This is a genomic window from Clostridium taeniosporum, from assembly GCF_001735765.2.
GTDB classification, from domain to species: Bacteria; Bacillota; Clostridia; order Clostridiales; family Clostridiaceae; genus Clostridium; species Clostridium taeniosporum.
Map to the genome: position 1 here is coordinate 764215 of NZ_CP017253.2, position 57671 is coordinate 821885.

Annotated in this window: 53 protein-coding genes (2 of these 53 only partly in view); 47 read left to right on the forward strand and 6 right to left on the reverse strand. The window is 26.9% G+C overall.

The genetic code is table 11. The features are described 5' to 3' along the window. Together BGI42_RS03680 and BGI42_RS03685 are read right to left on the reverse strand one after the other, a co-directional pair. A protein-coding gene (locus tag BGI42_RS03680) for a metal ABC transporter ATP-binding protein (RefSeq protein WP_069679023.1) crosses the window boundary here: on the reverse strand, positions 1-340 show its 5' portion. 335 nt of this gene lie to the left of the window's left edge; only the first 340 of its 675 coding nucleotides appear in the window; its start codon is at positions 338-340; the stop codon falls past the left edge of the window. Between the two features lie 94 nt (positions 341-434). Then, positions 435-854 carry a hypothetical protein gene (locus tag BGI42_RS03685; RefSeq protein ID WP_069679024.1) on the reverse strand — a complete coding sequence of 140 codons (420 nt, stop codon included), beginning with the start codon at positions 852-854 and terminating at the stop codon, positions 435-437. 238 nt (positions 855-1092) lie between these two features. Here BGI42_RS03685 and BGI42_RS03690 point away from each other — a divergent pair, with 238 nt between their 5' ends. The 10 genes from BGI42_RS03690 (at position 1093) to recJ (ending at position 16561) form a co-directional block, all read left to right on the forward strand. Then, a complete protein-coding gene (locus BGI42_RS03690) occupies positions 1093-1491 on the forward strand; it encodes a DUF6762 family protein (RefSeq protein ID WP_069679025.1) in 399 nt (132 codons plus the stop codon). 104 nt (positions 1492-1595) lie between these two features. After that, positions 1596-3389 carry an oligoendopeptidase F gene (pepF, locus tag BGI42_RS03695; RefSeq protein WP_069679026.1) on the forward strand — a complete coding sequence of 598 codons (1794 nt, stop codon included), beginning with the start codon at positions 1596-1598 and terminating at the stop codon, positions 3387-3389. Positions 3390-3764: 375 nt separating this feature from the next. After that, positions 3765-4736, forward strand: a complete 972-nt coding sequence (locus BGI42_RS03700) for a rhomboid family intramembrane serine protease (RefSeq protein WP_069679027.1) — start codon at positions 3765-3767, stop codon at positions 4734-4736. Positions 4737-4739: 3 nt separating this feature from the next. Next, positions 4740-5351 (forward strand): DUF2238 domain-containing protein, encoded by a 612-nt coding sequence (locus BGI42_RS03705; RefSeq protein WP_069679028.1) that lies wholly within the window; start codon positions 4740-4742, stop codon positions 5349-5351. Between the two features lie 184 nt (positions 5352-5535). Beyond that, a complete protein-coding gene (gene gdhA, locus BGI42_RS03710) occupies positions 5536-6888 on the forward strand; it encodes an NADP-specific glutamate dehydrogenase (protein ID WP_069679029.1) in 1353 nt (450 codons plus the stop codon). 623 nt (positions 6889-7511) lie between these two features. Next, positions 7512-8939 carry a glycosyltransferase family 2 protein gene (locus tag BGI42_RS03715; protein WP_069679030.1) on the forward strand — a complete coding sequence of 476 codons (1428 nt, stop codon included), beginning with the start codon at positions 7512-7514 and terminating at the stop codon, positions 8937-8939. Between the two features lie 279 nt (positions 8940-9218). After that, the gene (locus tag BGI42_RS03720) at positions 9219-11168 is read left to right on the forward strand and encodes a DNA gyrase/topoisomerase IV subunit B (protein ID WP_069679031.1); all 1950 of its coding nucleotides are present in this window, start codon (positions 9219-9221) and stop codon (positions 11166-11168) included. 20 nt (positions 11169-11188) lie between these two features. Beyond that, positions 11189-14098, forward strand: a complete 2910-nt coding sequence (locus BGI42_RS03725) for a DNA topoisomerase IV subunit A (protein ID WP_105165895.1) — start codon at positions 11189-11191, stop codon at positions 14096-14098. A 17-nt stretch (positions 14099-14115) separates the two neighbouring features. Then, entirely contained in the window at positions 14116-14652 is a 537-nt protein-coding gene (locus tag BGI42_RS03730) for a DJ-1 family glyoxalase III (protein ID WP_069679032.1), read from the forward strand. 142 nt (positions 14653-14794) lie between these two features. Continuing rightward, positions 14795-16561: a single-stranded-DNA-specific exonuclease RecJ gene (gene recJ, locus BGI42_RS03735; RefSeq protein WP_069679033.1), complete on the forward strand. Its 1767-nt coding sequence runs from the start codon at positions 14795-14797 to the stop codon at positions 16559-16561. A 112-nt stretch (positions 16562-16673) separates the two neighbouring features. Here the strand turns inward: recJ and BGI42_RS03740 are convergent, their stop codons facing one another. The 4 genes from BGI42_RS03740 to BGI42_RS03755 form a co-directional block, all read right to left on the reverse strand. Continuing rightward, a complete protein-coding gene (locus BGI42_RS03740) occupies positions 16674-16862 on the reverse strand; it encodes a hypothetical protein (protein ID WP_069679034.1) in 189 nt (62 codons plus the stop codon). 14 nt (positions 16863-16876) lie between these two features. Then, entirely contained in the window at positions 16877-18172 is a 1296-nt protein-coding gene (locus BGI42_RS03745) for an acetyl-CoA hydrolase/transferase family protein (RefSeq protein ID WP_069679035.1), read from the reverse strand. A gap of 451 nt (positions 18173-18623) precedes the next feature. After that, positions 18624-19883 (reverse strand): IS701 family transposase, encoded by a 1260-nt coding sequence (locus tag BGI42_RS03750; RefSeq protein ID WP_069679036.1) that lies wholly within the window; start codon positions 19881-19883, stop codon positions 18624-18626. 482 nt (positions 19884-20365) lie between these two features. Further along, entirely contained in the window at positions 20366-20563 is a 198-nt protein-coding gene (locus BGI42_RS03755) for an alpha/beta-type small acid-soluble spore protein (RefSeq protein ID WP_069681021.1), read from the reverse strand. Between the two features lie 453 nt (positions 20564-21016). Between BGI42_RS03755 and BGI42_RS03760 the strand changes: the two genes are divergently transcribed. The 37 genes from BGI42_RS03760 to BGI42_RS03940 form a co-directional block, all read left to right on the forward strand. Then, complete coding sequence (locus tag BGI42_RS03760) at positions 21017-22093, forward strand: undecaprenyldiphospho-muramoylpentapeptide beta-N-acetylglucosaminyltransferase (protein WP_069679037.1); 1077 nt, start codon at positions 21017-21019, stop codon at positions 22091-22093. Positions 22094-22281: 188 nt separating this feature from the next. Next, positions 22282-22707 (forward strand): flavodoxin domain-containing protein, encoded by a 426-nt coding sequence (locus tag BGI42_RS03765; protein WP_069679038.1) that lies wholly within the window; start codon positions 22282-22284, stop codon positions 22705-22707. A 122-nt stretch (positions 22708-22829) separates the two neighbouring features. Then, complete coding sequence (gene nifJ, locus BGI42_RS03770; RefSeq protein WP_069679039.1) at positions 22830-26330, forward strand: pyruvate:ferredoxin (flavodoxin) oxidoreductase; 3501 nt, start codon at positions 22830-22832, stop codon at positions 26328-26330. Positions 26331-26887: 557 nt separating this feature from the next. Next, positions 26888-28033 carry a phage replisome organizer N-terminal domain-containing protein gene (locus BGI42_RS03775; RefSeq protein WP_069679040.1) on the forward strand — a complete coding sequence of 382 codons (1146 nt, stop codon included), beginning with the start codon at positions 26888-26890 and terminating at the stop codon, positions 28031-28033. Positions 28034-28340: 307 nt separating this feature from the next. Then, on the forward strand, positions 28341-28661 hold the full coding sequence (locus BGI42_RS03780; RefSeq protein ID WP_069679041.1) for a DUF1292 domain-containing protein: 321 nt from the start codon (positions 28341-28343) through the stop codon (positions 28659-28661). 252 nt (positions 28662-28913) lie between these two features. After that, the gene (locus BGI42_RS03785; protein ID WP_069679042.1) at positions 28914-30107 is read left to right on the forward strand and encodes a pyridoxal phosphate-dependent aminotransferase; all 1194 of its coding nucleotides are present in this window, start codon (positions 28914-28916) and stop codon (positions 30105-30107) included. A 293-nt stretch (positions 30108-30400) separates the two neighbouring features. Continuing rightward, entirely contained in the window at positions 30401-31039 is a 639-nt protein-coding gene (locus BGI42_RS03790) for an HAD-IB family hydrolase (RefSeq protein ID WP_069679043.1), read from the forward strand. A gap of 24 nt (positions 31040-31063) precedes the next feature. Continuing rightward, a complete protein-coding gene (locus tag BGI42_RS03795) occupies positions 31064-31867 on the forward strand; it encodes an aminotransferase class IV (RefSeq protein WP_069679044.1) in 804 nt (267 codons plus the stop codon). Positions 31868-31945: 78 nt separating this feature from the next. After that, positions 31946-33916, forward strand: a complete 1971-nt coding sequence (locus tag BGI42_RS03800) for a DUF342 domain-containing protein (RefSeq protein WP_069679045.1) — start codon at positions 31946-31948, stop codon at positions 33914-33916. A 14-nt stretch (positions 33917-33930) separates the two neighbouring features. Continuing rightward, positions 33931-34380 carry a chemotaxis protein CheW gene (locus BGI42_RS03805; RefSeq protein ID WP_069679046.1) on the forward strand — a complete coding sequence of 150 codons (450 nt, stop codon included), beginning with the start codon at positions 33931-33933 and terminating at the stop codon, positions 34378-34380. A gap of 8 nt (positions 34381-34388) precedes the next feature. Continuing rightward, positions 34389-34877 (forward strand): chemotaxis protein CheD, encoded by a 489-nt coding sequence (locus BGI42_RS03810; protein ID WP_069679047.1) that lies wholly within the window; start codon positions 34389-34391, stop codon positions 34875-34877. Positions 34878-34890: 13 nt separating this feature from the next. After that, the gene (locus BGI42_RS03815; protein WP_069681022.1) at positions 34891-35997 is read left to right on the forward strand and encodes a protein-glutamate methylesterase/protein-glutamine glutaminase; all 1107 of its coding nucleotides are present in this window, start codon (positions 34891-34893) and stop codon (positions 35995-35997) included. A 9-nt stretch (positions 35998-36006) separates the two neighbouring features. Then, positions 36007-36774 carry a CheR family methyltransferase gene (locus BGI42_RS03820; protein ID WP_069679048.1) on the forward strand — a complete coding sequence of 256 codons (768 nt, stop codon included), beginning with the start codon at positions 36007-36009 and terminating at the stop codon, positions 36772-36774. An 11-nt stretch (positions 36775-36785) separates the two neighbouring features. Beyond that, the gene (locus tag BGI42_RS03825) at positions 36786-38822 is read left to right on the forward strand and encodes a chemotaxis protein CheA (protein ID WP_069679049.1); all 2037 of its coding nucleotides are present in this window, start codon (positions 36786-36788) and stop codon (positions 38820-38822) included. A gap of 23 nt (positions 38823-38845) precedes the next feature. Beyond that, positions 38846-39445, forward strand: coding sequence for a chemotaxis protein CheC (locus BGI42_RS03830; protein ID WP_069679050.1), 600 nt, complete (start codon positions 38846-38848; stop codon positions 39443-39445). A gap of 18 nt (positions 39446-39463) precedes the next feature. Then, positions 39464-39823 (forward strand): response regulator, encoded by a 360-nt coding sequence (locus tag BGI42_RS03835; protein WP_069679051.1) that lies wholly within the window; start codon positions 39464-39466, stop codon positions 39821-39823. A 25-nt stretch (positions 39824-39848) separates the two neighbouring features. Then, positions 39849-40244 (forward strand): chemotaxis protein CheW, encoded by a 396-nt coding sequence (locus tag BGI42_RS03840; protein WP_069679052.1) that lies wholly within the window; start codon positions 39849-39851, stop codon positions 40242-40244. 21 nt (positions 40245-40265) lie between these two features. Then, a complete protein-coding gene (fliM, locus tag BGI42_RS03845; RefSeq protein ID WP_069679053.1) occupies positions 40266-41261 on the forward strand; it encodes a flagellar motor switch protein FliM in 996 nt (331 codons plus the stop codon). Next, positions 41254-42405 carry a flagellar motor switch phosphatase FliY gene (fliY, locus tag BGI42_RS03850; protein WP_069679054.1) on the forward strand — a complete coding sequence of 384 codons (1152 nt, stop codon included), beginning with the start codon at positions 41254-41256 and terminating at the stop codon, positions 42403-42405. Before fliM ends, fliY begins: the two co-directional genes overlap by 8 nt. 338 nt (positions 42406-42743) lie before the next feature. Next, positions 42744-43025 carry a flagellar biosynthesis anti-sigma factor FlgM gene (flgM, locus tag BGI42_RS03855; RefSeq protein WP_069679055.1) on the forward strand — a complete coding sequence of 94 codons (282 nt, stop codon included), beginning with the start codon at positions 42744-42746 and terminating at the stop codon, positions 43023-43025. Continuing rightward, on the forward strand, positions 43025-43435 hold the full coding sequence (locus BGI42_RS03860; RefSeq protein ID WP_069679056.1) for a flagellar protein FlgN: 411 nt from the start codon (positions 43025-43027) through the stop codon (positions 43433-43435). Before flgM ends, BGI42_RS03860 begins: the two co-directional genes overlap by 1 nt. Positions 43436-43789: 354 nt before the next feature. Further along, the gene (gene flgK, locus BGI42_RS03865; protein ID WP_069679057.1) at positions 43790-45628 is read left to right on the forward strand and encodes a flagellar hook-associated protein FlgK; all 1839 of its coding nucleotides are present in this window, start codon (positions 43790-43792) and stop codon (positions 45626-45628) included. Between the two features lie 291 nt (positions 45629-45919). Beyond that, entirely contained in the window at positions 45920-47134 is a 1215-nt protein-coding gene (flgL, locus tag BGI42_RS03870) for a flagellar hook-associated protein FlgL (protein ID WP_069679058.1), read from the forward strand. Positions 47135-47151: 17 nt separating this feature from the next. Continuing rightward, positions 47152-47577: a flagellar assembly protein FliW gene (gene fliW / locus BGI42_RS03875; RefSeq protein WP_069679059.1), complete on the forward strand. Its 426-nt coding sequence runs from the start codon at positions 47152-47154 to the stop codon at positions 47575-47577. A gap of 4 nt (positions 47578-47581) precedes the next feature. After that, positions 47582-47797 (forward strand): carbon storage regulator CsrA, encoded by a 216-nt coding sequence (gene csrA / locus BGI42_RS03880; protein ID WP_069679060.1) that lies wholly within the window; start codon positions 47582-47584, stop codon positions 47795-47797. 61 nt (positions 47798-47858) lie between these two features. Continuing rightward, entirely contained in the window at positions 47859-48212 is a 354-nt protein-coding gene (locus BGI42_RS03885) for a flagellar protein FlaG (RefSeq protein WP_069679061.1), read from the forward strand. Positions 48213-48233: 21 nt separating this feature from the next. Continuing rightward, positions 48234-48530, forward strand: coding sequence for a hypothetical protein (locus tag BGI42_RS03890; protein WP_069679062.1), 297 nt, complete (start codon positions 48234-48236; stop codon positions 48528-48530). Positions 48531-48541: 11 nt separating this feature from the next. After that, a complete protein-coding gene (fliS, locus tag BGI42_RS03895) occupies positions 48542-48919 on the forward strand; it encodes a flagellar export chaperone FliS (RefSeq protein ID WP_069679063.1) in 378 nt (125 codons plus the stop codon). A 140-nt stretch (positions 48920-49059) separates the two neighbouring features. Then, positions 49060-50538: a flagellar filament capping protein FliD gene (fliD, locus tag BGI42_RS03900; protein ID WP_069679064.1), complete on the forward strand. Its 1479-nt coding sequence runs from the start codon at positions 49060-49062 to the stop codon at positions 50536-50538. 9 nt (positions 50539-50547) lie between these two features. Then, on the forward strand, positions 50548-50868 hold the full coding sequence (locus BGI42_RS03905; protein ID WP_069679065.1) for a hypothetical protein: 321 nt from the start codon (positions 50548-50550) through the stop codon (positions 50866-50868). 100 nt (positions 50869-50968) lie between these two features. Continuing rightward, positions 50969-51148 carry a YjfB family protein gene (locus BGI42_RS03910; RefSeq protein WP_069679066.1) on the forward strand — a complete coding sequence of 60 codons (180 nt, stop codon included), beginning with the start codon at positions 50969-50971 and terminating at the stop codon, positions 51146-51148. A 237-nt stretch (positions 51149-51385) separates the two neighbouring features. Then, entirely contained in the window at positions 51386-52198 is an 813-nt protein-coding gene (locus BGI42_RS03915; RefSeq protein ID WP_069679067.1) for a flagellin N-terminal helical domain-containing protein, read from the forward strand. Between the two features lie 117 nt (positions 52199-52315). Continuing rightward, positions 52316-54136 carry a motility associated factor glycosyltransferase family protein gene (locus tag BGI42_RS03920; protein ID WP_069679068.1) on the forward strand — a complete coding sequence of 607 codons (1821 nt, stop codon included), beginning with the start codon at positions 52316-52318 and terminating at the stop codon, positions 54134-54136. A gap of 34 nt (positions 54137-54170) precedes the next feature. Next, entirely contained in the window at positions 54171-55400 is a 1230-nt protein-coding gene (gene fliB / locus BGI42_RS03925) for a flagellin lysine-N-methylase (protein ID WP_069679069.1), read from the forward strand. A gap of 129 nt (positions 55401-55529) precedes the next feature. Further along, a complete protein-coding gene (gene pseB, locus BGI42_RS03930) occupies positions 55530-56543 on the forward strand; it encodes a UDP-N-acetylglucosamine 4,6-dehydratase (inverting) (protein WP_069679070.1) in 1014 nt (337 codons plus the stop codon). Between the two features lie 60 nt (positions 56544-56603). Next, positions 56604-57338 (forward strand): cytidylyltransferase domain-containing protein, encoded by a 735-nt coding sequence (locus BGI42_RS03935; protein ID WP_069679071.1) that lies wholly within the window; start codon positions 56604-56606, stop codon positions 57336-57338. 29 nt (positions 57339-57367) lie between these two features. After that, positions 57368-57671: the 5' portion of a GNAT family N-acetyltransferase gene (locus BGI42_RS03940; RefSeq protein WP_069679072.1), read on the forward strand. 149 nt of this gene lie beyond the right edge of the window; the window shows 304 of its 453 coding nt (coding positions 1-304); its start codon is at positions 57368-57370; its stop codon lies beyond the right edge, outside the window.

The window sequence follows — 57671 nt, forward strand, 5'->3', positions numbered from 1 at the left end:
CCATATTAACTTTTTTTAATACTTCATCTATTTCATTAAAATCTTTTATTCCCATAGTTTTAGAATGAATTGATAACAATTCTTTTACTGTAATAGGAAATTGGGAGTTGAAATTATCCATTCTTTGAGGTACATAAGAAATTTTATTAAAATCTAAATTAATAGATCCTGATGTAGGCTTTAGTAAACCAAGTACTAATTTTATAAATGTACTCTTACAACTACCATTTTCTCCTAACACCGATAAATAAATGCCAGTTGGTATATCGATTGAAATTTTATCTAATAAAAGTTCAGATTTATTTGTATATGAAAATGATAAATCTTTAATTTTTATCAAAAAATAATCAGCTCCTTAAATATTAATATATTTGGGTATATTTATACCCAAATATATTATATACTTAGTTGCAAATTATTTGCAACTATTACCACTAGTATACTTCTTCTAAAATCCAAGAGTTATTTTTATTCTTTTTAAAATTTCCTTTTAAGGTTGTTTCTTTATGGGGTTCTTCCTTTGATAGTCCTGAAACTTCTACAATAGCATTTTTACCATCAGAGTAAATTAAAGACATTTCTTGTACTCGAAGAAGTTTATCATTTTTATTAAAACCAGTAGTAAAATAGTGCTCAACTGAATAAGCTAAATCAACACATCGTTTTTGTATATATATTTCTTTTGTAATAATAAAAGATGAAAGTAATATGGTTGATAGAATTAAAAATGCATATAAATAGCTTATAAGGACATTTCTTTTGTGTTTTTTCTTTAACTTTTTTCTTTTATATTGATTTAAATCAATAGTGTTATTTTTTCTAATACTTCTACTATAAAATTCTTGTCTCTCCATACACACCTCCTGTAGTTGAATAATATGTTTTGAAGATAAAAGAAAATTTTTAGGTTAACATAATATAAAGTGTTGTAAGAAAATATTACCATATTTTTACAATTATTTAAATATGTTTTTAAATATAAATTGGATAAACATAACAAATGCAAATATCTCTATTGCTTATTATGACTAAATATATTTATAATGTACTTATTATATTATGAATAAATATTAAAAAGGATGGTGCTTAATCATGGATTTTTCAAGTTTAGTTTTAATAGAGAAAGATAGTGAAACAGGATTTATAAAAAAAGAATTAGGAAGTTTTGAAGTAAGTGGAGGTGGATTGTTCGTAAAAAAATTCTATGTATTAAATGGAATAGTACATATGTATTTTGATACTAATAAAAATGTTGAGGAATGGGAATATTCAGCTATATATGATTTATTTAATATAGAAAGATTTACTGAAAAAGGTTATGAAGTAGAAGAAGACTTAGATGAATACAATCCAACATATATTTTAAAATTTAAATATGAAGATGATTATGGTTATATAAAAGAAAAAGTTCAAGAATGTATAGAATTAATAGAAGAAGAAATGAATAATGTATGGGAAAATATAAAAGATAAGAAAGAGGAATATATTTAAGTCATATGAAAATAAGTAAATTAGCATACTGACTAGTTATTTATTTGAATGTTCATAAGTTTTTAAAAGTTTACTATGGTAAGTTAATTAGGAGGATGAATTATATGGAAGAATTAAAAAAGAGAGAAGAAATTCAATCTAAATTTAAATGGGAAGTAGAAAAGATATACAAAAACATTGAAGAATGGGAAAAAGATTTTCATAGTTTAAAAAATGAGGCACATAGCTTAAAAGACTTTTCTGGTAAGTTAAAGTCTGGAGAAAATATATTGAATTATTTAAAATTGAGTGAAGAAATTTCAAGAAAAGCAGAAAAGCTGTATATATATGCTCATTTAAAATCTGATGAAGATACATCTAATACAACATATCAAAGCCTTATGAATAAGATTGATATATATATGGCTGAATTTGCAAGTTACACAGCTTATTTTGTTCCAGAAATATTAAGCTTAGAAGATGGCTTTATTGAAAAAGAAATAAAAAGATTGGATGAATTAAAACCTTATAAATTTTTATTTGAAGATATATTAAAAGAAAAACCTCATGTGTTAACAAAAGAAATGGAAGAATTATTAGCTCAAGTTTCTGATTGTTTAGATGCACCATCAGCTATCCACAATATTCTAACAAATGCAGATATGACATTTGGAAAAATAAAAAATGAAGATGAAAAAGAAGTGGAATTAACAGAAGGAAATTATTCATCTTTTATAAGAAGTAAAGATAGAACTCTTAGAAAAAGAGCATTTAAACAATTATTTGGAGAATATGAAAAACTTCAAAATACATTAGCTACATCATTAACTTGTTCAATTAAAAACTTTAATTTTAGTAGCAAAATTAGAAAATATAACTCTGCCTTAGAAGCATCACTTAATCCTAATAATATACCTTTAGAAGTATATAAAAATGCTATAAAGGTTATAAATGAGAATTTAGATTCACTTCATAGATATGTAAAGGTAAAAAAGAAGCTTCTAGGATTAGATGAAATTCATATGTATGATTTATATGTTCCAGTTATTGAGACTCCTAAAGAAAAAATAGAGTTTGATGAAGGCGTAAAAATAGTATTAGATGCATTAAAACCACTAGGAGATGAATATTTAAATATATTTAAAAGTGGGATAGAAGATGGATGGATAGATATATATGAAAATAAGGGAAAAAAAGGTGGAGCATATTCATGGGGTGGATACGATACTATGCCTTATGTTTTATTAAATTACCATAATGAACTTGGAGATGTTTCTACATTAGCTCATGAAATGGGGCATTCAATTCATTCGTATTATTCAAGAAAAGAACAACCATATTATTATGCAGGATATACTTTGTTCTGTGCTGAGGTTGCATCTACTACTAATGAATCAATACTTATTCATTATTTAATAGATAAAGAAAAAGATAAAAATAAAAAACTTTATTTAATAAATCAAGAATTAGAGCAAATAAGAACTACTGTATTTAGACAATTGATGTTTGCTGAATTTGAATTATATACACATGAAAGTTTGGAGAAAGGAATACCTTTAACTGCTGAAGATTATAATAAAAAATGGCATGAATTAAATGAAAAATATTTTGGACCTGATATGATTGTAGATAAAGAAATAGATTTTGAATGGTCAAGAATTCCACATTTTTATTCAGATTTTTATGTTTATCAATATGCAACAGGTTATGCAGCAGCCTCTGCATTCTCTAAAGCAATTTTAGATAAAAAAGAAAATGCTGTTGAAAAATACAAGGGATTCTTAAAATCAGGAGGTAGTGATTATCCAATAAGCATTCTAAAAACTGCAGGTGTTGATATGACTACTGATGAACCATTAAAAGCAACAATTAAAAGATTTAATGAATTATTAGATATGTTAGATATGATTGATGTTTAAAGTAAAGATATGTTTAAGTAGTGTCTTCATATATTAAAAGCATATCTGATAAAAATGCTGTCTTAATTTTTAAGGCAGCATTTATATTACGTATATATACGTATATAATTGAAAAAATCATGTAATATATGTTTTGAAATAGGTTATTTTAAATATAAGTTGAGATGGGAGAGTGGAAAGTTTAGAGTTAAGGAGAAAATTCCTTAGTGAATTTTAAAATATATATTTTTAGAAAATCTTTAGGATTTTCAACTAAAACTCTCAATTCTTAATTATCCACTCTCAACTAAAAAGTATGGTGCAGTCACTTTTTCTTATTTATATATAAACAATTTTATAAAATATAGTCTAAAACTATAAAGGAATGAATTAGAAATGAAAAATTTAGAAGAAAAATTATTTAATTTCTTAATAAAGAATGAAAATTTTTATATAAAAGAATATTATAGTAAGTTTTATAATAAATCAAATTATATTGCTATAAAAGATCTTGGAAAAGCCAATTATTGTGTTTTAATTACAAATGAAGAACATGAAGATGTAAATATTATAGAGACCGTAGGATATTTAAAAACATTAGGTAAAGATTTTGGGTTAAATGTAATAATACTTTCAGATGGAGAATATTTAGGGAATAGAGAGCAAAGTATAAATAAATTAGTTATAAATAGAAACAATAATAATATAATTTCTTGTGATAATTCATGTGAACCACTAAAAAATATAATATTTAGAATAAACAAAAGTTCTAACATTAAATCAAATAAATATTTAATAAAAGAAAATAGTACTTTAATTTTAATTGCTATAAATGTGATTGTATTTCTATTAACAGCTTTTGTCTCTGAAAGTATATTTGACATTAATATCAATGTATTAATAGAATTTGGAGCCAAGTATAATTATTTAATATATAAAGGAGAAATATGGAGACTCATAGCTTGTGCGTTTTTACATGGAGGATTAATACATTTAATAGCTAATATGTATGCATTATATATATTAGGGCCACAAGTAGAAAAAATTTTTGGCGTTAAGAGATATTTAATAATATATTTTACTTCAGCAATAACTTCAAGTTTATTAGGGGTATTATTAAGTGAGAAAACAATATCAGTAGGAGCATCAGGAGCAATTTTTGGACTTTTTGGAGCTATGTTAGTATTTAGCATAAAGGAAAGACATAGAGTTAATAAGAAATATATATTAAATTTAGTAGGAGTTATAGTTTTAAATTTAGTTATAGGATTTAATATTAATAATATAGATAATTTAGGACACATTGGAGGATTAATTGGAGGAATAGCTATTTCAGGGGTTTTAATACCAGGGAAAAGAAGGTGTTGAATTTTGAAAAGAAGGTTAACATATGATGAAATAATAACAATTATAGTGAATGTAGTATTAGTAATACATTTATTGTTTAATATATTGTTTCAATCAGGCGATAATTTATTTAGAATTATATTAACTATTGTTACTGTTTTTATTGCAAAAGTTGTTTTTTCTGTTACTTTTATTAGGCATTGTAAGTTGCTTTATTTATTAAGTTTGATTTTTATAATTATGGCTATATATGTAGGGAGTGTATTTAATATATATAGTTATGTATACTATTATGATAAGATACTTCACTTTGTATCTGGAATAATAATTAGTATATTAGGGTTTTCTATATATGCAAGATATACTTATAAGATTAGTGATAAATTAAAACCATTATTTGCCTTAATTTTTATATTAAGTTTTTCAGTTGCAATGGCCGGAGTGTGGGAAATTTGGGAATTTTCTACTGATCGATTATTTGGATTAAATGCTCAAAATAACAGTTTGCTTGATACTATGTGGGATATAATAATAGGAACAATAGGTTCTTTAATTGTATTACCTATGGAATATAGTTGTATTAAAGGCAGAGATATACGATTTTTTAAGAAATTAATTAGTGAAATTATAAAATAATCCTAAATTTTAAATTGATAAATTAATAATAAAAAATAAATTAAAATGATATTATATGAATTTTCATATATTTTCTGTACTATTATGGCAATATAATCCATAAAGGTGTATTATATAAATAAAATCATTTAAGTTATAAATTTGATTTTAAAATTTGATTTTAAAATTTAAGGAGATGAATTTAATGGAAGCAAAAGCAAGAGCGTATGTTAATGATATATTAAAAAGGGTTAAAGAGGTTAATAATGGGGAAATAGAATTTATAGATGCTGTTACAGAAGTATTAAATTCTTTAGTACCAGTATTTGAAAAACATCCAGAATTTATAGATGCTGCTTTACTTGAAAGGATAGTTGAGCCAGATAGACAAATTATTTTTAGAGTACCTTGGATGAATGATAATGGGGAAGTGAAAGTTAATAGGGGATTTAGGGTACAATTTAATAATGCAATAGGACCATATAAAGGTGGATTGAGATTTCATCCATCAGTAAACTTAAGTATAATAAAATTTTTAGGATTTGAACAAATATTTAAGAATTCTTTAACTGGTTTACCTATTGGTGGAGGAAAAGGTGGTTCAGATTTTGACCCAAAAGGAAAAACAAACAATGAAATAATGAGATTTTGTCAAAGTTTTATGGCTGAGTTAAATATGCATATTGGACCGAATATAGATGTTCCAGCAGGAGATATTGGAGTAGGCGCCAGAGAAATAGGCTATCTTTATGGATATTATAAAAAATTAAGAAATGCTAGTGAGCAAGGAGTTTTGACGGGAAAAGGATTGACTTTTGGTGGAAGTTTAGCTAGAACAGAGGCTACAGGATATGGATTAGTTTATTTTACTGATGAAATGTTAAAAGATAATAACATTTCATTTAAAGGAAAAAAAGTGGTGATTTCAGGATCAGGAAATGTAGCTATTTATGCAGCTCAAAAAGCCATAGAATTAGGAGCAAAAGTTATAGCATTAAGTGATTCTAATGGATATATATATGATGAAACTGGAATAAATTTAGGAGCTATAAAAGAAATTAAAGAAGTTAATAGAGGAAGAATAAAGGATTATTTAAATTATGTACCAAGTGCTAAGTATGAAGAAGGATGCAGAGAAATATGGAAAATTAAATGTGATGTAGCATTACCTTGTGCAACTCAAGGAGAAATAAATTCAGAAAGTGCAAAAATATTAGTAAATAATGGAGTTAAAGCTGTGGCAGAAGGTGCTAATATGCCATCGACTTTAGAAGCCATAGATATATTTCAAAACAATAATGTATTATTTGCACCTGCAAAAGCATCAAATGCTGGTGGCGTAGCTTGTTCTGCACTTGAAATGTCTCAAAATAGTTTAAGATTATCATGGACATTTAAAGAAGTTGATGAAAAACTTAAAAATATAATGAAAGAGATATATAATAATGCTAAAAATTCAGCTAAACAATTTGGAAACCCAGGAAATATTGTAATGGGAGCTAATATAGCAGGATTTATGAAAGTTGCAGAGGCTATGATGTATCAAGGGATTATTTAAATTTTTTATAAAAAAATTTAGAGTTTATAAAGTATATATTAGATAAGTTCCAATTAATAAACTTGAACAAAATCTAATCGGTGACTACATCATATTAACACAGACGTAAAAGCTTTATTATAATATATATTTATGGATTTTTAGTTGAAATTTATAGTAGAAAGTGCAAGGTTAATAAAAAATTTTCTTTAATCTTTCTACTTTCAACTAAAATCTTTTAATTTTCAATAAATAAGTATTTTAAATATTATTAAGCTTATAGTTTTGAAATTTGTAATTTTAATAATATTTAAGATACAATAAATTGTTAATTACAAAAATTAAATTAATAAATATTTATATATATGTAAATCATAAAAAGTATAGGAATGAGTCTTAATTTCTACGCATCTATTGGTTCACAAAAGTTAAATAAGTAATATTAAACAAATTATAAAGAAATTAAGAAAACTTATAGTGAATGATTACAAAAAACGCAAATAAAGCAATATTAATTTTATCTTAAGAAAAACATACTTGATTTTTTATCTATATTGAAATATATTAAATAAAGGTGTAATTAAAATGTGTAGATAAAATAATAAGTGAAGAATTAACTTCATTTAACATTAGGAGTGAATGTAATGGGAAAAAATATTTTTACCATGACAACAACAATATTTCAAATATTTGTATTTGTATTAACTTTGTATTATATGGTGTTAGGTTTTTTTGGTCTTGTTAGAAAAAAAGAAAAGAAAAATTATACTCCAAATAAGAGATTTGCGTTATTAATTGCAGCACATAATGAAGAAGTGGTTATTGGTAAATTAATAGAAAGTATGTTAAATCTCAATTATCCCAAAGAAATGTATGATGTTTTTGTTATAGCAGATAATTGTACTGATAATACTGCAAAAATATCAAAGAAATATGGTGTTAATGTTTGTGAGAGATTTAATAAAGATAAAAGAGGTAAGGGATATGCCTTAGAGTGGATGTTTGATAAATTATTTAAGATGGATAAAAAATATGATGGAGTGGCTATATTTGATGCTGATAACTTAGTCCATAAAGATTTTTTAAAAGAAATCAATTCTAAAATGAATGATGGATATAAGGTTGTGCAAGGATATATTGATAGCAAAAATCCTTCAGATTCATGGATAGCAGCTTCATATTCAATAGCATTCTGGACTCAAAATAGAATGTTCCAATTAGCTAGAGAAAATATGGGTTTTTCAAATCAAATAGGTGGGACAGGATTTGCAATAGAAACTGAAACTTTAAAGGAGTTAGGTTGGGGAGCAACTTGTTTAACAGAAGATTTAGAATTTACTTGTAAACTTGTATTAAATGGAGAAAAAGTTGGTTGGGCTCATGATGCCATAATTTATGACGAAAAACCATTGAAATTAGCTCAATCATGGACTCAAAGAAAAAGATGGATGCAAGGTTTTACGGACGTAGCATCAAGATATTTTTGGAAGTTAACTAAAAAATCAATTAAAGAAAGAAAATGGTATATATTTGATTGTGCATTATATGTGCTTCAACCATTCATTACTTTAATGTTAGCTGTATCAGCAATTTTGACATTAATACAATTAGATACAACAGGACATGATATTTTTGTTATAAGTCAGGCTTCTAATAGTGCGATGTGGGCTGTAGGAATTAAAGTATTCGCTTTAATACAATTTATAATAACTCCATTAGTGTTGGCAGTTGAAAGAAAAGTATCCAAAGGATTTTTTGCTATGACTGCAGTATATTCAACTAATGTGTTCTTTATCCCTTATATTTTAGAACTAATAAAAATTCATGGATTAGATGCAACAAAAAATTATGGAATAGCATTAGGCGTTAGCATAGGATTTAACGTTATATTCTTATTGGTAGTATTCTTATTATTAGGAAAAAGTAATTTAATATTATTTTTTAGATTCTTATTATATGGATTATATACTTTAACTTGGATACCAATTACTATTCAAGGAATACTAAATAAGAATAATAAAGAGTGGAGTCATACTAAACACATTAGAAATATTGAAATATGTGATGTTTAAATTTATTATATAGAAGAAGGTTTTAAGAGTGCTTAAGAGGTGTGATAAAGTGTAAAAACTTTATTACATAACTAAATAAAGCACTCTTATTTCATGTATACTTTATAAAAATTTAAATAAAGCATATTTTATGATAGAATAGTACATAAGTTCGTATAATTGTATTAAAATCAATTAACTATAAATAATAACTATATTAAATAGAGACAATATAATATAAAATAGTATGAGTTAAAATATAATAAAGAAATAATCTTAATTATAGTTTAGGAGGGCCTTATGGAGTTGAAAAATAATAATTATGATGTTACTGACCTAACATCTTTAGAAAAATTGGAGCCAGTAAGAGTTAGACCAGGTATGTATATAGGTTCTACAGGAACTAAGGGATTACATCATTGTATATGGGAAATATTGGATAATGCTATAGATGAAATTACAAATGGATATGGAGATAAAGTAACAATTATCTTAAATGAGGATAAAAGTGTTACAGTTTATGATAATGGTAGAGGTATACCAACAGGAATACATCCATTGAAGAAGAAATCAGGCGTAGAAATGGTGTTTACAGAATTGCATACTGGAGGGAAATTTGATAATAAAAATTATAAAACTTCAGGTGGACTTCATGGAGTTGGAGCAGCGGTTGTAAATGCTTTATCAAAATGGGTTGAAGTAGAGGTATATCAAAATAAAAATATTTATAGACAAAGATTTGAATATGCTTTTGATAAAGAATTGAAGAAAACTATGCCTGGTACACCAGTAAGTAAATTGCAGGTAATTGGTAAAACTGATAAAACTGGAACAAAGGTTACTTTTAAACCTGATTCAGAAGTATTTTCTTCTACAGATTTTAAATTTGATGTTATAGATAGTAGACTTCAAGAATTAGCATTCCAAAATAAAGGTATAAGGTTAGAACTTATAGATAGAAGAAAAGATGAAGAAATACAAAAAGAATATTATTCAGAAAATGGTCTTTTAGATTTTATAAATTATTTAAATGAAAGTAAGACAGTTATTCATGATATTCCAATTATATTTGAAGGAGAAAGAACCGTTAATAATCTTCAAGTGCAAGGTGAAATATGCATACAATTTACAGACTCATCAACAGAATATATAGCAAGTTATGTAAATAATATACCTACAACTGAAGCAGGAACTCATGAAACTGGATTTAAAACAGGAATGACAAGAGCTTTTAAAGAAGGAGCTAAGAGACTTAATTTAATAAAAGAAAAAGATAAAGAGTTTGAAGGTAATGATTTAAGAGAGGGTATGACAGCTATACTGAGAATTAAGATTACCAATCCTATTTTTGAAGGACAAACTAAGACTAAATTAGGAAATAATGAAGCATATACTATGATGAACGATTTGGTATATACAAAGTTATTAGAATGGATAGAAGATAACAAAGAATTAGCAACAACCCTTATTAATAATGCATTAGAGTCAGCAAAAAGAAGAGAGAAAATAAAGAAAATAAATGATGCAGAAAAGAAAAAAGTTGGAGTTGGAACAGCACCGTTAGCAGGTAAAATAGCAGTATGTACATTAAAAGATAAAAGTGTTAATGAATTTATAGTTGTTGAGGGAGATTCAGCAGGTGGATCAGCAAAGCAAGCTAGAGATAGAAGATTTCAAACTATAATGCCATCAAAAGGTAAAATAATGAATACTGAAAAACAAAAACTTGAAAATGTTCTAGCATCAGAAGAATTAAGAATATTTAATGCAGCAATTGGAACAGGAACATTAGAAAATTATAAACAAGATGATATGAAATATGATAAAGTTATAATAATGAGTGATGCCGATGTAGACGGATATCATATAAGAACATTATGGATGACTTATATTTATAGATATATGAGACCTTTGATTGCAAATGGACACTTATATTTAGCACAACCACCACTATACAAAGTCTATAAAGTTGTTAAAGGTAAAGAAACTATTAAATATGCTTATAGTGATGAAGAATTAGAAAAGGCTAAAAAAGAAATTGGTAAAGGAGCATTAATTCAAAGATATAAAGGACTTGGAGAAATGAATCCAGAACAATTATGGGAAACTACATTAAATCCAGAAACAAGAACTCTTATTCAAGTTACAATAGAAGATGCTGCTAAAGCAGAAAAGATGATTTCATTACTTATGGGTGATGTAGTAGAGCCTAGAAAGAATTATATGTACAAATACGGAGAATTCAATTAAGTTAGAAATGGAGAAATATTATGGCAAAAAAAGTTCAAAGTATACCTAGAGATAATAATATAATTAAAATACCATTAGAAGAAGCTATGCCAGAAAATTATTTGCCTTATGCTATAGAAGTAGCCAAGGAAAGAGCTCTTCCGGATGTAAGAGATGGACTAAAACCAGTGCATAGAAGAATACTTTATGGTGCATATCTTTTAAAAGCTTTTCCAGACAAACCTTATTATAAATCAGCTAGAATAGTAGGGGATATATTAGGTAAATTTCATCCACATGGAGATTCTTCAGTATATGATGCAATGACAATTTTAGCACAGGATTTTTCAACTAGAGCACCACTTATAGATGGACATGGAAACTGGGGATCTATAGATGGAGATAGTGCTGCCGCAATGCGTTATACGGAAGCAAGACTTGCACCTATTTCCATGGAAATATTGAGAGATATAGATAAAGATACTGTAGATATGGTTCCAAACTATTCTGATAGTGAATTTGAACCAAAAGTATTACCGAGTAGATATCCTAATTTGTTGGTAAATGGATCCTTTGGGATAGCTGTAGGTCTTGCAACAAATATTCCTCCACATAATTTAAAAGAAGTAATAGATGGAGTATTAGTTTATATAGATAATAATGAAATATCTACTAAGGAATTAATGGAATATATAAAAGGACCAGATTTACCTACAGGTGGAGTACTAATAGGAAAAAAATCACTTAAGTCAGCTTATGAAAGTGGAACAGGAAAAGTGGCATATAGAGCCAAAACCATTATTGAAAAATTAGATAATGGAAGAATAGGTATAGTTATTACTGAATTTCCTTATAGAAGAAATAAGGCAAAGATACTTCAAACTATTTCTGAAATGACAGGAGATAAAAAACACTCAAAAGCATTAGAACTTATAACTGATATTAGAGATGAGTCTGATAGAAATGGTATAAGGGCTGTAATAGAACTTAAAAAATCAGCAGATGAAGATAGTGCAAATAAAATACTTAAATATTTATTTAAAAAAACAGAACTTCAATGTAATATAAGTTTTAATATGGTTGCTTTAGCAGATGGTAAGCCTGAAACTATGAGTTTAAAAGAAATAATAAGGCATTACGTAAATCATCAAAAAGACATAGTAACTAGAAGAAGTAGAAAAGAACTTGAAATAGCTAAAAAAAGATTTCATATAGTTGAAGGATTTATAAAAGCTATTGATGTATTAGATGAAGTTATAGCAACTATAAGAAGTTCAAAATCTAAAAAAGATGCATCTAATAATTTAATAGAAAAATTTAACTTTACACAAGAACAAGCTCAAGCTATATTAGAACTTATGTTATATAGACTTACAGGTCTAGAAATAAAAGTTTTTGAAAAAGAATATAAAGAACTTGAAAAAACAATAAAGAGATTGGAAAAGATATTATCTAATGAAAAAGAATTATTAAAGGTTATTAAAAATGAGTTAAAAGAAATAAGCGATAAATATGGTGACGAAAGAAGAACTCATATTATAGAAGATGATTCTAAGAGTAAAATTAATGTTGAAGAACTTATAGTAGTGGAAGAAGTTATGATTACTTTATCTAAAGATGGTTTTATAAAGAGAATACCTGTAAAAAATTATATTAGATCTAATTCTAATGCTGATGATATAGAATATAGAGAAGGAGATAAGTTAGAGTATTTAATAAATTCAAATACAAGAGATAGTCTTCTTATTTTTACAGAAAAAGGTTTTATGTATCAAGTAAAAGGTATAAATATTCCAGAATTAAAGTGGAAAGAAAAAGGTGAAAGAATTGATACTATAATTAAATCATTAAACTTAGAAGAAGAAAAAATAGTTGAAGTTATATCAGTGGATAATTTTAATCCTAATAAGATTTTTAGATTTATAACTAAGAATGGTGGAATAAAAGAAAGTTCTTTAGAAAAATTTGAAACATCTTATGGTAAACTTCAAGCATTAAAATTAAGAGAAAATGATGGATTATTAGATGTGAAATTAAGAAATATAGAAGAAAATAATAACTATATAAATATAAAAACTAAATTTAATTTAGAATTTACTATAGAAGTACCAGAACTTGAGAATGCATCAAGAAATATTTTACCTACTCAATTATTTAATTTATCTACAGATGATGAAATTATACAAATAAATGACAGTAAAGAAGAAGAATATTTTGAATTTAATATAGGAATTAATGATAAAAATACACTTAAATCTTATAAAACACATAAAGTAGATAAAACTAGAGGAAGAATAACTTCAACTAATACATTATTATTATTTAGTAATAAAGGAGCATTATATAAGATACCTGGATTCTTACTGAAAAATGTAATGAATGAAGATATTAAATTAGAAGTATTTACTGGTAAGTTAGAAAAAAAAGAAAAAATTATAAAAATAAGTGTAGTTTCATCTTATGATGATAATTTAGCTATTTATTCATTTAGTAAAAAAGGATTAGTCAAAAAAACTTTATTAAGTGAATTCAGAGCAGAGACTCAAAATCAAGTTTTTTATAAATTAAAAACTGATGATGATGAAGTTGTAGAAGTAGATATAAATAATATAACTTTAGGTAATTTAATAATAATAACTAAAAAGGGAATGGCTATAAGATTCCCGGTTGAAAATGTTAATCTTATGGGAAAGGTAGCATCAGGAGTTACTGGTATTAGTTTAAGAGAAGAAGATGAAGTTATATTTGGGACATATATATCTAAATATATGGAAACTGATGATAATAAGGTTATAATATCACCTAGATCACAACAGATATCACTTACTTCAAAAGCAAATGAAAAATTAACATTTACAGTTGAAGATATAAAACTTCAAAATCGTGCTGGAAGAGGAACTAATATTATTTTAATGATTAATGATGAATTAAAAGATGTTATGATTGTATAATAAGAGGAGGAGATTTTATGAAAAAGGTATGTGTATTATTAGCAGAAGGATTTGAAGAAGTAGAAGCTTTAACGATATGTGACATAATAAGAAGAGCAAATATGGTTTGCGATTTAGTATCTATGAATGGAGAATTTGTAAATTCTTCTCATGGAGTCACAATGAAAGCAGATAAAATATTTAATTCAGATATGGAATATGATTTAGTAGCACTTCCTGGTGGAATGCCTGGATCAAAGAATTTAAGAGATGATTCTAGAGTTATAGATTTTGTTAATAGATATAACCAACAGGGAAAGTTAATAGGTGCAATATGCGCGGCTCCAATAGTTCTTGGAAAAGCAGGACTAACAGAGGGCAAAGATATAACTTCATATCCAGGCTTTGAAGATGAACTTATTAATTGTAATTATAAGGAAGAAAGTGTAGTAGTTGATGGAAATATAATAACAAGTAGAGGTCCAGGTACAGCTATGGAATTTGCTTATAAATTAATTGAAAAATTGGGTTATGATAATATAGAAGAACTAGCTAAATCTATGTTATATAAATAATTATTAAATGTTTGAATTATAGGATAATATTTTAATAAAAGATTTTTAATATAAAGAATCCACGATTTTATCCACTTTTTGAATTGAAGTTTAAGTAAAATTGTGGATTGTTTGTTATTATATGTGAATAGGTGAGGAGTATATGAAAGAAAGATGGTTTATTAAGAATATTAAGGCTGATTATAAGAATATAGCCAAGAAATATGGTATTAGCGAATTAATAAGTAAGCTTATGATAAATAGAAATATTATAAATGATGATATAATAAGAAACTATATAAATCCTAATTATGAAAATTTATATGATCCATATGAAATGAAAGATATGAAAAAAGCCATTAATATATTAAAAGAGAAAATAGAATATAAAAAAAGAATTAGAATAATAGGGGATTATGATGTTGATGGAGTAATTAGCGTTTATATATTATATATAGCTTTAAAAAGATGTGGAGCTAATGTTGATTATGAAATACCAGATAGGATAAAAGATGGATATGGTATAAATGAAAAAATTATACTTGAAGCTAAAAATGATGGTATAGACACTTTATTAACATGTGATAATGGAATTTCTGCAATAGAACAAATAAAATATGCAAAGGAATTAGGAATGACAGTTATTGTAACTGATCATCATGACATTCCATTTGTTGAAGAAGAGAATCAAACTAGAAAATTTATATCATCAGAAGCAGATGCGATAATTAATCCAAAACAAATTGAATGTGAGTATAAGTTTGATAAAATATGTGGAGCAGGAGTTGCGTTTAAGTTAATAGAAGTTTTATATGAAGAAATGGCAGTGTCTAAAGAGAGCCTCTATAAACTCATAGAGTTTGTGGCAATAGCAACTGTATGTGATGTTGTTGATTTAATTGATGAGAATAGGATATTTGTTAAAAATGGATTAAAGATGATAAATAGCACTAAAAATTTAGGACTACAAGCTTTAATAAAAGAAACAAAAATAGATGGAAAAGAAATTTCAACTTATCATTTAGGGTTTGTTATAGGTCCATGTATAAATGCATCTGGAAGGTTAGATTCAGCTAAAAAGGGATTAAGATTATTGTTGTCAGAAGATGAAGATGAAGCTTTAACTTTAGCTAAAGAGTTAGTTGAATTAAATGATGAGAGAAAAAGTATGACAAATGAAGGAGTAGAAAAAGCTATAGAAATAATAGAAAATAGCAATATGACAAATGATAAGGTATTTGTTATTTATATTCCAGAAATACATGAAAGTTTAGCTGGTATAATAGCTGGAAGGGTGAGAGAAAAATATAATGTTCCAACTATAATTCTTACAAGAGCGGAAAATGGCGTTAAGGGGTCAGGCAGATCCATAGAAGAATATAATATGTTTGAAGAATTATTAAAATGTAAAGAATTATTGAATAAATTTGGTGGCCATCCTATGGCAGCTGGATTGTCACTAGATGAGAAAAATATAGATTTATTTAGAGAGCAGCTTAACAAGAATACTACATTGACTATTGAAGATTTAATTCCTAAAATAACTATAGATTCAGCTTTAAGCTTAGAAAATATTAATTATGATATTATAAATGATTTAGAAATTCTAGAACCGTTTGGAAAAGGGAATTCTAAGCCACTTTTTGGAGCTAAAAATATTAATGCAATAAAAGCAATGATACTTGGTCAAAACAGGAATGTACTAAAGATAAAATTAAAAACTTCAAATGGAAGATTTATGGATGCTATTTATTTTGGAGATGCTCAAGAATTTGAACAGTATATGATTAAAAAATATTCTTATGGAGAATTACAGAAGTTATATAATGGAGAGTTTAATTGCATAAATTTAGATTTAATATTTTATCCAAATATAAATGAATATAATGGGAATATAAGTATTCAACTGGTTATTCAAAATTATAGATAAAATATATTAAAATAAATGTTTTATTTAATTTTATAATATATGATTTATTAATAAAAAATGATAAGTAGAACCATAGAAAGTTTTACTTATCATTTTCCTTGTTTATAATAAATTAATCACCTATTACTTGGCAAGCATTTTCTATAAGTGATTCTGTATAAGTGTCATATAAAAAATCTATATAGCTACAGGTATCAGAATATTCACTTGTTTGGAAAATTTGATATTGAATATTATTAACTTTATTATCAATACAATCCAATTTGCTTAGGATTTCCTTTAATTTGCTTTTATTATCCATAATGAGCACTTCCTTTACCAAATTCTATTCTTAACAGCTTCCTTCTTAAGTTCTTGTCTAAAATCGGGGTGGGCTATGGAGATTAAGCTATCCACTCTTTCTTTAATACTCTTTCCACGAAGGTTAGCAACACCATATTCTGTAACAACGTATTGTACATCATTTCTAGAATATGTAATAGCAGCACCGATATAATGACTAGGTACTATACTAGAAATAGTTCCATTTTTAGCGGTAGAGTATAAAGCAATTATAGATTTACCTCCTGGACTCATTTGTGCACCTATTCCAGTATCAGTTTGTCCACCGGTTCCGCTGTATTGTCTAAATCCTAAACTTTCAGAAGCACATTGACCAGTTAAATCAACTGAAAGAGATGTATTTATAGATGTCATCTTATAGTTTTTAGCTAAAGTGTAAGGATTATTTACATAAGAACATCTTTTCATTTCGATAGAAGGATTATCATCTAAGAAATCATATAATCTTCTAGAACCAAATGCAAAAGCACCTATTATCTTATTTTTGTGGAGAGTTTTTTTGCTGTTATTTACAACTCCAGCTTCAAATAAATCAACTACACCTTCTGTAATCATCTCAGTGTGTATTCCTAAATCTTTTTTTGTCATTAGTGATTTAGCAACAGCATTTGGTATTCCACCTATTCCGAGTTGAATAGTAGAACCGTCTTCTACTAAATCTGCAATATACTGACCAATTACAAAATCTTTTTCTGTAGGTTCTTTAGGTGTTAATTCAGGTACTGGTTGATCACTTTCATATACATAATCTACTTGGCTTATATGAACTGAAGTATCACCAAATATTCTAGGTAAATCTTTTTTTACTTCAAATATTACCACATCAGCTTTTTCTAAAGAGTCTCTTTCATATACAGTTGAAAGTGATAATGAGAAGAAACCGTGCTTGTCCATTGGAGTAACAGCACCAATAAATATGTTAGGAGTTTTGTAATCAAGTCTATTAATACCAGCATATCTAAGATGAGTTGGTATATATGAAACTAAACCTGTTGGATGAGCTTTTCTAGCTGGTCCAGCAAAGAAAGTAGATTCATTTATAAAGTGTCCTGCCATACTTGGATCAGTATGAAATTTATAATCTAAAGCACTAAGCATACTAACTACAGTTACATTTTCTACTTTGTCTTTTATTTCATGAAGCCTTGACATGAATAAAGTTGCTTCACAAGGTCCTAAAGAAGTAACTATTTCATCGTTTGATTTTACAAGTGATAAAGCTTTTTCTACAGTAATTGTTTTGTTTTTTAATTGTTCTGAATAATTCATAAAGTATCCCCCTAGTTAATGAATGTTATTTTATTAACAAATAAATCTATAAAAACGTTTACTACAACAATGTAAAACTTATCAACACCTCTTATATTATTCTTAAAATATTTTGTTGAATGCTAATTTAAAAATAATTAATTTAAAAATAAGCGTGTGATATTCACTAATAAGACTTAGTTTTACGATTACATTGTAATTAATAGTATAGAAAATATAAAAAACTAAAATCAATAAATATGAATTAAAGTTTTAATTTAACTCTATAGGTATAATATACTACATTGTTAAATAAAAAACAATAGTATTTTCAGAAAATTTTCAGAATTCATTTAATATTTAGATATGTTTATAAATTTGAAAGTGTGATTAATAATTAAAAATAATTTAAATTAATACTATTCAAGTAATATAGATTATTTACTAGACTTGTGCAGTAAATAGGAAAAATTTAAGCTACTAGTCCTAATTTGGAAATAGTAGACTCTAGACTAATCCCGTTATCTGCACATTCATGTGCAAAAGTAACTATTTTTACCAAATAGTTGTTTCGGAAGTGTAATATTACATCTCCAATATTTTTTAATTTATATAATTTACCATATTTAATTCTGAAAAGCTCGATGAAAGTATATGTTAAAAATATCATACTCCAATACCTATGTATTGATTCTAGAGATTGAATTTGAAATTCATCAAAACCAAGAGCAGTTTTATGATATCTATAACTAACCTCTATATCCCATCGCTTTTCGTAATATGAAATTATAGTTTTATTATCAAGCGATACATCCGTACTTATAATAAATGATGGATTATCAGATAAATCTTCTTTAGTCCAACTTATAAGTATAACAGCATTTTCTATATCATTAAGTTTTCCTTCATATCTATAAACATAGTACTTGTTGCTACTAGCGGTAACTAAGCTAGTTTCATTAGTTCTAATGTATGAAGAAAACTCTTTGACATTTGTTTTAATGCCAGCTGGATATATTACTCTATTAGATTTTATTCTGCCAATAGTATGACAACCATTAATTAAACCGTGAAGCAAAATTTTTGCTGAAGTATACCATGAATCAACCAGCAAATAATTGATTTTAGTTGCTGGAGTGAATTCACTTATTAGTTCCATTGCAAGCTCATTTTTATCTAAAAACTTTTTAGATAGCTTTTTACTAGATTCCTTTCGGTGATATTGCTTGAAATTTAAAGGTATAGAATGATCTTTAATCTTATAGTGAGATGTAACCAAACAGTGTGACCACTTTGGTTTATTGCCATCTGCATGAGAATTGTGAAAATCTAAACCTTCAATTTTTTTAGTTGAAGTATTTTTCTTACTCAAAGTATCATCAATAATTAGGAATCCAACATCATTATCTTCACAAGTATTTGAAATTTCAGAGATTGCATGAAATATACGTTCTTCCGTAACATATTCATGATTCCATGAATATGAACTTAGAAATCTTGAACCAGTACTTCTATGTCGATTAGATGTAAGCTTGTTATAAGCTGAAGAAATTGTTTTGTTTCCTTCGGTTACGATTATTCCAGATGTTAAATTTATCATATGATTCTTTATCACAGAAGAATATGGCAGATTTAACTCTAAAATATAGTTGCTAATAAATTGGTTTTGGTTTAATATTGTTGTCAGCATATAAATCTCCTTAGATTTTGGTTGAGAACAATAATCTAACATGTTTGAGGTTTATATGCTACTTTTTTATTCAAAATTATACTGGTAAAATATGAATTATAATCCAATGGTAAATTTTCTTAAATTAATGCACAAGTCAAGTTATTTATATAAAATTAGATAAATGAAGATGACATTAGGAACAATTAAAAAAAATAACAAATCCATCTGTCAGTATATTTTCTCTCATTCTGTGTCAACAAAATACCATAATAAGTCCACTATGATAATATTTTGTCTTCTTGTTTTATGAAAAATATCAATCACAGTTTTGGATTTATTATTTTATTTCATGTGCCTTAATAAAAAGTAATATAAAAATTAACAAAAAAGTATAGAGCTTATAAAAATTTATTTAATAGAATTTTCATTAGATATGTTAATATTCTATTAAAATTTTATATAAGCTCTACACCGATACTTTCAAATTGCAACTAATATAGTTAGTAATATATGCTCAATGTTTTGGTAAGAGTTTTTAAAAGTTATAAGTTATTTTCATATTGTTGAACCATTCTTTTAACCATTTCTCCACCAACGCTTCCACATTGCTTTGAGCTTAAATCACCATTATATTCTTTAAATGGTATACCCATTTCGTTAGCAACTTCGTTTTTGAATTGTGCTAATTTTCCTTTAGCTTCTGGAACTATAGGATTATTATATCCTGCATTGTTATTCATACCTGTATTGTTATTCATATTTGTCACCTCCTTTATGCTTATAGCTTGTGTAAAAAAAATAATTTTATGATATATAAATTAAGGTAAATAAGGATTAACATAGTATACAAACAGTTGGTATGTAGATAAAAAATAGAAAGAAGTAGGTATGGATAAAATATTAAAAAATTATAAATAACATAGATATTTTTAGTGACTAATAAGAATTAATAGTTATAATGTATAAGTAGAATTATTATATTAAGAAAGTATTAAATAAAATATAATAAGGGTTTAATTGAAATTTCAGAATGGAAAGTTAAAATCATCGAAAAAATTTTATGTTGGGATTTCGAGATATTTTTAGAAAAGTTGATTCTTTTTAATTTGAATTTTTTATTTTAAATATATACTTTCAACTAAAAATATGGTATATCCACTTTGGATTTAATAATGATGAAAGGATGAGTTAAGGTGTATAAATATAAAGTGATAATGACGGGTGGAGGCACAGCAGGTCATGTAACACCTAATTTAGCTTTAGTTCCAGCACTTAAAGAAAATGGATTTGAAGTAAAATATATTGGTAGTAAAGATGGAATAGAAAAAGAGATAATTCAAAATAATAATATTCCATACTTTAAAATATCTTCTGGAAAATTAAGAAGATATTTTGATTTTAAAAATTTTTCTGATCCTTTTAAGGTTTTAAAAGGAATAGGAGATGCGAATAAAATATTAAAAAAAGAAAAGCCAGATGTAGTATTTTCAAAAGGCGGTTTTGTAGCTGTTCCAGTTGTTATTGCTGCTTATTTAAGAAGAATACCAGTTGTAGCTCATGAATCTGATATTACACCTGGTCTTGCTAATAAATTGAGTGCTCCTTTTTGTAATAAATTATGTGTAACTTTCAGGGAAAGTCTTAAATATATAAAAGATAATAAAGGTGTGCTTACAGGTAGTCCAATAAGAACTGAAATTTTACATGGAAATAAAGAGAATGGGTTAAAAATTTGTAATTTTAAAAATCATAAAGAAGTTATTTTGATAATGGGAGGAAGTCTAGGATCAAAAATAATAAATGATCAAATAAGGGGAAGTTTAGATTTAATACTGAAAGATTTTAACATTATTCATATATGTGGAAAAGGAAATTTAGACAATAATCTTACTAATAAACATGGATATAAACAGTTTGAATATGTGTCAGAAGAATTACCAGATTTAATGAATTCAGCTGATTATATAATATCTAGAGCAGGAGCAAACTCTATATTTGAATTTTTAGCTTTAAGAAAACCCATGCTTTTAATACCGCTATCTAAAAAAGCTAGTAGGGGAGATCAAATTTTAAACTCTAATTCATTTAAGAAGGAAGGATATGCTTTAGTCCTAAATGAAGAAGAACTTGTAGATAATACTTTATATAATAAAATTTTAGAATTAAAATCTAAGAAAAAAGACATACTTAATTCTATGGATAATACGAATGGAAAAAATAGTATTGACTTAATTATTGATGTTATATTAAGTAGCATAAAAAATAAGTAGGTTAACAATAAGAAATATTTTAATGAATAGATCTTTATAATTAATCAACTTTAATAAACTTTATATAATCAAAACTTGCAAAAAAAAATATGTGATATATAATAAAGTGTGTAAGTTAATTTATAATACTATTATAATGTAAACATAGTATTAGTATTTATTGTGTGTTGAGAGGAATGGTTCTATTTATGAAAAAGGTGTCAATCATTTACTGGAGTTGTGGTGGTAGTGTGGAAATGCTGGCCAATATGATTGCCGATGGCGCTGAAGAAGCTGGAGCAAAAGTAACTATAAAACATGTTGCTGATGCCACTGTTGTTGATGTTATAGAAGCAGATTCTGTAGCATTTGGAAGTCCTGCAATGGATGAAGACAATATAGAAAAGTTAGAGATGCAGCCATTTCTTGAAAGTTTAAAAGATTTACCTATAAACAATAAAAAATGTATTTTGTTTGGAAGTCATGGATGGACAGATGATAAATTCATGAAATTATGGGCTAATAAAATGAAATCATATGGATTTGATTGCATTGAAGAATTAACAGTAAAAGAGTTTGCAACAAAAGAAAATTTAGAAAATGCACAATTATTAGGTAGAAAACTTGCTAAATAATATTGGTTATGAAGTAAGTCTTGGCGACTTACTTTTATAATATAATACATTGTTAAATTTTTAATTTATACATTAAGTTAAAAATTTAATGTCTTTAAATAATAGAAAGAAGGGGTCACGCGATGAGAAAAATGAAAACTATGGATGGTAATACTGCAGCCGCTCACGTATCTTATGCGTTTACAGAAGTAACTGCAATATATCCAATTACACCATCATCACCAATGGCAGAACATGTTGATGAATGGGTTGCACAAGGAAGAAAGAATATATTTGGACAAACTGTTAAAGTAATGGAAATGCAATCAGAAGCAGGTGCTGCTGGAGCTGTTCACGGTTCTTTACAAGCTGGAGCATTAACAACTACTTATACAGCTTCTCAAGGTTTATTATTAATGGTACCAAATATGTACAAGATATCAGGTGAAATGTTACCAGGAGTATTCCACGTTTCAGCTAGAGCATTAGCTACATCTTCATTAAACATATTTGGAGATCATCAAGACGTTATGGCAGCAAGACAAACTGGATTTGCTATGCTTGCTGAAGGATCAGTTCAAGAAGTTATGGACTTATCAGCAGTAGCACATTTAACTGCTATAAAATCTAGAATACCTTTCTTAAACTTCTTTGATGGTTTTAGAACTTCTCACGAAATTCAAAAAATCGAAGTATTAGAATATGATGAGTTAGCTAAATTAGTTGACATGGATGCTGTTAAAGCTTTCAGAGCAAGAGCTTTAAATCCAGATCATCCTGTAACTAGAGGTACAGCTCAAAATGCTGATATCTACTTCCAAGAAAGAGAATCAGTAAATAAATTCTACAATGAATTACCAGACGTAGTTGAAAGCTACATGGCTGAAATTACTAAATTAACTGGTAGAGAATATCACTGCTTCGACTATTATGGTGCAGAAGATGCAGATAGAATAGTTATAGCTATGGGTTCAGTAACAGACGTAGCTGAAGAAACTATAGATTACTTAAATGCACATGGAGAAAAAGTAGGACTTATCAAAGTAAGACTTTACAGACCATTCTCAGTTGAAAAATTAATAGCTGCTATACCAAGCACTGTTAAGAAAATCGCTGTTTTAGATAAGACTAAAGAACCAGGTGCTGATGGAGAACCATTATACTTAGACGTTAGAAATGCATTCTACGGAAAAGAAAATGCTCCACTTATAGTTGGCGGAAGATTCGGTTTAGGATCAAAAGATCCAAATCCAGGTCATATTGCTGCAGTTTACGCAAACCTTGCTAAAGATGAACCTAAGAATGGATTCACTATCGGAATCGTTGATGACGTAACAAATACTTCATTAGAAGTAACTAAAGATATAGATGCTACTCCACAAGGAACTACAGCTTGTAAGTTCTGGGGATTAGGATCAGACGGTACTGTTGGAGCAAACAAGAGTGCTATCAAGATTATCGGAGATCATACAGACATGTATGCTCAAGGATACTTCTTCTATGATTCAAAGAAATCAGGTGGAATTACAGTATCTCATTTAAGATTTGGTAAGAAGGCAATTAAGTCTCCATACTTAATCAATAAAGCAGATTTTGTATCTTGTTCTAATCAATCATACGTTCACAAATATAACGTATTAGAAGGATTAAAACCAGGAGCAACTTTCTTATTAAATACTATCTGGACTCCAGAAGAATTAGAAGAAAAATTACCTGCTTCATACAAGAGATTTATGGCAAACAACAATATTAAGTTCTATACTTTAAATGCTGTTGCTATAGCTCAAGAAATAGGTCTTGGTGGAAGAATCAATATGATAATGCAATCAGCTTTCTTCAAATTAGCTAGCATTATCCCAGTTGAAGATGCTATTAAATACTTAAAAGATTCTGTTGTAACTTCTTATGGTAAGAAGGGTGAAAAAGTTGTTAACATGAACAACGCAGCTATCGATAAGGGTGTTGAATCTATAGTTGAAATCAAGATTCCAGAATCTTGGAAAGATGCTAAAGACGAAGAAGTAGCACCAATTAAGAATGCTTCAGAATTCGTTAAAAATATAGTTATTCCAATGAATAGACAAGAAGGAGATTCTCTTCCTGTATCTGCTTTTGCTGGAATGGAAGATGGTACATTTGAAGCTGGTACTGCTGCATTTGAAAAAAGAGGAATTGCAGTTAATGTTCCTGAATGGGATGCTGAAAAATGTATTCAATGTAACCAATGTGCATTAGTATGTCCACATGCTGCTATCAGACCAATATTATTAAATGAAGCAGAAAAGAATGCTGCACCAGCTAATGCAAAAGTAGTTGATGCTAAAGCTATTAAGAGTGAAGAAAAATTATTCTATGCTATGGGTGTTACACCATTAGATTGTTCTGGTTGTGGAAACTGTGCTCAAATTTGTCCTGCTCCAGGAAAAGCATTAGTTATGAAACCACAAGAAAGTCAACACGATCAAATCGAAGTTTGGGATTACTTAGTAAACGAAACATCAACTAAGAAGAACCCAATGAATAAGAATACAGTAAAGGGTAGCCAATTTGAGCAACCATTACTTGAATTCTCAGGAGCTTGTGCTGGTTGTGGAGAAACTCCATACGCTAAGCTTATAACTCAATTATTTGGAGATAGAATGATGATCGCTAATGCAACTGGATGTTCATCAATCTGGGGTGGATCTGCACCTTCAACTCCATATAGTAAGAATAAAGAAGGCCATGGTCCAGCTTGGGCTAACTCATTATTCGAAGATAATGCTGAATATGGTTTAGGTATGTTCTTAGGAGTTAAGGCTATAAGAGAAAGAATTGCAGAAAGAGCAGAAGCTGCTATTGCTGCAAATGATCCAGCTAAGGCTGAATTACAAGAATGGTTAGACAACATGAACGAAGGTGCTGGAACTAGAGAAAGAGCTACTAAATTAGTTGCTGCTTTAGAAAAATCTGGTACAGAAGCTGCTAAAGAAATTTTAGCTGAAAAAGACTACTTCGTTAAGAGATCTCAATGGATCTTCGGAGGAGACGGTTGGGCTTACGATATCGGATACGGTGGAGTTGACCATGTTCTTGCTTCAGGAGAAGACGTAAATGTATTTGTATTTGATACAGAAGTTTACTCAAATACAGGTGGACAATCATCTAAATCTACACCAACAGCTGCTATAGCTAAGTTTGCTGCTTCAGGTAAGAAAACTAAGAAGAAAGATTTAGGTATGATGGCTATGACTTATGGTTACGTATATGTAGCACAAGTTAACATGGGAGCTGATAGAAATCAAGTTCTTAAAGCTATTGCAGAAGCAGAAGCTTACAATGGTCCATCATTAATCATAGGTTATGCACCATGTATAAACCATGGAATCAAGATTGGTATGGGTAACAGCCAATTAGAAGCTAAGAGAGCAACTGAATGTGGATACTGGGCAATGTACAGATATAATCCACAATTAAAGGGAACTAAGAACCCATTCACTTTAGATTCTAAAGCTCCAACTGCTGACTTTAAGGAATTCTTAATGGGAGAAGTTAGATACGCTTCACTTGCTAAAGCATTCCCAGAAGCTGCAGAAGCATTATTTGAAAAGACTTACAATGATGCTATGGAAAGATTAGAAGGATACAAGAAGTTAGCTGAATAATAATATGTTCACTATATTCTTTAAATAAGAGGATGACCAGAAATGGTCATCCTTTTTTTGCGTATAGGAAAGTATAGAATTTTCAAAGTCTGAAAGGCTGATAAAATTTAAGTTAAAGCAAATATTAGTTGAGAATTGAGGGTGGAAAGTGGAGAGTTAAGGAAAAAATTCCTGGAAGAATTTTAAAGTATATATTTTTAGAAAATCTTTAGAATTTTCAACCAAAACTTTCAATTCTCAATTATCCACTCTCAACTAAAAAACGTGGCGCAGCCACTTTGTTCTTGTATAGGATTTAAAATTGGGAAAATATTTAAACAAGAAGAACTGTAAAAGATTCATCATTGGTAGTGGTAATTGTTATTATAACAGATAAGATTTAAACATCTTATCTGTTTTTTAATAAAAAATTATATATTTTTATGTAATATTTCTTTCTAATGCATATATATATTTAGAAGCTTAAGATACATAACTTAGCCATAATAAAAAATGTGTATGAATTTAAGGATAAAAATTAATGTATATGATAAAAAATTAGAAGGGATGTTTTTAATATGGAACGCAAAATAGTAAAACTAAGAGTGGATATGTATAACGATACTAAGTTTAAGATAATAGATACAATGGAAGAAAGGGATGTTATTCATTATATTTGGACTAGACTTTTAACTTTAGCAGGTAAAGTTAATTTAGAAGGAGATTTGTATCTTTCAAAAAGTATTCCTTATACAGTTGAAACTCTAGCTTTAGAATTTAATAGAAGTGCTAAAAAGGTTAAATTAGCTTTAAAGGTATTTATGGATTTAGAAATGGTTGAATTAACTGAAAACAATGTTTATAGAGTTAGAAATTTTGTTAAGCATCAAAATATTAGGTCTAAGAAAAAAGTTGATATTGCAGAAAAAGTAAAATGTGCTGAAGAAAAATTAAGTGATATTAATTCTGCTAAGGTTAATAAAAATCTTATAGAGAAAACAGATAATAATGATTTAAAACATAAAGTAAATGATGTGGAATCTATAGTTAATAAAGAAGAGGAAAATAGTACATTTGATTTTGAAAAAGAAAATAAAAATAACATGGTTCTAAATATTAGTAAAGATATAGAAAATAAAAATTCTTTAAAAGTTGAAGAAAGTGAAGAAGCTGTAAATGATATAGTAATTTCAGATAGCCCAAAAATCATAGAGCAGTATAAAACAAAAATACAAGAATCTAATAATAATTATGAAGAGAATCGGTTAAAATCTAATGGTGAGGTTAAATATAACAACATTAAAAAATCACATAATAAATTTAATGTAAATAAATCTAAAAAATATCTTGGATTACCAGAAAGTAAAAATAATAATATTAAAGTTATAGAGCCTAATAATGATAAAAAATCTAGTATAGATTTAGTTACTATTAATGTGGAGAATAATTCTACAATTAATAGTAAAAATATTTCTGATAAATTAATTTTGGATGAAAACTTATTAAATAATAAATTGAGTACACAAGATAAAGTGAATTGTGACAATGAATTTGTATTTAGTAAAGCTGACAATAAGAAAAAGAAAAATAAATCAAAGAAGCAAAAAAGGAAAGAGGAAGATAGTGATATTATTTCAACATGGGATGGCGATGATGTAGAAGATATCTGTGGATTAAGTGATGAGATGCCAGAAGGAAGATTAATTACTACTTTTAAAGTTTAAATAAATTTTTATGTGAAAAAGTTAAGGATGATTTCAAAGTTAGTAAACTACTCTTTATTGAATCGATAATTTTTTACAAATTCCATTTTAAAAACAATTTATATATAATAATAAAATATGTATGGCAAAGAGAATTAATAATTTAAAAGTATATTTTAATTAGCAATAAATATAAAATCATTACCATAATGGGGATTTTATAAGGAATTTTCAAATAATTTTTATTTAGGGTTTTAATTTTATTCATTTAAGGGTAGAATTAGTATGGAAGAAAGCAACAGTTGTTAGCAAGGAGGATAATTAAATTATGGATAAAGATTTAGAAAAATGCGGATGTGGAGAACACGACGGATGTGGATGTGAAGGACACGATCATGATCACGGATGTGGATGTGGAGAACAAGAATCTTTTGTTGTAGATTTAGAAGATGATAATGGAAATGTAGTTTCATGTCCAATAGTTGATGCATTTGAAGTTGAAGGAAAAGAATATGTATTAGCTGAAAATGGAGAAGATGGTTCAATGTATCTTTTCAGAGTTGATGGAGAAGAATTAGTAGTTCCTGACGAAGAAGAATTTAATAAAGTATCAACTTATTATCAAGAAGCAGCAGAATCAGAAAAATAAAAATACATTTATAGACTTTAGTAATTTTACTGAAGTCTATTTTAATGTAAAAAATAAATTATATATAAGTTATAATTATTAAATTTAAATATTTTAATATAAATATTTAAATTTAAAGTATAATCTTTATAAATAAGATATTAAGTGCTTTTAATTTACAACTGAAAGTATTAATGTTATATTTTATTGTATATAATAAGAGTATGACTTTAATGTTTAATATAAAATTATCTAATAAATGGGGGAGAGAAAATGGAACTTTCTAAAAAATCAGAAAATATTAGTCCATCGATTACTTTGGAAATTACAGCAAAAGCAAAGGCTTTAAAAAATAAGGGTGTAGATGTGGTTAGTTTTGGAGCAGGAGAACCAGATTTTAATACACCACAAAATATTATTAATGCTGCAATAAAAGCTATGGAAGAAGGAAAAACAAAATACACTCCAGTAGGTGGAATATTAGAATTAAAAGAAGTTATTTGTAAAAAATTTAAAAAAGATAATAATTTAGAATATAAACCAAATCAAATAACTATATCTACAGGTGCAAAACAATGTTTAGCTAATGTGTTTATGGCGATTTTAAATCCGGGAGATGAAGTACTTATTCCAGTTCCATATTGGGTAAGTTATCCAGAACTTGTTAAATTGGCGGATGGAATACCAGTTTTTGTAGAAAATTTAAAAGAAAATAACTATAAATATACAATAGAAGATTTAGAAAAACGTGTTACAGATAAGACTAAAGCAATATTGTTAAATAGCCCTAATAATCCAACAGGAACTATTTATAATGAAGAAGAGCTTAATGAAATAGCACAATTTGCTAAGAAACATGATTTATTTATTGTATCCGATGAAATATATGAAAAATTAATTTATGATAATGAAAAGCATATAAGTATAGCAAGCTTAAATGATGATGCATATAGAAGAACTATAGTTATAAATGGAGTATCTAAAACATATGCTATGACAGGATGGAGACTAGGATATGTAGCTACTGATGAAAAAATAACTAAACTTATGACAAGTATTCAAAGTCATATGACATCAAATGTAAATTCTATTACTCAATATGCTGCAATAGAAGCTCTTAGTGGTCCAGAAGAAGACTTAGAAAAAATGGTAAAAGAGTTTGAAAGTAGAAGAAATTTTATGCTAGATAAGTTAAGTAAGATAGATGAATTATCAGTATTAAGACCAAATGGTGCGTTCTACATAATGGTTAATATAGAAAAGTATTTAAACACTACTTTTAAAGGAAATAATATAAGTAATTCTTTAGATTTTTCAAAAATGCTTTTAGAAGAAGAAAAAGTAGCAGTTATACCAGGAAGTGGTTTTGGATTAGATAATTACATAAGATTATCATATGCTACATCTATTGATATAATAGAAAAAGGTATAGACAGATTATCTGTATTTTTAAGTAAAATAAAGTAGATATATTTTAATATAATGATTAAAAAAACCTCTTGTTAAAAACATGAGGTTTTTTTGAAAAATTATTATATATAAATTTCAAAAAATCTAATTTGTAATTGTCACCATACTAATACAGATGTAAAAACTTTATTATAGTATATTTATTATAATATTAAGAAATTAATAATTTAAAGGTTAGATATAAACAAAGTTAATAAAGAAAAAAGTTTGATTAGATGGTGATGATTAAAGATAGATAAATTTAGAAATTTGATTTATTATAGTTATGAATTAAGGAGAACTAGTTTAAAATGAAGAAAATTGCAATTTTTGATATAGATTTTACTATTACAAAAAAAGAAACACTTATGGAATTTTTTAAATATTATATAAAAAAAGATAAAAAATCTATTAAATTTTTACCGAGAGCAATATATTGTGGGATTATGTATTTGTTAAGATTTTATGATGAAAAAATGGTAAAGGAAAAATTTTTAAAATTTATAGATGGAATAGGTGAAGAGGATTTAGAAAAAATTGTTGATAGTTTCTATAAAGAAAGATTGAATAATCTTTTGTATAGTGACGCTATTGATATGATGAAAAAACTTAAGGCAGAAGGATGTGATATATATTTAATATCTGCTTCGCCAGAATTTTATATAAATAAATTTTATAACATTAAAGAGGTAGACAGAGTCATAGGAACTAGATTTAAATTTAGTGATGGAAGATTTGTAAGACAAATGGATGGGTTTAATTGTAAAGGTGAAGAAAAAGTAAGAAGATTAAAAGAAGTACTTGAAAAAGAAAATATAGATGTAGATTTTAAACAATCATATATGTTTTCAGATTCTTTATCAGACAAACCACTTTTAGATTTAGTTGGTAAACCTTATTTAATTAACTATAAAAAAAATCATGATATAGATATACTAAGATGGAAATAAATTTTATTATAAGGAGTGTGCAAAATGGAAGCAGTTGATAGTTATTTTATTGATAATTCTAAAATTAAAGATGTAAAAGAGTTAAAGGATGACAATGTTTCTGGAAAAACAATATATGAAGTTCTAAGAATAATTCAAGGAAAACCATTATTTTTAGAAAATCATTTATCAAGAATGGAAAACTCATTTAAACTTATAAATTTAGAGTATTGTTTAGATGTTTATAAAATAAAAAGGGATATACAAAATTTAGTCAAAGCAAATGATAAGTTAGAAGGAAATATTAAGATTACTTATAATGTTAAAGAAATGATACTCAGAATATTCTTTATAAAGCATTCATATCCAAGTGATGATATGTATAAAAATGGGGTTAAAACTATTTTATATTTTGGAGAGAGAGAAAATCCTAATGCTAAGATAGTTAATTTAGATTTCAGAGAAAAAGTGAATAAGAAAATAAAAGAAAATCATACATATGAAGCTATATTGGTTGATAGAAATGGGTATATAACAGAAGGAAGTAAATCTAATATATTTATGCTAAAAGACAATATTTTATTAACATCTCCTATTAAAGCTGTATTACCAGGCATTACTAGGGGAGAGATAATAGATTTAGCTATTGAAAATGGAATAAAAGTTCAAGAAATAAATTATAAATATTCAGATATAGATAAGCTAGATGGTATGTTTATATCAGGAACATCTCCTAAAATATTGCCAATAAATCAGGTTGATTCAATAAAGATACCTAATAATGAAATTATTAGTAAGTTAATTAAATATTATAATGATAAAATTAATAATTACATTAAAAGTAATTAAATTACAACATATTATATATAAAATTATTTTCCTATATGATATACTAAAAAAAACAATTATTTTATAGGAGTGAATCTTATGGGTTTAGTATTTTCAGCTACAACATTAGAAAAGTGTCTTGAAAAAGCAACAGATGAACTAAAGGTATCAAAAGATTGCTTAGAATATACAGTTATTGCTCAAAAGAATACTTTTTTTAAGAAAAAAGTAACAATAGAGATTTTGAAAGTTAATAAAGCAAATGATTTAATAAAAAATCAAGAAAACAATTCAAGAGAAGATAAAGAAATGAGCAATAAAGAAAATGAAACTCATAAAGGTATAAAAGTGGAAAATGGTAAAATAATAATCGAAAATTTAGATTATTCATCTAATGAAACGGTTACGATACATCCATGTGATGGAATCAAGCTTTTTATAAATGGAGAAGAATGTGTATCAAAGACAAAGGTTACAGCTTTGGATGATATAAAAGTTGAATATATAAAAAAAGAAGGAAGTAGAAAAATAAATATAACTACTTCAGAAGACAAAATGCAAGCATATATTACAATAAACTATTCTCCTAAATATTCCTTTGAGTTAGTAGACCAATCATGTTGTAGAGATATTATTTTAAAAGCAAAGAAGAAAAAAGGTGAATATCCACCTAAATATACTTATGATGAACTTATAACAATTTTAAAAGATAAAGGAATTGTTCATGGAGTATTAAAAGACAAAATTAAAGAATTAAGTGAAAATTATTGTGTTGATAATGAGTTAGTAGCACAAGGAGACAAAGTAATAAATGATGTTCCTGATACAATAAAAGTTTTTTTTGAAAGTGATAAGAAAAAAACTTTAAAAGATGAAAATGCAAAAATAGACTATAGAAATATGTATTCAATATCAAATGTTAGTTCTGGAGAAATATTAGCAGAAAAAATAGATGGAGTACAAGGTAAAAATGGTAAAAATATTTTTGGGAATGAAGTGAAAAGGAGAACATCACCTAAAATAAATATTAGAGTTGGGACAGGATGTAAATTAGAAGATAATAAAGTTATTTCAACTATAGAAGGAAAGCCTTCTTGCAAATCTGGTGTTTATAGTGTTAATAAGGTATATGAATTAAAAGATGTAGATATAAAAACTGGTAATATAGATTTTATAGGGGATATTGAAATAAATGGTAGTATAAAAAGTGGAACTAATGTAAAAGCAGGTAATTCAGTAACGGTAAGGAAAAACGTGGAAGAAGCAACTATCATAGCAGGTGGACAAGTTAATATATCTGCTAATGTACTAAATTCAAAAGTAAGTGCAGGTGCAAACGATATTGATAAAAAAAAGCATTTAGAAATATTAAAAAAGTACGATAGTATAATAGAGTCTTTAATTAGTTACACAAAGCAAATAAAAGACAAGAATACTTTAGACAATAATAAATCCGATGGAGAAATTATTAAATTATTAATAGAAAGTAAATTTAAAAATATTCCTAGATTATCAATGCTTATAGTAAGTTTTGAAAAAAATAGCGACTCTACGGATAGAGAAATGATTAATTTCATTAGAAAAAAGATTATGGGACTAGGTCCTATAAAAATAAAAAGATATTCTGAGCTTTATGGACTAAAAGATATGATATTAAGTGAAATAGAAGCATTAGAAGAAGAAATAGTCATTCCAGTAGATGTATACCTAGATTATGCTCAAGACTCTACAATAAAGGCATCAGGAAGTGTATTTATAACTGGAAAAGGACAATATGTATCTAAAATAACAGCTTTAAATAATATTGAGTTTACTCAATCAGGATCAGTATGTAGAGGTGGAACACTACATGCTAAAGATCAAATTAAAGTAAAGACTGTTGGTAGTATAGCTGGTGTACTTACAAGGTTAGAGGTATCTGAAAAAGGATGCATAACAGGGGATATAGCATATCAAAATACAGTTTTTTGTTTTGGTGAAAAACAATTTACATTAGAAGTTGCATCAAAAAATGTAAAGGCTTATGTAGGGAAAGATGGTATGATAGTTGTAGAAAAAATTCTATTGTAGGAGGTCAAGAGATAATGGCGATGAATGAGATGAAGATATTAATATTTGGTTTAAATGGTGAATATTATGCTTCTGATATAAAAAATATAGAAAGAATCTTAGGGTATGAAGAACCTACAATTCTTCCTGATTCCCCGAATTTTGTAAAAGGGGTTATTAATTATCAAGAGAGTATATTACCTATAATAAGTTTATCGACAAAATTTAATCTAGGAAATGATGAAGATTCAGAAGAAAAGAAAATAATAGTTATAAAAAAAGATGATAAAAAATTTGGAATAATCGTAGAAAATGTATATGAAGTAAAAGATATTGATAGTAGTTTAATAGAAGTTTCTCCTGAAATAACAACTACATTATCAAGAAATTATATTAGTGGTCTTATAAGATTGGATAAGAATATAATAATACTTTTAGATGTAGATAAAATTATATCTATGGAGGAAGAACAAAGTATATTTTAGGGGGTAAAATGGAGAATACAGAAGTTAAGGTTGGAATAGCTGATTTAAATTTGGTATCCTCACCTGGAAAAATAATGACAATAGGATTGGGTTCATGCATAGGTATAGCATTATATGATAAAAGAAATAAACTAGCGGGTTTATCTCATATAATGCTCCCAGATAGCACACAATTTAAAAATGCAACAAATCCAATGAAGTTTGCTGATTTAGCAATTCCCTTATTAATAAAAAAGATGGAAGCTAAAGGTTGTCAAAAGAGAAATTTAATAGCTAAAATAGCTGGTGGAGCATCTATGTTTAGTTTTTCAGATAAGAGTATGGTTGGGGATATAGGAAAAAGAAATATACAAGCTGTAAAAAAATCTTTAAGCGAGGAAAAAATTCGAATAATAGCTGAAGATGTAGGCGGAAACAAAGGAAGAACCATGATTTTAAATGCTTTAGATGGCAAAGTTACACTTAAAATAGTGGGAGTAGGAATTGTGGAATTATAAAGAGGTGAATACATTGAGTAAAATAAAAGTTATAGTTGTTGATGACTCTGCTTTCATGAGAAAAATGATATCAGAAATGTTAGAAGAAGGTAATGAAATAGAAGTTATAGCTAAGTTTAGAAATGGAAAAGAACTTATTGAAAAAGTTGATAATTTCAATCCTGATATAATAACATTAGATTTAGAAATGCCCCAAATGGATGGTTTGGAAACATTAAAAGAATTACATAAAAAAAATAAGAACTATTCAATAATAATGTTAAGTAGTTTAACAACAAAAGGTTCGGAAAAAACTATGGAATGTTTAGAAAATGGAGCTATTGATTTCATAACTAAGCCTTCAGGAAGTATATCTTTAGATATAAGAAAAGTGCAGGAAAATCTTATTGAAAAGATTAAAATTATATCTAAAAGAGGAACACGAAGTAGAATAAATAATAAATCAAGTGAGATTTCTAAAGTTACATTAAAGAATACTAATTTGCATAACCATGCAAAAATGAAAGAATTGAATAGGTCTGAACATAAAAATATAGCAATAATAAAAAATAAAAAAATTGACGCTATTGTTATTGGAGCTTCTACTGGTGGACCTAAGGCACTTCAACAATTATTAACTAAATTCCAATCAAATATTGGAGTACCTATTTTTGTTGTTCAGCATATGCCATCAGGTTTTACAAAAGCCTTTGCAGAAAGATTAAATAGAATTTGCAATCTTAGGGTTTTAGAAGCAGAAGAGGGACTTAAAATAGAAAACAACGTAATATATATTGCTAAGGGTGGATACCATATGACTGTTGGTACTGATGGGAAAATTCATCTTAATGAGGAAGATCCCATATGGGGAGTTAGACCAGCTGTAGATAAACTTTTTGATTCTGCTATAAAAGCATATAGAGGTAATTTAATATCTGTGGTTTTAACAGGTATGGGTAGAGATGGCGCTAAGGGTACAAGCAATGTGAAAGATTATGGTGGTATTACTATATCGGAAGATGAGTCTACATGTACTATTTATGGTATGCCTAAGGCAACATTTGAAACTGGCAAGGTAGATTTAGTTTTACCACTTTATAATATATGTGATGAAATAACTAAAATTTTAAAAAAACATTAGGAGGAAAATATGGATTTTAATGATTTTCATAAATGGGTTCATAGAGAATTAGGCATAAATTTATCAGCATATAAGCCCGATCAACTTAATAGAAGAATTAACAGTTTGATGAGTAGAGTTGGAATTAAGTCTTTAGATGAATATACTAAAGCTATAAAAAATGATCCTAACCAAAAACAAAAATTTCTAGATTTTATAACAATAAATGTTACTGAGTTTTTTAGAAATCCAGAATTGTTTAATGAACTAGAAAAAAGAATGTTAACAGATTTATTACCTAATAATCCTAATTTAAAAATTTGGAGTGCAGCATGTTCAATTGGTTGCGAGCCATACACAATCTCTATTATGTTAGATAAAATAGCTCCAAGAGGAAGACATAATGTAATAGCTACAGATATAGATAATACAATTTTATCTAAAGCTAAAATTGGTGAATATACTAGTAACGAAATAAAAAATATTAAAAATCAAGATTTAAGTAAATATTTTGATAAAAAGGGCGATAAATACTATGTAAGTAATAAAATTAAATCAATGGTTACTTTTAAAAAGCATGATTTGATTTTAGATAGATATGATACTAACTTTGATTTAATAGTCTGTAGAAATGTTGTTATTTATTTTAATAACGATACTAAAGAGAATATTTATAAAAAATTTAGTAATTCATTAAAAAAAGGTGGACTTTTATTTGTTGGTGCTACTGAAAGCATCTATAACTATAAAGAATATGGTTTTGAAAAGGCATCTACCTTTATTTATAGAAAAATATAAGGAGGGATAATATGGATACATCTCAATATATGACTATGTTTTTAGAAGAGTCTTTAGATAATCTTCAAACTTTAAATGAATCATTATTGGATTTAGAGCAAAATCCAGATGACACTGACAAAGTTAATGAAATATTTAGAGTAGCACATACAATTAAGGGAATGGCTGCAACTATGGGATTTAACGATGTTGCAGAACTAACTCATAAGATGGAAGATGTATTAGCTAAATTTAGAGATGGAGAGCTAAAAGTAACTCAAGAAGTTGTTACAGTTCTATTTGATTGTTTAGATACATTAGAAAGAATGATAGACAATATTGAAAGCTCTTCAGAAGAAAATGTTGATATAGATAATATTATAAAAGCATTAGAGAATATAGCAATTAAAAAAGAAATTGATAATACAAAAGAATCTAGTGTAGTTGAAGTTAAAAATGTGAAGAGTCAAAACGAATCTTCATTTGAATTGAATGAATATGATTTATCAGTAATTAAACAAGCAAAAGAAAAAGAATTTAATGTAATGGAAGTTAAAATCAAAATAAGTGAAAATACATTACTTAAATCAGCAAGAGCCTTTTTAATTGTTAAAGATATTGAGGATCATGGTGAAATTTTAAAATCAAAACCTTCAACTGAAGAAATAGAGAATGAAGAATTTGATTTGGATTTAAATTTTATTGTAGTAACACATAATACAGTTGAAGAGATGACTAATTTAGTAAATGGAATATCAGAAGTTGAAAATGTTAAAGTTTTTATGGTGGAAATCGACAATGATATTGTTGCTAAAGAAATAGAAGATAAACCCAATAAAGAAGAAGTGGTTACTAAAAAAGAGGTAAAAGAAAATAAACCAGCACCAAAAACAGAAGCTAGAGCAAAAAAGACAAATTCTGTTAAAAAAGATTCTAAAAAAGCTCATCAATCTGTAAGAGTTGATTTAGCAAGAATTGATAATTTAATGAACATGGTTTCAGAACTTGTTATTTATAGAACAAGACTTGAACAAATAGTAATGGATCATAAATCAGCAGAGTTAAATGAAACATTAGAACAAGTAGGAAGAACAACTTCTGATCTTCAAGACTTAGTTATGAAAATTAGAATGCTTCCATTAGATACTGTATTTAATAGATTCCCAAGAATGATAAGAGATGTTTCAATAGAATTAGATAAAGAAATAAATTTTATTATAGAGGGTGCAGAAACTGAATTAGATAGAACTGTTATAGATGAAATTGGAGAGCCGTTAATACATTTGTTAAGAAACGCTGCCGATCATGGTATTGAATCTAAAGAAGAAAGAATTGCATCAGGAAAGAATCCAGTTGGTACAGTTAAATTAGTTGCTTATCAAGAGGGAACTAAAGCGCTTATAAAAGTAATAGATGATGGTGCAGGAATAAATGTTGAAAAAGTAAAAGCTAAAGCAGAACAAAAAGGAATAAATACTGAGGGATTATCAGATAATGATATTAAGAATTTAATCTTCGCTCAAGGCTTTAGTACAAATGAAGTTGTTACAGATATATCTGGAAGAGGAGTTGGAATGGATGTTGTTAAAACAAAAATTTCATCTTTAGGTGGTACTGTAGATGTATTTAGTAAAGAAGGAGAAGGTTCAACATTTGTAATAAAACTTCCTTTAACATTACAAATAATACAAGCGTTACTTGTTAAAATTGGAGAAGAAACTTTAGCTATATCTCTAGGATTTATTGATAGAGTAATAGATTATAAAGAAGAAAATATAAAGACAAGTAATGGAAGAGAAGTTATAATTTACAGGGAAAGTGTAATTCCATTAGTAAGACTTAATGAAACATTAGATATTGAGGCTGGCGAAACAGAAAAGAAATTTGTTATAATAGTGAACGTTGGTGATAAAACTATAGGTTTATTAGTAGATTCATTGCTAGGACAACAAGAAATAGTAATTAAACCTCTTGGTGCGACTTTAAAGGGGCTAGATCAATATATTGGAGCAACTATATTAGGTAATGGATTGGTTACTTTAATATTAGATGTAGGATCATTGTTATAGTATAATTTTATAGGAGGTATGAAATGGAATATACCAACTTCAGTAGTATGCAATTAGATGCGCTTAAAGAAGTATCTAATATTGGCGCTGGAAATGCTGCAACGGCTCTTTCTGTAATGATATCTGAAAAAATAGATATGACAGTACCAGCGGTAAATATAGTAAAACTTGAAGATATTATTGAATTAAATAGTGAAGAAGAAGTTGCAGGAATTATTATAAGAGTACTTGGAGACATTTCAGGGAATATTCTTTTAATATTTAATTCAGATAGAGCTAAGAAAATGATTAAAAGATTAGCAGGATATGAAGAGGAAATTACTAGTGAATTAGGGAAATCAATATTGTGTGAAATAACTAATATAATAACAGGATCATATATGAATGCAATAGCTGAGTTCACTAATCTTAAAATAATTCCATCTGTTCCAGCAGTTGCATATGATATGATTAGTGCAATTTTAACAACAACATTTATAGAATCTTGTCAATATGAAGAAAATATACTTGACATAGAGACAGTTTTCTTAGATGATACACAAGAGGAGATTGGAGCACATTTTTATTATGTTCCAATGCCAGGATCATTAGAGAAAATATTAAAATCAATTGGAATAAATTAATTTTGGAGGGAGATTTAAATGGCTAAAGTTTTAATAGTAGATGATGCAGCGTTTATGAGAATGATGATAAAGGATATATTAGAAAAAAATGACTTCGAAATAGTTGGAGAAGCGAGCAACGGTGCAGCAGCAGTAGAAATGTATAAGAAGGATAAACCAGATGTAGTTACAATGGATATAACAATGCCGGATGTTGATGGTATTGAAGCAGTAAAGCAAATAAAAGCGTTTGATCCAGATGCTAAAATAATAATGTGTTCTGCAATGGGCCAACAATCTATGGTAATGGATGCAATAAGAGCAGGAGCGAAAGATTTTATCGTAAAACCATTCCAAGCTGATAGAGTATTAGAAGCTATAAAAAAAGTACTTGGTTAAAAATACCAGTATGGGGGTGTATTAAATGCAGATAGTAGTATTTAAACTAGGGAATGAGTATTTTGCTGTTGAAACAGAACGTGTTCAAAGTATTAATGATATGATGGGGATAACTAGAGTGCCAAAAGCACCTAGTTATATTAAAGGGTTAATAAATTTAAGAGGAAGTATAAAATCACTTGTTGATATAAATCTGTTGTTAAATGTTGATTCAAGTGCTGAACAAAATAATATAATAATATTAACTGTTAAGGACGAAGAAATCGGAATTTCAGTTGATGAAGTTGACGAAGTGTTAGATATAGAAGAAAAAGATATACAAAGATTAGAAGATAATAATGGACCAGACTATATAAAAGGAATTGTAGATTATAACAACAAACTTCTAACAATAATAAATATTGATAGGTTGTTAAATTAGTAATGAAATGAGGGATAAAAAATGGCAGATGTTTTATCACAAAGTGAAATAGATGCCTTGTTATCTGCTTTATCTACAGGAGAACTAGAACCGGAAACACAGCCCAAAGAAGAGGAAAAACATAAAATAAAGTTATATGACTTTAAAAGTCCGCAAAAATTTTCTAAAGATCATATTAGAACTTTAGAGCTTATACATGATAATTTTGCAAGAATAATTTCTAATTATTTGACAGGACAAATAAGAAAGAATGTTAAAGTCAAAATAGAAACTGTAGAACAGATAACCTATGAGGAATTTATACATTCCGTACAAAATCCTACTATCATCACTATATTTAAAATGCCCCCATTAACAGGATCGATTATATTTGAAACAAATCCTCAATTATCATTTCAAATAATAGATATTTTGCTTGGGGGAAGTGGAGATAGAAAAATAGGTAATAAAGAATTTTCTGATATAGATAAAAATATAATAAAACAAGTTACTACTGGAATGATTAGTAATCTAAAATTAGCATGGGAAGATATTTTAAATGTAACTCCTGAGGTAGAAGGAATAGAAACTAATCCAGCAATAAATCAAACATTAGCACCAAATGAACCAGTTGCGCTTATTACGTTTTCAGTTGAATTTGGAGAACATAGTACTTTTATGAATATGTGTATTCCATACTTAAGTATAGAAAAAGTATTAGACAAATTGGTAGTACAATATTGGTTCCAAAATGATGATGAGGCATTAGTTGAGGAATCAAGAAGAAAAATGGAAAAAGGAATTCAAAAAGTTGATATTGATGTATTTGCAGAACTTGGAAGTACAAGTATCATGGTTGATGATTTCTTAAAGCTAACTAAGGGAGACATAATTAAGCTTGATGATAAGAGCTCTTCACCTATAAAAGTATATGTAGGAAACGAGTTGTGTTACTATGCAAAACCTGGAGTAACAGGAAAAAATATGGGCGTTGCTATTTTAGATATAATAGATAAGGAAGTGAAAGAGTATGAGTAATAGTTTTCTATCGCAAGAAGAAATAAATGCACTTCTAGCAGGAGAACTTAGTAATGAAGAAACACAGGAAGTTTCTCAAGATAATGGGAATAAAGAAGAATTGACTGATATTGAAAAAGACCTGTTAGGAGAAATAGGAAATATATCAATGGGATCAGCTTCTACAGCTCTTTATCAAATTATTAATCAAAATGTAAATATAACAACACCTGTAGTTTCTTTAACAACATTAAAAGATATTAAGGCTTCTTTTGAGATTCCTAATATAGTATTAGATGTTGAGTATACAGAAGGCATAATAGGAAGAAATATATTGGTTATGAGAACAGATGATGCTGCTGTAATAGCCAATCTGATGATGGGTGGAGATGGTAAGGTAGCTGAAAATGCTGAATTATCAGAAATAGAAGTTAGTGCTGTACAAGAGGCAATGAATCAAATGATAGGTTCGGCAGCAACATCTATGGCAACAATGTTTTCGCGTAAGGTAGATATATCTCCTCCAACTTCAAAGTTATGGAGAGAGAAAGATGAACCAATTACAGAAACTCTATCAGAAGAAGAAGAGATTGTAAGAGTTTCATTTAGATTAATAATAGGTGATCTTGTTGATAGCAATATAATGCAAATATTACCTTTAAGTACAGCAAAGAAGATTGTTTCTATAATGATGGGTCAAGATGGTAGTGCTAGTGAATCAGAAAATACTGTGGCAGAAAAAACAGCATCTAAGCCAGTTCAAACACAAAAAGCTATACCTAATAAGGAACAAGCGTCAATTCAAGAAAAGCCTATAGTGGAAGAACCAAGACGAGTACAACAACCGGTAGAAGTTCATGAAGCAGCTTTTGAAGCACTAGCTCCAGGGGGAAATACACAAGCACCTAAAAATATAGATTTAATATTAGATGTTCCATTAGATATATCTGTTGTTTTAGGTAGAACTAAAAAGAGTATAAAAGATATTTTAAGTTTAAGTACTGGATCTTTAATTGAATTAGATAAATTAGCAGAAGAACCAGTTGAAATATTAGTTAATGGAAAGAAAATAGCTTATGGTGAAGTTGTCGTTGTTGATGAAAACTTTGGTGTAAGAATAACTAGTATAGTAAGTAATGCTGAAAGAATAAGATCTCTTAGATAATTAGATAGTAATTAAAAAAATCTGTTTAAGAATTTTTAATTATAATAGAGATATAATTAATATTTATATAATTTTAATATTAAGAATTATATAAGTTAATTATATCTCTATTTTTGTTAAAATATGTACATCTAATTAATAGTTATAGTATACTATTAATTAGATGTAAGGATTATTTTATTATTAATATTTAAGCATAATATTTTATATTTATAAATAAGATAAATACTTAATATTATTAAGGTATTAATTTGTTAAAAATGTCTAAACTTAATATATAATAGTACGATAATAAAAGAAGAAAGATTAGTAAGATATAATTATGGAGGTAAAAAGATATGAGTATTAATAGGATTAATGCACATTCTGCAGTGAATATATATAATTCTAATAAAAATATAAATAAGATTGAAAAAAATAATAATATTAAAAATACAGATAGAATAGAAATTTCAGAACTTGGTAAATCTATAAAAGATTATTCTTTGGATTATAGTATAGATAATACAAAGAAAGTAGCAGAAATTAAAGAAAAGATACAAAATGGTACTTACAAAATAGATTCTAAATTAATCGCAAAGGGTATACTAGAAGCTATAAAGGAGAATAAAAATAAATAATGATACAAGAGTTAATAGAAATAATTGATAATGAGGAAAGTGCATTAAGAGAATTATTAAGTCTATTTGAGATTCAGTATAAGATGATAATGGAAAAAGATGTGTTTGGATTAGAAGGATTAGTTGATAAGATGAATGAGTGCAATAAAAAAATTGCTGCTCATGAAGTTAGCAGAAGACAGCTAATAGGTAAAAAGAGTATAAAAGATATATTAAATGATTTTAATGATGAAAAATTAAATGCATCATATGAAAGAATTCAAAAAACATTAAAAGATGTAACATTGCAAAAGGAAACTAATGAAATGTTATTAAAACAGCAGATAATGTTTAATAATCAAATGCTAAACATTATGAATCCTAATAGGGAAATGAAGACTTATAACTCTTATGGTAATTTGAGAAGATAATACTCAAAAGAGTGTAAGTCTTTTTAAATGTATAGGAAGTTATAGGATTTTAATTTTAAAAGGCCCATGAAGTTTAGTCTGAGGAGAAAAATTTAAATTGACGATTGACAAAGGATAATTGAAAATAAAAAATAAGCAGCCTAATTAGAAAAGATTTAAAAACAAAAAGTACATTTATTTTTTAGTATAAATTTCTAAAGTAATTAAAAATATATTTTAAAAATTTATGTGATAATTGTTCATTGTCAACTGTTAATTGTATATTTAAGAGAGAAATATTACTTTTTTATTATAAAAACATGGATGGGGACTAAAAAGACATGGATGTAGGAAATTTGAAAGGCAGGAATATAAATGGCAGGACTATTTGATACATTTACTATAGGGAAAAGAGGGTTAAATGTACAACAAGGAGCAATAAATACAACATCACATAATATAGCAAATGCAAATACAACTGGATTCTCAAGACAAAGAGCAGTTGCAACAACTACAAGACCTTTTGGTGGAATGTCTAGATTCGATACTTGTACAGTTGGACAAGTTGGTACTGGAGCTGAAATTTCATCAATAGAAAGAGTGAGAGATTCTTTTATTGATTTTCAAGTAAGACATGAAAATGGTAAACTTGCAAATTATGATGTTCAAGATAAATTTTTATATAGTGTGGAAAATATATTTGGAGAACCTTCTGATTCGGGAATACAACAATTACTAGGAGAGTTTTTTGATGCTTTTCAAGAATTATCTAAGAAGCCACATGATTCATCAACAAAAACAATAGCACTTCAAAAAGCATCAGTTTTATCAGATACATTAAATAATACTTATACTCAATTAGAAAAACAATTAAGTGATGCTCAAAAATTATTACAAGTAAATATTAAAGATGCAAATAGTTATTTAGATCAAATAAACGAATTAAATAATCAAATTGCAAGTGTATGTGCAGTTGGACAAAAACCAAATGATTTAATGGATTCAAGAGATAATCTTTTAGATGAATTAAGTTATAAATTTGGAATAACAGTAGATAGAAAAGATAAAGAGGCTATTGATTTAAAATTAGAAGGATATCAAAATAACAAGAATCCTGTTAATAATTTAGTTAATTCAAACCCTATAAATGAAAATTATACTAGATTTTCTTATGTAAAGAGTACCGAAGTTAAAGAAAATGCTGGAGCTTATACTATTGATCTTAAATACCATCCTTTAGGTAATTTAAATGCAGAAATAGAAACAATAACAGTAAATTGTACAAGCAAAGAAGATGCAGAAAAATTATCTGAATCTTTAATTCAAAATAGAGTATTAACAGCTGATAAGAATGGAGATATTACTGTAAGAAAAGCCAATGGTACTAAGTATGAAACTATAACTTTAAAAGATGGAGATACAGTAGAGTCTAAAGAGCTAAATACTTCAATACTTCAAACTCATAAATTAGATGTAGAGGTTAATACTATTGATGACAAACACATCAAAGGTGATATAGCAGGTAATCAAGGAGTACAAGATACGATCAAAGGATATATGGAAGACCTAGACAGAATTGCTGTGGGTTTAGCTTATTCCGTTAATGCTATTCAAACAGGAAGTAAAACACCTACAGATAAATATGAGCTTGTATTTATTAATGGTGCTGATGTAGAAGGATTAACTGGAGCAGCTAAGAATGAAAAGTTAGAAGAGAAAATAAGTGCTAAAAACATAACCGTTAATAAATATTTATTAGAGAATGTATCTTTATTAAATGCTTCAAGCAAAGATGATGCTGGAGAAGGTAATGGAGAGAGAGCCTTAGCAATTGCAAGTCTTAGAAATGTAAAGATGAATTTGTCTAAATTCAAAGATATAGATAGTAGAGCCGATTTTTTAAGTAATTCACAAGTGAATTTTGATGATGAAATAAATATAATAGGCAGTAAAGATGGATCAACAATAAATGCTTATTATAAAGAAATAATAAATAATTTAGGAGTAAATGCAGAAACAGCTAGTAGAGATGTAGATAAGCAAGGAAAGAAATTACAAGATTTACAAATGCAAAGATTATCAACTTCAGGAGTTTCATTAGATGAAGAAATGACTAATTTAATACAATTTCAACATGCATATAGTGCAAATGCTAAAGTGATTTCAACAGTAGATGAATTACTTGATGTTGTTATAAATGGACTTAAGAGATAGTTGGGTGTATATGAATTTATAAAATTTTAAAAGTCTGATGAAAGCTAGAACTTTAGAAATTTAGTTGAGAATTGAGAGTGGAAAGTGGAGAGGTAAGGAAAAGATTCGTTATTGAAATTTTGAAATATATATTATTAGAAAGTCTTTAAGACTTTCAACCAAAACTCTCAACTCTCAATTATCGACTCTCAACTAAAACGTATGGAGTAGCCACTTTTTATATACGAACGTATTTTAAATGAAAAAAATGAAAAGAAGTATATTTATATTAAGAAATAGGAGGCGAAGATTATGAGAATAACTACAAGTATGTTAACTTCGAATTATCAAAGCAATATGACAAAAAATTTAAATAATATACAGAAGATTCAAAATCAATTATCATCAGGTAAAGAAATAAGCAGACCGTCTGATAATCCATATAAAGTTTCAAGAACAATGCAAATGTATACGGAAATTGGAGCAAATAAGCAGTATAATGAAAACATAAAAGATATTTCAAACTGGTTAGATACAACAGATACTTCATTAAATCAAATGGGAAATGTATTTGCTAGAGTCAGAGAACTTTTGGTTACTGCAGGTAATGGAGCATATGGGGGAGATGAAAGAAAGGCCATACAAGATGAAATTAAAGAAAGAGTCAATGAAATGTCTCAAATATTAAATACTAATTTTGATGGAGTATATATATTTGGAGGAACTAAAACTACATCTAAACCTACAATAGTAAATTCAGATGGTGAATTATGTTATGCAGATAAAGATGGAAATGCTGTAAATAAAACAGCAGCAGGAGTAAATATAGAACTTACAAATCCAATTACTGATGGTGGAACTAAAACTATAAATAGTATGGAGAAAAGCGGTGATACAGTAACAGTTATTATAGCTGATAATACTGATCCTGCAAATCCTGTAGAAACACCAGTAAATATTGATTTAAGTAGTGTTGATTTAACAGCGACTCCTCCTGTAACAGAAGAATCTTTATTTAAAATAGCATTAAATGCCCAAGGATTTAATGATGATGCTGTAGAAAGATTAGCTAGTATGGTACCATCTTTTAATGCATTAGATCAAATGGGTTCAGATTTGAATGTTGAAGTATCTCAAGGAGTTTTAATTAATTATAATAAAAATGCAGTGGATCTTTTAGAAGGTAGTGGAACTAATGTTGTTGATACATTAAATAAGATTATAACCAACCTTGGATCTGGTGGAGATGTTTCTAAAATAACTGGAGAATGTCTTGGAGAAGTAGATGATATTATAAAAAATCTGCTAAAAAATAGAGCAGAAGTTGGAGCTATGCAAAATAGAATGGAATCTGCACAAGATAAGAATGAATCAGAAAATTTAGATATGACAGATATTTTATCAAAGACAGAAGATATTGATTTCACAGAAAAAATGATACAATATTCAACAATGCAAACAGTATATATGGCAGCACTTCAAACTAGTGCTAAAATACTTCCAGCAACTATATTAGACTATTTATAGAATAGGAGAGATGAGTTATGATATTTGTTTCAAAGGTGCATGGTAATATAGAATATGATGAAAAAAATAAAATTACTTTTAAAAAAGGAATCTTAGGATTTGAAAATTTAAAAGATTATATTTTAGTAGATATAAAAGGATATGAACCATTTAAGTTATTACAATCATTAGAAGATGATGACATGGGATTGATTTTAGTTTCGCCATTTGAATTTCATGAAAATTATGAAGTGAAATTGAGTAATGAACAAATAGATAAATTATGTATAGAAGATGAAAAAGAAGTTGTAGTGTTTACTACTGTAACATTAAATTCTGATCCAAAAAAAATTACTACAAATTTAAAAGCACCTATAATTATAAATATTTCTAATAAATTAGGGGAACAAATAATATTAGATAAATCAGATTATGAAATAAAACATCTTTTAATAAAGGAGTGATAATATGTTAATTATTACAAGAAAAAAAGATGAGTCTTTAATTATAGGCGATGATATTGAAATTACAGTTTTAAAGCTAGAAGATGGAAGTGTGAAACTTGGAATAAATGCACCAAGAGAAACTCCTATTTTAAGAAAAGAATTATATGAAGCTGTTAGAGAAGAAAATAAAAAAGCTATGAATATTGATTTAAATTTATTAAATAAATTAAAGAAATAATTTACTTATGTTTTATTTTAAGAGAGTCTTAAAAATTAGATATAGATTAAGGGGGAACAAAATGAACATTAATCCTGTAGGACAAGTTGTTATCAATAATGATTTTGAAGGTATCATACCAGATTTTAAAAATACAAATAATGAAGAACAAATAAAACAAATAGAAAAATCTCATTTATCAGATAAAAACTATAGTAAAGAAGAATTAGATAAATCACTTAAAAAATTAAATAAATTTTTAGAAGATGATAAGGTGCATGCAGAATATTCTGTGCATAAAGATTTAAAATCAGTAATGATAAAAATAGTAGATGACTCAACAAAAAAAGTGATTTTGGAAATCCCCCCTAAAAAAATATTAGATATGGTTGCAAGCATGTGCAAACAAGTTGGATTATTAGACAAGAGAGCTTAATTTTTAGGGAGGGGATTGAAGGTGGAGTTTAGACTTAACAAAGTTGATACTGACCTTAGAGACAAACTACAAGAAGAAATTAAGATAGATAAAATTCATGGAAATAATCACATAAGTATAAAGAAAGATTTAAAAGAAGACGAAAATAAACATAAGAAGAATAAAGAAAATGAAGATGAACCAAAGAAATATGAAAAAAAGTATATTACAATTGATGGTGTAAAATGTAATACAAAAAATTTATATATAAATGTTGAAAAAGTTGAAACCTTAAACAATACAAACTCTAAAGGTAGATTTTTAGATATAGAAAAATAGGAGGAATGCAAATGTATTCTAATGGATATACTGCTTATAAAAATAATAGTGTAAATTACGCATCTAAGGATCAATTGTTGATGATGCTTGTAGATGGAGCAGTTAAATTTGCTAAAATAGCTAGACAAGCTATGGTGGATAAGAACATAAAAAAAGCACATGAAAATATAGTTAAAACAGAAGATATTTTTACAGAACTTAGAGCTACACTTGATATAAGTGCTGGAGAATGGGCACAAAATATGTTTGATGTTTATGGATTTATAAATGACAAATTATTTGAAGCTAACTTAAAAAAAGATGTAAAGGTAATAGATGAAGTTATACCTCTTATTGAAGAAATAAGGAATATATGGTATGCAGCTGAAAAAAGAGCTAAAAATGCATAGTAATAAAATATAATTTTGTTTTAATTGATGAATATTATTATTAAATAAAAAAGCTATAATAAATGTGCATCTATTATCTTTTGTATATAGAGATAATAGATGCTAATTATTATATAAAAAACAATAAGGAGTGAAGGATAATGAGAATTACAGGACTTGCAACAGGACTTGATATGGATGAAATAGTTAAGAATTCCATGAAACCCTACAGAATTAAAGTAGACCAAATGACACAAAAGAAAGATGTTGTAGAAATAAAACAAAAGCTGTATAGAGATATAATAAAAGAAGGTAGAGAATTTTTTGATAAACATCTTGATATGGTTAAAAGTGATACTTTATTAAAATCATCAAATTGGTCATCAATTAGTTTCTCATCAAGTGATGAAAATGCTGTAACTGCAAAAGCCAGTGGTGAAGCTATAAAAGATGATTATACAGTTAGTGTAACTCAATTAGCAGCAAAAGCATCAACTACTTTAAAAGATGGTATAACTACTGGAGCTCAAACATTAACTACAAGTACTGGAGTTACTATTAATTTTGATGTTGCAAATGATGGAAGTAAGACAACAATAGCTAATTTTAATGCATCAATAGCTACTAAAAAGGCAGATTCTAGCTTGACTTCTGAACAATTAAAATCTTTAAATATAACAGCTAAATATAGTGAAATTAGTGGTGGCATAATTTTTGAAGCAAATGATTTTGGTCAAGGTGGTTTTACACTTACTAATTCTACAGGTGATGCTACAGATAAATATCTTCATGCAACAATAAAAAATAGTAATGGTGATATTTATGAGATTAAAGATGCAGATAAAGTTACAAATAATTCAAAGGCAGTAGATGGTATTACTTTTAATTTTAATAAAGAGTGTACTGGTGTTGAGATAACAGGAAAAACTGATGTAAAAGATTTAAAGGATAAGGTTGTAGCTTTTGTAAATGATTATAATAAGCTTATAGAAAAATTAAATACAACTGTAATAACTAAGCATGATAGAAGTTATGTTCCACTTACAGCTGAACAAAAGAAAGAAATGTCAGAAACTGAAGTTAAACTTTGGAATGAAAGAGTTGAAAAAGGACAATTATATAGAGATTCTGATATTACAAGAATAACTAATTCTATGAAAGAATCTATGAGAACTTTAATGGCGGATAGTGGATTAAAACTTGAAACTATAGGAATAAAACCAGTTCAAGATTATTCAGGGGCTTTAAATGGAACATTTACGATTGACGAAGATAAATTAACAGAAGCTTTAGAAAATAATACAGAAGATGTTATGAATTTATTTATAGGAAATTCAGATGCAGCTGATAAGAGTCAAAGAGGAATATTACATCAATTAAAAGATACTGTAGATACGGAATTTAACAAAAGCACTAGTTCATCTCTTTTAAAGAAAGCGGGTTTTGAAGGTACAACTACTTTTACAACTAATCAACTTAGTAAGAATATAACAGATTATGAGAAGAAAATAAAAGATATGGAAAAAGATTTTTCAAGAAGAGAACAACACTTATATTCTAAATATGCTACTCTTGAAAAAATGATGAATAAACTTAATGCTCAACAATCTAATTTAATGTCACAATTAGGAATGGCTTAAGTTTAAGTTATGGATATTTTTAATGACTATAAAGAAATAAATTTAGAAATTATAAATTCAATAAAAGAGGATAAAGAAGATATTTCTTTGTTAGAAAAAAGAGAAGAAATAATAAAGAAGATATTTTCTTTAAAATTAGAAAAAAGTGAAATAAAAAAAATATATAAAGAAAAAGGGTTAGACATTTTAGACAAAGAATTAGAAGATGTTTTAAAAGAAAAAATGTTATCTGTAAAAGAAGAAATAAAACAAATATCAAAACAAAAACAAGCTAATTTAGGATATGTTAATGCAAATAGAAGTGGTAATTTTTTTTCAACTAAGATTTAATATTATGAATGTAAATATATTATATTAGTATATTCATAATATATAAATAAAAGGGAATTAGTGATTAACTTAAGAAAAGTGAGAAAAAAGGGGAATGGTTATGGATATAAGAGCAATGTCAATTTCGATGAATCAAGGAGCATTAAAAACAGCTGTGCAGTTATCTGTTTTAAAACTTGGAATGAATTCACAAAAGCAAGTAGCTGATCAAATGACAGAAATGATGGATAATATGGCTGTAGAACCTGGAAAAGGAATAAATTTAGATAAAATTGTTTAAAAATATTAAAGTATAAGATAATGATTACGATAATATAAATGTAACTAATGTTTATATTATAAAATGGTTAAAAAATAATATAAATTAAAAAAGTTATAAAAAGTTATAAAGTATTCAAATTAACATACGACAGTATAAGTAAGAAAGTTAAAAAAGTTTTGAGAGTCAGCAATGACTTTTAAATAAATAAAAATTAAGGACAAGGATGTCCATGTAAAATCAAGGAGGAATTTTATTATGATTATCAATCACAACATGAATGCGATGAACGCACACAGAAATATGCTAAGCAATACAAGTGCAGCAGGAAAGTCTATGGAAAAATTATCTTCAGGCTTAAGAATAAACAGAGCTGGAGATGACGCAGCAGGTCTTTCAATTTCTGAAAAAATGAGAGGACAAATCAGAGGTTTAGATCAAGCTTCAAGAAACTCTCAAGATGGTATCTCTTTAATTCAAACAGCAGAAGGAGCTTTAACAGAAACTCACTCAATTCTTCAAAGAATGAGAGAATTATCAGTACAAGCAGCTAACGATACTAACGTAACAGTTGATAGAACTGCTATAAAATCTGAAATGGACGAATTAGTTAATGAAATTGACAGAATAGCAACTTCAACTACATTCAATGAACAAAAATTACTTGACGGTACTGCAAAGAGTTTAAAATTCCAAATAGGTGCTGATGAAGGTGTTAGCATGAAGTTAGCAGTTGGAACAATGAAAGCTGATGCATTATCAGTAAATGCTTTAGATGTAACTACACATACTAAAGCAGCTTCAGCAATATCAAAAGTTGATTCAGCTATTAAAGCAGTATCTGCTGAAAGATCAAAACTTGGAGCAAACCAAAACAGATTAGAACATACTATCAATAACTTAAATAATGCATCTGAAAATATTCAAGCAGCAGAAAGCAGAGTTAGAGACGTAGATATGGCTAAGGAAATGATGAATTTCTCTAAGAATAACATTCTTAACCAAGCTGCTCAAGCAATGTTAGCTCAAGCTAATCAACAACCACAAGGTGTACTTCAATTATTAAGATAGTATTAAGTTTATAAAAAAAAAGTCGACTTATGTCGACTTTTTTTTATAAATTATAGTATTGTTTAACTTGGTGTATTATAATTGAAATATAAAAGTGAATTTAAGGAGAATGTTATTATGTTAAAAGATAATTTAATTATTTTAAAAGAATATTATCCTAAATTATATGAAAGAATTATAGAATTAGAAGATAACGATAATATCCAAGAAGTCAAAAGTAAAAACGGAATGTCAAATATAATATTTAATAATAAATTTTGGATTCATAGTAGATATAATCCTGAAAATGAAGCTTTAAAGTGGATTGATAATACTATTATTAAAGATGAAGATACAATTTTAGTTATTGGATTAGGTTTAGGATATTATTTGGAAAAATTAGAGAAGAAGTACAAAGACAAGAAAATAATAATTATAGAACCTAATATATATTTTTTTAGAAAAATGTTAGATTTTAAGGATATTACAAAATTTTTAAGATTGGATAATATTGTATTTATGGTAGATATAGATCCATATATTATAAGGAGATTAATTTCTGATTATTTAAAAGAAAATAAGATAAAAAAAATACATATAGAAGAGATGCCTATTTATAGAAAAATAGATAATAAATATATAGAGCAGTTATATAAAGAAATAGACAATGGGCTATTTCAAATTAAGGGGAATATTGCGACGGAAATTGCATTTGCACAAATGTGGTTAAATAATACTATACGACTTTTAGATTATATAAAAGAGATTCCAGATGTAAGTATTATGAAAGAAGAATTTAAAGATATTCCTATAGTGATTGTTTCAGCAGGACCATCTTTAAATAAAAATGTTCATTATTTAAAAGAAATAAATAATAAAGCATTAATAATAGCAGTAGGATCAGCGGTTAATATATTAGAGAAAAAAGAAATAACTCCACATATAATAATGGGATTTGATGGTCAAGAAATGGAGGCTAAAATTTTTCAACAGTTAAAAAATACAAAGCCTATTTTTATTTTTGGGCCATCAGTTCATTATAAAGCAGTTGAATCATATAAAGGACAAAAAATGTGCATGATTTTAAATAACGATACTTCAATACTAGAACTTTATAAAGGGTTAGGTATTAAAGTACAAAAATTTGATTCAGGACCATCTGTGTCTAATATTGCATTAGTATTAGCACAGTATCTAAAAGCATCACAGGTTATGCTGATAGGACAAGATTTAGCATATACAGGTAATGAAAGGTATGCTGAAGGAGGAATTCATAATTATAATATTGATAAAGACAAATCATTAGAAAGAAAAGGATTTAAAAAGGTTCTTGATATATATGGTAAAGAGGTTTATACAAAGAATGATTTAATAGGAATAAAGAACTGGTTTGAGGAATATTTAAATGTATTTAATGGAGAAATAGAAGTTTACAATTGTAGTGAAGCAGGATTAGGCATAAAAGGGGCACCTAATATGAAGTTTAAAGAAGCTATAAACAAATTCTGCATTAGAGATTTTAATATATATGATAAATTACCATTATTATCCAAGAAGAATAATAGTATAGATAAAGATAAATTTGGAAATTTAATATTTGAATATAAAAAAGAAATAAAAAGATTAATTGAATTATCAAAACAAAGGTTGGATAAAATATATAAGCTTATAAATCATTATGATGAGAAAAGCTTTAGCAAACAATTTAAAAGCATTTTAAACCTATGTGATGAAATTGAAAAGTATGATAGTTTTAAAGTTTTTATTGAACCCACTGGAAAGTCTTATATAGATAGTATTACAAGTGGCATAAATAATAAATTAGATAAATTAGATAATATTCATGAAAAAAATAAAACTATATTGAATGGATTGGCATTACAGTATGAATATATTGATAAATGTATGCAAATAGTTAAATTTGCATTTGATAAGAAAGATATAGATTATAGTTCATAAATAGTAAAAATATATTATGTAAAGGAAAAGAATTATGAAAAAAAGAGTTTTAACATTACAACCAAATTACATGAAATATTTTAAATGTATAGGAAATGATTGTGAATATCATTGTTGTCGAGGATGGAGTATTGATATAGATAAAAAAACCTTTAAGAATTATAGAAAAGTAAATAGAGATAATCCAATAAAGAAAATAATAAATAAAAATATAATTTTAAACAAAGAAATAAAAGAAAATAATTATTATGCAAAGATAACATTAGATAATAATAAAAATTGTCCTTTTTTAAATAAAGAAGGACTATGTGAAATTTATATAAAATGTGGAGAAAACTATTTATCAAAAACTTGTAATCAATATCCAAGAATTATAAATATTGTAGATGGATGCGTTGAGAAATCTTGTCATATATCTTGCCCTGAAACAGCTAAATCATTATTTAATGAAAATTTTATGAGCTTTGACCAATTTTATGATGAAATAGATTTAGATAAATATTCTGTATTAATGAATTTAAATACCAATTCTGAATATGGAATGAATAAGAATTTATGGATTTTAAGAGAAATGAGTATAGACATACTTCAAAATAGAGAATTTACATTAGAAGAAAGAATTTTTATTTTAGGTCTTATTTTAAATAAAGTCCAAAATGTAATACATAATGAAGAGACTGAAAATATTAGTAATGTAATTAAAAATAGTTTACAAAAATATTTAAATGATTCTATAAAAATATACATGGAAAATTTAAAATATAAAGATGCGGTTAAAGCTAATTTTATTCATCTAATATGTAATACAAAATTAAAAGATAAAAATGTTGAACATGATTATAATAATTTATTTTTAGATTTCTTAGAAGGAATTAATTATGATGAAAATAATTTAAATAAAAGCTTAGAAAGTTATAAGATAGGATACGAAAATATATATTCTGCTTTTTTGAAAAATAAAGAATATGTTTTAGAAAATTATCTGGTAAATGAAGTTTTTTCAACTTTATTTCCAATAAAAAGAGGAACAGAAATATTTGAAGAATATTGTATATTGGTTATTAAATTCGCAATATTAAAAATATTTTTAGTTGGTATAGGAAATCATTATAAATGTCTTGATGATAATAAAGTAATTAGAATATTATACTTATATTCTAGAAATATAGAGCATACTAAGGGTTATATTGATGGAATTTTAGATTGGATTAAAAAAGAAAATAATGTAAATATGGGTTTTATGAGTTTGCTTATTAGAAAGTAATGATAAAAGAAAAGTATTACAAAAATTGAAACATTGATAAGTTTTTTATTATTATTTAATTTTTTTTAATTAATTACGATAATTAACATATAATGATTGGTTAAATAATTTTATATAAGGAGAAAAAATATGTTGGATAATAAAGTAATATTGATAACAGGTGGAACAGGGTCATTTGGTAAAAAGTTTACAGAAAGAATACTAAATGAATATAATCCACAAAAAATAATTATATATTCAAGAGATGAATTTAAACAAGATTTAATGAAAAAAGAGTTTATAGCAAAATATCCTGATGCTATGGATAAATTAAGATTTTTTATAGGAGATATAAGAGATAAAGAAAGATTATATAGAGCTTTTCATGGTGTGGATTATGTTATTCATGCGGCAGCTATGAAACAAGTCCCAGCTTGTGAATATAATCCGTTTGAAGCTATTAAAACTAATATTCATGGTGCACAAAATATAGTAGATGCTTGTATTGATAAAGGAGTAAAAAAATGTGTTGCTTTATCTACTGATAAAGCTGTTAATCCAATAAATCTTTATGGAGGTACAAAACTTGTTTCTGATAAACTATTTATTTCGGGAAATGCATATTCTGGTGGAGATGGAACTGTATTTTCAGTAGTTAGATATGGTAATGTTGCTGGTAGTAGGGGATCAGTTATTCCATTTTTTAATAAATTATTAGAAAATGGGGAAAAAGTTTTACCTATAACAGATTTTAGAATGACAAGGTTTTGGATTACTTTAGATCAAGGTGTAGATTTAGTATTTAAAGCATTAAATGAATCAAAAGGTGGAGAAACTTATATTTCTAAAATACCTTCATTTAAAATAACTGATTTAGCACAAGCTATGTGTAAAGAAATTGATATGAAGGAAGTTGGAATAAGAGAAGGTGAAAAGCTTCATGAAGTTATGATAACTAGTGATGATTCTAGAATGACTTATGAATATGATAAACATTACATAATTTATCCTAATTTTGACTGGTGGAATTCTAAGATGTTTATGACTCCAGGGGGGAAGAAAATTAAAGAAGGATTTGAATACAATTCATCTAATAATACAGAATGGTTTAATATAGAACAATTAAGAAGTGCTTTAAAAGAATTAGGGTTTGAAGTAAGATAATTTTTATCAAACATATAATAAAAAAATATATTAAAGTTTTTTGGAAATAAGGTGAATATAATGAAAGTTGTATGTATAGTACAAGCAAGAATGGGTTCTTCTAGATTACCTGGTAAGGTATTAAAAGAGATTTGTGGAAAAAGTGTTTTAGAACATGTTATTTATAGATTAAGGTTGATTAATAATATAGATGAAATAATAATAGCTACAACCAATTTGGAAAGAGATAATCAGATTATAAAAGAATGTGAAAAAATCGGAGTAAAATATTTTAGAGGTTCAGAAGATAATGTATTGTCTAGATATTATTATGCAGCAAAAGAAAATAATGCTGATATAGTTGTTAGAATTACATCAGATTGTCCATTGATAGATTACAAAATAAGTCAAGATATAATACAATATTATTTAGATAATGCCAAGAAATATGATTATATTAGTAACACTATTGAAAGAACTTATCCAAGGGGGCTTGATACTGAGGTGTTTAGTTTTAATGCTTTAGAAGTTGCTTTTAAAGAAGCAGTAAGTAATAGAGATTTAGAACATGTAACTCCGTATATATGGGATAATTCAAAAGTTTTTAAAATAGCACAATATAAAAATGATAAAGATTATTCAGAGTTAAGGTGGACACTTGATACAAAAGAAGACTTAGAACTTATTGAAAATATATATGAAAATTTATATAATCATATGAATTCACAATTTGTTTTTGAAGATATATTAAACTTATACAATCAATATCCAGAACTTTACAATATGAATAAACATATAATGCAAAAACATATATAGTATTTAATGTTAAAAACAGGAGTATAAATATGAGTATTAAGTTAAGAAATGTTAATAAAGATGATTGTAGATTGTTATATAATTGGGTAAATGATGAGCAAGTAAGAAAAAGTTCATTTAAAACTAAAAAGATTGTTTATGATGAACATAAAAATTGGTTTGAAGAGAAATTGAATTCAAATAATACAAAGATATTTATACTAGAAGAATCTAAACAAAATATAGGACAAATTAGAATCGAAATTGATGGATCAAGTGCACTTATTGATTATAGCATAGATAAAAAATATAGAGGTAAAGGTTATGGAATTAAAATAATAGAGATTATTGAAA

Bases quoted from the DNA above. Each gene is read 5' to 3' on its own strand.
- BGI42_RS03685 (WP_069679024.1), bottom strand. From the start codon at position 854: ATGGAGAGACAAGAATTTTATAGTAGAAGTATTAGAAAAAATAACACT.
- BGI42_RS03690 (WP_069679025.1), top strand. From the start codon at position 1,093: ATGGATTTTTCAAGTTTAGTTTTAATAGAGAAAGATAGTGAAACAGGA.
- pepF (WP_069679026.1), top strand. From the start codon at position 1,596: ATGGAAGAATTAAAAAAGAGAGAAGAAATTCAATCTAAATTTAAATGG.
- BGI42_RS03700 (WP_069679027.1), top strand. From the start codon at position 3,765: ATGAAAAATTTAGAAGAAAAATTATTTAATTTCTTAATAAAGAATGAA.
- gdhA (WP_069679029.1), top strand. From the start codon at position 5,536: ATGGAAGCAAAAGCAAGAGCGTATGTTAATGATATATTAAAAAGGGTT.
- BGI42_RS03715 (WP_069679030.1), top strand. From the start codon at position 7,512: ATGGGAAAAAATATTTTTACCATGACAACAACAATATTTCAAATATTT.
- BGI42_RS03720 (WP_069679031.1), top strand. From the start codon at position 9,219: ATGGAGTTGAAAAATAATAATTATGATGTTACTGACCTAACATCTTTA.
- BGI42_RS03725 (WP_105165895.1), top strand. From the start codon at position 11,189: ATGGCAAAAAAAGTTCAAAGTATACCTAGAGATAATAATATAATTAAA.
- BGI42_RS03730 (WP_069679032.1), top strand. From the start codon at position 14,116: ATGAAAAAGGTATGTGTATTATTAGCAGAAGGATTTGAAGAAGTAGAA.
- recJ (WP_069679033.1), top strand. From the start codon at position 14,795: ATGAAAGAAAGATGGTTTATTAAGAATATTAAGGCTGATTATAAGAAT.
- BGI42_RS03740 (WP_069679034.1), bottom strand. From the start codon at position 16,862: ATGGATAATAAAAGCAAATTAAAGGAAATCCTAAGCAAATTGGATTGT.
- BGI42_RS03745 (WP_069679035.1), bottom strand. From the start codon at position 18,172: ATGAATTATTCAGAACAATTAAAAAACAAAACAATTACTGTAGAAAAA.
- BGI42_RS03750 (WP_069679036.1), bottom strand. From the start codon at position 19,883: ATGTTAGATTATTGTTCTCAACCAAAATCTAAGGAGATTTATATGCTG.
- BGI42_RS03755 (WP_069681021.1), bottom strand. From the start codon at position 20,563: ATGAATAACAATGCAGGATATAATAATCCTATAGTTCCAGAAGCTAAA.
- BGI42_RS03765 (WP_069679038.1), top strand. From the start codon at position 22,282: ATGAAAAAGGTGTCAATCATTTACTGGAGTTGTGGTGGTAGTGTGGAA.
- nifJ (WP_069679039.1), top strand. From the start codon at position 22,830: ATGAGAAAAATGAAAACTATGGATGGTAATACTGCAGCCGCTCACGTA.
- BGI42_RS03775 (WP_069679040.1), top strand. From the start codon at position 26,888: ATGGAACGCAAAATAGTAAAACTAAGAGTGGATATGTATAACGATACT.
- BGI42_RS03780 (WP_069679041.1), top strand. From the start codon at position 28,341: ATGGATAAAGATTTAGAAAAATGCGGATGTGGAGAACACGACGGATGT.
- BGI42_RS03785 (WP_069679042.1), top strand. From the start codon at position 28,914: ATGGAACTTTCTAAAAAATCAGAAAATATTAGTCCATCGATTACTTTG.
- BGI42_RS03790 (WP_069679043.1), top strand. From the start codon at position 30,401: ATGAAGAAAATTGCAATTTTTGATATAGATTTTACTATTACAAAAAAA.
- BGI42_RS03795 (WP_069679044.1), top strand. From the start codon at position 31,064: ATGGAAGCAGTTGATAGTTATTTTATTGATAATTCTAAAATTAAAGAT.
- BGI42_RS03800 (WP_069679045.1), top strand. From the start codon at position 31,946: ATGGGTTTAGTATTTTCAGCTACAACATTAGAAAAGTGTCTTGAAAAA.
- BGI42_RS03805 (WP_069679046.1), top strand. From the start codon at position 33,931: ATGGCGATGAATGAGATGAAGATATTAATATTTGGTTTAAATGGTGAA.
- BGI42_RS03810 (WP_069679047.1), top strand. From the start codon at position 34,389: ATGGAGAATACAGAAGTTAAGGTTGGAATAGCTGATTTAAATTTGGTA.
- BGI42_RS03820 (WP_069679048.1), top strand. From the start codon at position 36,007: ATGGATTTTAATGATTTTCATAAATGGGTTCATAGAGAATTAGGCATA.
- BGI42_RS03825 (WP_069679049.1), top strand. From the start codon at position 36,786: ATGGATACATCTCAATATATGACTATGTTTTTAGAAGAGTCTTTAGAT.
- BGI42_RS03830 (WP_069679050.1), top strand. From the start codon at position 38,846: ATGGAATATACCAACTTCAGTAGTATGCAATTAGATGCGCTTAAAGAA.
- BGI42_RS03835 (WP_069679051.1), top strand. From the start codon at position 39,464: ATGGCTAAAGTTTTAATAGTAGATGATGCAGCGTTTATGAGAATGATG.
- BGI42_RS03840 (WP_069679052.1), top strand. From the start codon at position 39,849: ATGCAGATAGTAGTATTTAAACTAGGGAATGAGTATTTTGCTGTTGAA.
- fliM (WP_069679053.1), top strand. From the start codon at position 40,266: ATGGCAGATGTTTTATCACAAAGTGAAATAGATGCCTTGTTATCTGCT.
- fliY (WP_069679054.1), top strand. From the start codon at position 41,254: ATGAGTAATAGTTTTCTATCGCAAGAAGAAATAAATGCACTTCTAGCA.
- flgM (WP_069679055.1), top strand. From the start codon at position 42,744: ATGAGTATTAATAGGATTAATGCACATTCTGCAGTGAATATATATAAT.
- BGI42_RS03860 (WP_069679056.1), top strand. From the start codon at position 43,025: ATGATACAAGAGTTAATAGAAATAATTGATAATGAGGAAAGTGCATTA.
- flgK (WP_069679057.1), top strand. From the start codon at position 43,790: ATGGCAGGACTATTTGATACATTTACTATAGGGAAAAGAGGGTTAAAT.
- flgL (WP_069679058.1), top strand. From the start codon at position 45,920: ATGAGAATAACTACAAGTATGTTAACTTCGAATTATCAAAGCAATATG.
- fliW (WP_069679059.1), top strand. From the start codon at position 47,152: ATGATATTTGTTTCAAAGGTGCATGGTAATATAGAATATGATGAAAAA.
- csrA (WP_069679060.1), top strand. From the start codon at position 47,582: ATGTTAATTATTACAAGAAAAAAAGATGAGTCTTTAATTATAGGCGAT.
- BGI42_RS03885 (WP_069679061.1), top strand. From the start codon at position 47,859: ATGAACATTAATCCTGTAGGACAAGTTGTTATCAATAATGATTTTGAA.
- fliS (WP_069679063.1), top strand. From the start codon at position 48,542: ATGTATTCTAATGGATATACTGCTTATAAAAATAATAGTGTAAATTAC.
- fliD (WP_069679064.1), top strand. From the start codon at position 49,060: ATGAGAATTACAGGACTTGCAACAGGACTTGATATGGATGAAATAGTT.
- BGI42_RS03905 (WP_069679065.1), top strand. From the start codon at position 50,548: ATGGATATTTTTAATGACTATAAAGAAATAAATTTAGAAATTATAAAT.
- BGI42_RS03910 (WP_069679066.1), top strand. From the start codon at position 50,969: ATGGATATAAGAGCAATGTCAATTTCGATGAATCAAGGAGCATTAAAA.
- BGI42_RS03915 (WP_069679067.1), top strand. From the start codon at position 51,386: ATGATTATCAATCACAACATGAATGCGATGAACGCACACAGAAATATG.
- BGI42_RS03920 (WP_069679068.1), top strand. From the start codon at position 52,316: ATGTTAAAAGATAATTTAATTATTTTAAAAGAATATTATCCTAAATTA.
- fliB (WP_069679069.1), top strand. From the start codon at position 54,171: ATGAAAAAAAGAGTTTTAACATTACAACCAAATTACATGAAATATTTT.
- pseB (WP_069679070.1), top strand. From the start codon at position 55,530: ATGTTGGATAATAAAGTAATATTGATAACAGGTGGAACAGGGTCATTT.
- BGI42_RS03935 (WP_069679071.1), top strand. From the start codon at position 56,604: ATGAAAGTTGTATGTATAGTACAAGCAAGAATGGGTTCTTCTAGATTA.